This window comes from Aquabacterium sp., assembly GCF_044226965.1.
Lineage (GTDB): Bacteria > Pseudomonadota > Gammaproteobacteria > Burkholderiales > Burkholderiaceae_C > Pseudaquabacterium.
The window spans coordinates 164,478-218,060 of sequence record NZ_JBGAGA010000001.1 but is presented as its reverse complement, the minus strand read 5'-3'; the positions used below and the strand labels follow the sequence as shown (position 1 = coordinate 218,060).

Below are 53,583 nucleotides of genomic sequence, written 5' to 3'. Positions count from 1 at the left end.
CGTCAGGGCTCAGGATGAAGCCCGAGCCGACGCCCCGCTGCTGTGGCTCGTCGTCGTTGTTGTTGCCACCTCGGGGTGCACCTCGCCCGCCCGGCAAGGGAATGCCGAAGCGGCGGAAGAACTCTTCGAGTCCGGGGTCAACGCCGCGCTCCTGGCCGGCATTGCCGCCACGCATGCGCTCCAGCGTGCGGATGTTGACCACGGACGGCCCCACGCGCTCCACCAACTCGGTGAAGTCAGGCAACTCCGCCTTGGCCTGCACGGGGCCGGCGAGCAGGCCCAGCACTCCGGCACTGGCAACGGCCGCGAGCACCAGCCGGCGCCCCCAGGAAACTGCGATGGTCAAGCTATCCCTCCAGCATCCGGACCATCCGGAAATTCTTCAACGTAGAGCCAGGCCGCCGTTCACGGCTTGCGTTGCCACACCGACTCGAATTGCTGCACCGTGGCCATCGGCACGTCACCGACGATGGTGATCCACCAGTCGCCGTTGCGGCTCATCATCGTGTTGGTGGCGCCCAGCACCGTGCGCATCGGCTTGTGGCGCTGGGGATCGAAGCGTTCGACGAAGACCGACACGTGCGTCAGGCCATCGGAAAACACGGCCTGCAGCGCCGTATCGGCAGGCCCTCCATCGGTGACCGGATCCAGCGGGCGCCTGACACAGCTCACCAACTGGAAGCCCGGGACACTGCGTGCAAGACCCCACCCCTCGGCCTCGAGTTGGGTGCGCACGGCCTGGGGCCGGACCACGCGGTAGCCCTCCAGCTTCTTCATCGGTCCGAGCACCGTGTCTGCCGCCAGCTTGCCACCGATCGACAGGTCAGTGAACGCCGAGGACTCCAGCACCTCGCCGCGCGGGCCGAGCGTATCCGTGCGCAGCAACAGACCGCTGTCACGCTCGGCCCAAAGCCGCTGTCCATAGCGCAGCGCATCTCGCGGCTTCAGCATCAAGACCTCGGCCTCGTAGCCGGCGATCCGATCCATGCCGATCGATCGAAGCTCATAGCTCTCCAAGGCACGCTGGCTGCTCACGGGGAGCGCGGGGAAATCGGTGACCGGGTCCTGCTGCTCCAGAACCGCGACGCGCGTCTGTGGCCACAGCGTCAACACGACCCCGTTGTGCCGGTACTGCCGGCGAACCTGCCCGTCGAGCATCTCGATGCGTTCATAGCGGTCGCGCCCGTGGCAGATGTGGGCGACGCGCGAACTCGACACCACGCCACCGGCGCTCGTCATCATCGTGCCCTGGTAACTGCGGTCGGCAGCAGCCTTCTGGATGCGCTGCAGCCATTGGCCTGCATCGCCAGGGGTCTGGCCGGTCACCAGCGATGCCCACGACAGCAGGGCAGCCCCGACCCCCATGCCCAGGCCCAGGCGACCGAATTGCCGACGCCACGGAAGCAAGGCGCCGTTCACTTGTTCTCGAGCACGATCGTGTCGACGCTGCGCACCATGGCGCCCGGCACGTGCACCGCCACGCCGTTCGACACCTGGCGGTGCGCCGCCAGATAGCGATCGAGCCGCGCATCGCGGATCAGCTGTCCATTGACCACCATCACATCCGGCTGCCCACCCGCGGTGGCCACCGGCACGGCCACCTTGGTCTCGGTGCCGGCCATGCGCACCACCACCAGCACGCCAGCCACCGCGACAAAGCCCGCCGCCACTGCGCCAGGCGCCACCCACCAGCCGCGCCAGCGCGACGCCACTGGCCGCGGCAACGGACGTGGCGCCATCGGCACCGGCTCGGCGGCCAGACGGCCGCGCAAGGCCGAGAGGAAGGCCGCATCGCGCGCCGGTGTGCACGCGAGATCTTCCGACCGCATCACGTCCCCGATCAGGTGATAGGTGTGCCAGCACTCGCGCGACTGTGCATTGCTGCGCCAGAGGCCGCAGGCCCCGTCGGCCTGTTCGTCGTCACCATGGCCATCCATCAGCGCCGACAGCGTCTGGCGCATCGCATCCGACTGACCTGAGTTCACCATGATTGTTCTTGCACTCCACCAGTTGCGAAGCCAGGACTGCCGGTGCTCACCACCGTTCGCCCTCGCGCGTGTCGAGCAACGGCCGCAGCCGCTGCGCAATGGCCTCACGCGCCCGGAAGATGCGCGACCGTACTGTACCGATCGGGCAGTTCATCAATTCGGCAATCTCTTCATAGCTCAGGCCTTCGATCTCGCGCAGCGTGATTGCCTGGCGCAGATCATCAGACAGCGCTTCGATCGCGGCGTTCACGGTTTCGGCGATTTCCTTGCTGGCAAGCACCGCCTCAGGCGTGGCGCCGTCGGTTAGTTCGCGCTCGACGCGGGAAGTTTCATCGTCATCGTCCTGACCGCCGCCGCTCGCCGACTCCAGCACGAGCGGATCGCGCTTGAGTTCGACCAGAGTCTTCTTCGCGGTGTTCACCGCAATTCGATAGAGCCAGGTGTAGAAGGCGCTGTCGCCGCGGAACTGCGGCAAGGCGCGGTAAGCGCGGATGAAGGCTTCCTGCGCGATGTCCTGCACCAGATCGACGTCGCGCACCATGCGGGCGATCAGCCGCTCGATGCGCCGCTGGTACTTGATGACCAGCATCTCGAAGGCCCGCATGTCGCCGCGCTTGGCGCGCTCGACCAACTGGACGTCGGCCGGATCCGGATTCATCGCGCGCCCCGTGCCCGGATCAACGCGCGCCAACTGGACGTCGGCCGGATCCGGATTCATCGCGCGCCCCGTGCCGCCAACGGCAAGCGGTGGTACAGGGCCAGTCGCAAACCATGCCACGCGGGGCCGGCCTGCCAGGCCGACACCCCGCACCACAGCGCCGGCCGACGCCCGCCTCGCACCGCGCGCAGCAACAGCCAGTTGCCCAGGTCGCACTGCAACTGCACGCCCTGCAGCGGTATGCCTGCGCCGATCGGGCCGGTCTGGCCGCTGGGCTGCCAGCGCCAGCCGGTGCCGTCCCAGCCCAGGCGACCCTGCATCGGCCGCAGCACGCGCCAACCGACGGCCGCCCCCAGCACCGCCGCAGCGGCCACCAGCGCGGGCACCCGCCAGCCGTCAAGAACCTGTTCGCGCAAGAGCCACCAAGCCATCGTCACGCCCGACGCCACGCCATACAGGACCGCTGCGGCGTAGCGCTCCACTCGACCACGGCCCAGCACCACCTCGACAGCCGGCGGAGCAACGCGCATCACCGGGCTGCCCCGCGGGGCTCAGACTCGGCGCAGTACCAGCGTGCCGTTGGTGCCGCCAAAGCCGAAGTTGTTCTTCACCGCGACATCGATGCGCATCTCACGCGCCGTGTTGGCACAGTAGTCCAGGTCGCACTCGGGATCCTGGTTGAAGATGTTGATCGTCGGGGGCGACACCTGGTGGTGCAGCGCGAGTGCGGTGAACACGCTCTCGATGCCGCCGGCGCCGCCCAACAGGTGGCCGGTCATCGATTTGGTGGAATTCACGACCATCTTCTTGGCATGGTCGCCAAACGCCAGCTTGATGGCGTTGGTCTCGTTCACGTCACCCAAGGGCGTCGACGTGCCATGGGCGTTGAGGTACTGCACGTCGCCCGGATTGACCCGCGCGTTGCGCAGGGCCGCCATCATCGAGCGCTTGGGACCGTCGACGTTCGGTGCGGTCATGTGGAAGGCGTCCGCTCCCATGCCGAACCCGGCGAGCTCGGCATAGATCTTGGCACCTCGACGCTTGGCATGCTCGTACTCCTCGAGCACCATCACGCCCGCACCTTCGCCCAGGACGAAACCATCGCGGTCCTTGTCCCACGGGCGCGACGCGGTCTTCGGGTCGTCGTTGCGGGTCGACAGGGCACGCGCGGCCGCGAATCCACCGATGCCCAGCGGCGACACCGTGGATTCGGCGCCACCGGCAACCATCACGTCGGCGTCGCCGTACTCGATCAGCCGCCCTGCCTCGCCGATGCAATGCAAGCCGGTGGTGCATGCGGTGACGATGGCCAGGTTGGGGCCCGTGAAGCCGTACTTGATCGACACGTGGCCGGAGATCATGTTGATGATCGACGCCGGCACGAAGAACGGCGAGATACGGCGCGCTCCGCGCGTGACGTACTCCTGATGCGTGAGCTCGATCATCGGCAGGCCGCCGATGCCTGAACCGATCAGGCATCCGATGCGCTCGGCCTGCTGTTCGCTCAACTGATCGCCCGTCGGCAAACCGGCATCCTGCACGGCCTGGATCCCAGCGGCCATCCCGAAGTGGATGAACGTATCCATGTGCCGGGCTTCCTTGGCCGGGATGTAGTCCTCGACCTGGAAACCCTTGACCTCGCCGGCAAAGCGGCAAGCCAGGGCCGATGCGTCGAAACGCTCGATGGTGGCGATGCCCGAACGGCCGGCCAACAGATTGGTCCAGCCTTCGGCAACCGTGTTGCCCACCGGGCTGATCAGCCCGAGACCGGTGATGACGACGCGACGACGGCTCATGCGCTACGGCCCTTGCTCGAGGACTCAGCTCTTCTGGTGCTTGACAGCGTAGTCGATCGCCAGCTGCACGGTGGTGATCTTCTCGGCTTCTTCGTCCGGGATCTCGATGCCGAACTCGTCTTCGAGGGCCATCACCAGCTCCACCGTGTCGAGCGAGTCGGCGCCGAGGTCGGCCACGAAGGCCTTCTCGTTGGTGACGTCCGACTCGGGCACGCCGAGTTGCTCGGCGATGATTTTCTTGACACGGGATTCGATATCGCTCATGACTCCTCCAGGAGTGAATGCAAAAAAGCCAGCCCGGGATTCTAGCGGCGCCGCCATGACCGCTCAGGGACACGCAGACGGCGCAGCCGCCGGCCCGGGCGCGGACCGGCTGAGGGCAAACGTCAGTTCATGAACATGCCGCCATTGACGTGCAGTTCGGCGCCGGTGATGTAGCCGGCCAGCGGAGAGGCCAGAAAGGCCACTGCATGCGCAATCTCCTCCGGTGTACCCAGGCGGCCCAGCGGAATCTGCTGCAGCAACGCGGCTTGCTGGGCCTCTGGCAGTCCCGCGGTCATGTCCGTGGCGATGAAGCCGGGCGCGATGCAGTTGACGGTGATGTTGCGGCTGCCCAGCTCGCGCGCCAGCGCGCGCGTCATGCCGGCAACGCCAGCCTTGGCCGCCGCATAGTTGGCCTGACCAGGATTGCCGCTGGCCCCGACCACCGAGGTGATGTTGATGATGCGGCCATGGCGCTGCTTCATCATCGTGCGCAGCACCGCGCGGCTGCACCGGAACACCGCCTTGAGGTTGGTGTCGATCACGGCGTCCCAGTCCTCGTCCTTCATGCGCATGGCCAGCGTGTCGCGCGTGATGCCGGCGTTGTTGACCAGCACATGCAGGCCGCCGTGCTGCTTGACGATGGATTCCACCGCCGCCTCGACCGCCGGCCCATCGTTGACATTCAGGCATAGGCCGCGGCCACCCCGATCCGCCAGACACTCGCCGATCGCCGCAGCACCGCTCTCGCTGGTGGCCGTGCCGACCACGACGAAGCCCTGCGCGGCCAGCGCCTGCGCAATGGCGCGGCCAATGCCCCGCGACGCGCCCGTGACCAGCGCAACCTGCGAAGTGCCGCTCATGCCAGCATCCCCTTCACTTCCGCGAGGCTGGCCGGATCATGCAGCGCTGCACTCACCGCCTCGCCATCGATGCGCTTGACCATGCCGGCCAACACCTTGCCAGGCCCGCATTCGATCAAGTGGCTGAGGCCGCGGCCGCGCAGCGCCCGCACCACCTCGACCCACCGCACCGGCCCGAAGGCCTGGCGATAAAGAGCATCCCGAATGGCTTCGGGATCCGCCTGCACCGCCACATCGATGTTGTTGATGACCGGCAGGATGGGCGCCGCAAACGGCACCTCGGCGAGCCTGGCCTTCAGGCGTTCGGCCGCCGGGCGCATCAGCGCGCAGTGGAACGGCGCCGATACCGGCAGGGGCAGCGTTCGCTTGGCGCCGGCGGCCTTCAACAGTTCGCAGGCCTTGTCGACACCGGCCTTGCTGCCGGCGATGACGGTCTGCTTCGGATCGTTGAAATTGGCCGCCTCGACGACTGCGCCACTCTCGGCCGCAGCCCTGGCACAGGCTTCACTGACCGCCGCCGCATCGAGCCCCAGGACGGCAGCCATCGCGCCTGCACCAACCGGCACCGCCTCCTGCATCGCCTGCGCGCGAAAACGCACCAGCGGCAACGCGTCGGCCAACTTCAGCACGCCGGCGGCGACCAGCGCGCTGTATTCGCCCAGCGAATGGCCGGCCACCGCCGCCGGCTCGCGGCCGCCCTCGTCGCGCCAGGCTCGATAGCAGGCGACCGCGGCCGTCAGCATCACCGGTTGGGTATTGGTTGTGAGATCGAGCGCCTCCTTCGGGCCGGCGGCGATCAGGTGGGCGATGTCTTCGCCCAGCGCATCGGAAGCTTCCTCGAGCGTGGCGCGCACCGCGCGGTGGTCGCCCCACGCATCGAGCATGCCGACCGACTGGGAGCCCTGTCCGGGGAACAGGAATGCAAACGAGTTCATGGCAGGAAGCGAATCGAGAAAGGACGGGTGCGACTCAAAGATCGACCAGGACGGCGCCCCATGTGAAGCCACCACCGACACCTTCGAGCATCAGGGTATCGCCGCGCTGGATGCGACCCGAGCGAATGGCATGGTCCAGCGCCAGCGGGATCGAGGCAGCCGAGGTGTTGCCATGCTCACCGACCGTGGCGATCAGTTTCTCCAGCGGCAACTTCAACTTGCGGGCAGTGCCTTCCATGATGCGGATGTTGGCCTGATGCGGGATCAGCCAGTCGATGTCCGCATCCTGGCGCCCCGCCTTGGCCAGCACGGCGCGCGCGGCCGCCTCCAGCACACCGACGGCAAGCTTGAACACGGCCTGGCCATCCATCTTCAGCAGCGCGCTGCCCTGCACCTGCCCGCCGGACACATGGCCCGGCACGCACAGGATGTCGACATGCCGGCCGTCGGCGTGCAGGTCGGACGCCAGGATGCCCGGCTGATCGCTGGCCTCGACCACGACCGCACCGGCGCCGTCGCCGAACAGCACGCAGGTGCCGCGATCGTTGAAATCGAGGATGCGCGAGAACACCTCGGCTCCGATCACCAGCGCCTTGCTGGCGGCGCCGCTGCGGATCATCGAGTCGGCCACCGTCAGCGCGTAGACGAAGCCCGAGCACACCGCCTGCAGGTCGAACGCCGCGCAGCCCTGCACGCCCAGCTTCTGCTGAACGATGCAGGCGGTCGATGGAAACACCATGTCCGGCGTCGAGGTGGCGACGATGATCAGGTCGATCTCGTCAGCGTGCCGGCCGGCAGCTTCCAGCGCATGGCGCGCGGCCTGCACGGCCAGGTCGCTGGAATTGACATCCGGCGCCGCGAAGTGACGCGCATGGATGCCGGTGCGGGCGACGATCCAGTCGTCGGAGGTCTCGACACCCCGCCCCGCCAGTTCGGCTGCCAGTTCGGCATTGGTGACGCGGCGCGGCGGCAGCATGCTGCCGGTGCCGGTGATGCGCGAAAAGCGCGGGGCGTTCGAAGCGGAAGAGGAGGATGTCATGCAGCGTGGGCCGCTGCCGGCGCATCCGGCGCCGCCGGCAGCACGGCCAGCGTATCGCGGATGCGATCGTGCACGCGGTCGAGCAGGCGATTGCGGGCGGCATCATACGCCCGCGCCATCGCCTGCTCGAAAGCGAAGGCATCCGACGAACCATGGGCCTTGAACACCAGCCCGCGCAAGCCCAGCAGCGCACCGCCGCTGTAGCGCCGGTGATCGACGCGGGCCTTGAAGCGATTGAGCACCGGCAGCGCCACCAGCGCAGCGAGCTTGGTCAGCGGGCCGCGGGTGAATTCCTGCTTGATCATCTGCGTCATCAGCGCAGCCACACCCTCGGAACTCTTCAGCGCGACATTGCCGACAAAGCCATCGCACACGACAAGGTCGGTGCTGCCCTTGAAGATGTCGTTGCCCTCGACATTGCCATGAAAGTTGATCTGCCCGGCCGCGGCGGCCGCGCGCAGCAGTTCGCCCGCACGCTTGATCGTCTCGCTGCCCTTGATCACCTCTTCGCCGATGTTCAGCAGGCCGACGCTGGGATCCTCCTTGCCATCCAGGGCACTGACCAAGGCACTGCCCATCACCGCGAACTGCAGCAGGTGCTCGGCAGTGCAGTCGACATTCGCACCGAGGTCCAGCACCTTGGTGAAACCGCCGCGCGCGTTGGGCAGTAGCGCCGCAATGGCCGGCCGGTCGATGCCGGTGAAGGTCTTGAGCACGTAGCGCGCGAGCGCCATCAGGGCGCCCGTGTTGCCGGCCGACACGCAGACATCGGCCGCCGCCGTCCCGCCCTCGTCAGCCTTCAACTGGGCAATGGCCACGCGCATCGACGAGTCGCGCTTGCGCCGCAGGGCGACCTCGACCGCATCGTCCATGGTCACCACCTCGGTAGCCGCGACCAGCGTGCAGCGCTCCCATCCTGCGGCTGGCTGCAAGGCCTCTGCCGTGCCGACCAGCAGCAACTCCGCCTGCGGATGTGCCGCCAGGAAGGTCTTACAGGCCGGCAGCGTGACGCTCGGGCCGTGGTCACCGCCCATGCAGTCGATGGCCAGCCGCACCCGTTCAAGTGGTTTCAATGGCGACGTCGAGGACACGTGTTATCGGGGCGCGCGGCGCGGGCGGCCGTGACGATCAAGAACGAAGCGCGACAGTAGGCGAAGCGCCCGCCGCGCACAAGCGGGCGACCCCTGCCCGGGTGGTTGCCACCAACGACAATGCCCGGCCGCGTGGCACACGGGGCCGGGCATGTTTCGAATCCTTCATCGTGTGCGGGTGCATCGAGGGAGGCACCCGGACAACACACCGGACTCAGGCGTCCTGCTTGCTCTTCAGCACCTTGCGGCCACGGTAGAAGCCGGTCGGGCTGATGTGATGGCGCAGGTGCACTTCGCCGGTGGTGGGCTCGATCGCTGTGCCCGGGTTGACCAGGGCATTGTGCGAGCGATGCATGCCGCGCTTCGAGGGCGACTTCTTGTTCTGCTGAACGGCCATGAAATTCTCCTGATCGGGCCCCGAAAATGGCGGCACGTACCCGTGAGGGAAAGCCCGCGACTATAGCACGCATCCCCGCTGTCGCGCTGACCGACCCGGTCGATCAGCGGAGTTTCGGCGGCTTCGCCCCTTTGAGGGCCTGCAGCACGGCAAACGGATTTGGCCGCTCCGCCAGATCAGCCTCCTGCGGCCCTGCCGCGTCGCTGGTCAAGGTCAGCGGCCGCGGGCACTGCGCGTGGCGCGGCACCAGGGGCAAGGCCAGCAGCAGCTCGTCCTCGACCAGACTGCGCAGATCCAACCAGCGCGGCAGCGCCAGCACGTCCTCTTCCAACTCGGCGTCCAGGGCTTCGGCCTGGGCCTCGTCGCGCACGAAACGCACCCGAGCCTGCACCTCGAGTGACTCCTCGAACGGCTGCAGGCAACGCTGGCAGGTCAGCCAGACCCTCGCCTCGGCCTGCAGGTGCAGCCACAGCTCGGGCTCGCCGCCGGACACCGGCCGCCGCTCGCCGCGCACCTGCCAACGCACGCCAGCCAACAGCGCGTCCTGCGGGGGCGCCTGGCTTCCCAGCAGCCGTGGCAGCTGATCGGCCGGCCATTCGCCGGCCAGGGCAGCGCCTTCGCCGGCAAAGGCCATCACATCGAGGTGCAGCGGGTCATGCGAACGCGGCTTCATGGGTTTCCGCCCGGCCGCCGGAAGGAAAGCAACGCCCGCACGAGGGGCCCGAACGAAGTGAGCTGGGGGCGGAGCATCTTCGCAGTGTACGAGGGCGGAATGGGACAATCCGTCGCATGTCGACCACCCCACCGCCCCTGATCCTCGGCTCCACCTCGCGCTATCGGCGCGAGCTGCTCGAACGGCTGCGGCTGCCCTTCGAGTCCGTGGCACCGCAGGTCGACGAAACCCCGGCACCCGGCGAACGCCCGGCAGACCTGGCCCGGCGACTGGCGCTGCACAAGGCCCGCGAGGTCGCGGCGCGCCATCCCGGCGCCGTGGTGATCGGCTCCGACCAGGTGGCCGACCTGGATGGCACCCCGATCGGCAAGCCCGGCACGCACGAGCGGGCGGTGGCCCAGCTGCGTGCCATGCGCGGTCGTGGCGTCGTCTTCCAGACCGCGGTCGCCGTGGTGCGCCCCGCCACCGGCTTCGAGCGCGTGCTGCTGGCGCCGGTGGCCGTGCGCTTCCGTGATCTCGACGATGCCGAGATCGAGCACTACCTCCGCGCCGAGCAGCCCTACGACTGCGCCGGCAGCGCGAAGTGCGAGACGCTGGGCATTGCGCTGCTCGACGCCATCGAGTCCGACGACCCGACGGCGCTGGTCGGCCTGCCGCTGATCCGCACCTGCGCGCTGCTGCGCGAGGCCGGGCTGGACCCCTTGCGGTCGCCGCCATGAGCGCGCCACTCGGGCGCCTGTGGCTGGTGCCGAACACGCTGGACCTGGGCACCGACAGCGAGACCGCGCTCGACCAGGTCCTGCCGCGCGCCGTGATCGCCCGCGCCGCGGGCCTGAGCCATTGGGTCGCCGAGAACGCGAAGACCACCCGCGCATTCCTCAAGCGCGTCGATCAGGTCTGTCCACTGGCGCTGCCGCTGCAGGCCATCGACATCGTCGAACTGCCGCGACCACGCAAGGGCGTCGGCACCGCATCAGCAGGCGCACCGGACCTGCAGCCCTTGCTGGCGCCTGCGATGAGCGGCCACGACATCGGCCTGTTGTCCGAGGCAGGCTTGCCGGCCGTGGCGGACCCGGGCGCCGGCCTGGTGCAATCCGCGCATGCACTGGGCATCGCGGTCGAGCCGCTGTCGGGACCCTCGTCATTGCTGCTCGCGCTCGCCGCGAGCGGTCTGAACGGCCAGAGCTTTGCCTTCGTCGGCTACCTGCCCGTGGAGGCCACCGCGCGTGCCGCCCGCATCCGGGAGCTGGAAGCCCTGTCACGCAGGTTCGGGCAGACGCAGATCGCCATCGAGACCCCTTATCGCAACGGCGCCCTGCTGGCGGCCCTGGCTGAGCACCTGCAACCGCAAACGCGCCTGGCCGTGGCCTGCGGGCTGACCCTGCCGGGCGGCTGGTGCCGCACCTTGCCGGCGCGGCAGTGGCGCGAGCAGACCGCCACGCTGCCGGACCGCATGCCGGCCGTCTTCAGCTTTCTGGCGGGCTGAGCGCCCGCTGCGCTTCAGCTGCCGCTGCTGCCGCCCAGCAGCGCTGCGACCTTGCGCTTGGCGCGTATGTTGGGCGTTAGACGATGCGCCGCCTGCTTGGCCTCAGCCGGCTTGGCTTCCGGTTGGGCATGGTTCGGGCTGGGCTCGTAGGGGCGGTCGAAGAAAGGATCCTGCGCAGGCCGCTGCGGCGCCTGGCCCTGGCGCGGCGCATCGAAGCGCTCGCGAGGCCGTTCCTCGTCGTCGTCCCGGCGTCGCGGCACGCGGCGCGGCCGATCGTCGTCGACTTCCAGCGCCTCGAGCTCGATCTTCTTCTTGATCAGCTTCTCGATGTCCTGAACCAGCCGTGCGTCCTCGCGGTCGACCAGCGTCACAGCCAGGCCGGAGGCGCCGGCGCGGCCGGTACGGCCAATGCGGTGGACGTAGTCCTCCGCATTGAACGGCACGTCGAAGTTGAACACCGCCGGCAGGTCGGCAATATCGAGCCCGCGCGCGGCCACGTCGGTGGCCACCAGCAGTTCGACCTCGCCGCGCTTGAAGGCGTCCAGCGACTTCAGGCGCTCGTCCTGCGACTTGTCGCCATGCAGGGCCGCGGTCTTCAGGCCGTCGCGCTCGAAGGCCCTTGCCAGGCGTGCAGCGCCGAGCTTTGAGTTCACGAACACGATGGCCTGGCCGATCTGGCGCTCGCGCAGCAGGTGGCGCAGCGCGCGGCGCTTGTCGTCCTCTGCCACGCTGTAGAACCGCTGCTCGACGGTCGATGCCGTCGCGTTCGGGCGCGCCACCTCCACCGTCACCGGATCCTGCAGGTAGCTCTGCGCCAGGCGCTTGATCTCGGGCGAGAACGTGGCCGAGAACAGCAGGGTCTGGCGCTGCTTGGGCAGGTAGGACAGGATGCGCTGCAGGTCGGGCAGGAAACCGATGTCGAGCATGCGGTCGGCTTCATCGAGCACCACGTACTCGACCTGGTTCAGCACGCAGTTCTTGGCCTCGATGTGATCGAGCAGCCGGCCCGGCGTGGCGATCAGCACCTCGACGCCACGCTTGAGTTCGGCCGTCTGCGGCTTCATGTCGATGCCGCCGAACACCACGGTGGCGCGCAGGTCGGTGTGCTTGGCGTAGGTCTTGACGTTGTTGGCCACCTGGTCGGCCAGCTCGCGCGTCGGCGCGATCACCAGCGCGCGCACCGGATGGCGGGCCGGCGACATCGAGGCGTTCTCGTGCCGCAGCATCTTCTGCAACAGGGGCAGCGTGAACGCTGCGGTCTTGCCGGTGCCGGTCTGCGCCGCGCCCATCACGTCGCGTCCCTCCAGCACGATCGGAATCGCCTTGGCCTGGATCGGCGTCAATGCCGTGTAGCCGGAGTCGGCGACGGCGCGCAGCAGCTTGGCATCGAGCGCGAGGGTGTCGAACTTCTGCGGCGCGGCGGCAGTGTCGGCAGGTGAAGCAGTGTCTGTCATGAACCGGGGATTATCCCTGACTGGCCCGGTACGTGAGATCGTAGGCGGACAAGGCCCCGGGCACGCCGGAACCCGACCCGTAGAATCCTGGGATCCTTCTTCCTCGCCGGCGTGCCGACCGGCCTCGCGAATGCCCATGCTCGCGCGATCGCTGCCGCCGCCGTTCCCTGCCCGATGAAGCTGCTGCTGCTGGGTCCCGACGGGCAGGTCGGCTGGGAATTGCGGCGCGCCCTGGCGCCGCTGGGCGAAGTGATTGCCGTCGGGCGCGACGACGGGGCCGACTTCTCGCGGCCGGAAGCACTGGCTGCCCTGGTGCGCCGCGTGCGGCCGGGCGTGATCGTCAATGCCGCGGCCTACACCGCGGTCGACAAGGCCGAGAGCGAGCCCGCGCTGGCTCACGCCATCAATGCCGATGCGCCCGGTGTGCTGGCCCGCGAAGCCGCGTCCTGCGGCGCCTGGCTGCTGCACTACAGCAGCGACTATGTCTTCGATGGCAGCGGTGACCTGCCGCGCAGCGAGGACGCCGCCACCGGCCCGCTCAGCGTCTACGGCCATAGCAAGCTGGCCGGGGAGAACCAGATCCGCGCCAGCGGTTGCCGGCACCTGATCCTGCGCACCAGCTGGGTCTATGCGGCACGCGGCGGCAACTTCGCTCGCACGATGCTCCGCCTGGCCGCCGAGCGCGACCGGCTGACCGTCGTCGACGACCAGGTGGGTGCGCCCACCGGTGCCGAGTTGCTGGCGGACATTGCCGCGCACCTGCTGCGCAGCGTGCAGGCCCGCCCGGAGCTCGGCGGCACCTACCACGCCTGCGCCGCCGGCGAAACCAGCTGGTGCGCCTATGCGCGCCACGTGATCGAGTGGGCGCGTGCGCGCGGCCACGCTCTGCACGTCGCGGCCGATGCGGTGCTGCCGATTCCCAGCAGCGCCTACCCGACGCCGGCGCGCAGGCCGCTCAATTCCCGGCTGGACACGCGCCGACTGCGCGAATCCTTCGGCCTGCAGCTGCCCCCTTGGCAGGCCGGGGTCGAACGCATGCTGGCCGAAGCCCTGAACCTGCCGCTGCACCTGCCCGCCACGCCAACACCATGAAATTCAGCGCCACCCGCCTGCCCGGCGTCGTGATCATCGAACCCGCCGTGTTCGGCGACGACCGTGGCTGGTTCATGGAGAGCTTCAGCCAGCCGCGCTTTGTGGCCGGCCTGGCCTCGCTCGGTCTGCCGGCGCCGCGGCCCTTCGTGCAGGACAACGAATCGTTCTCGCGCGCCGGCGTGCTGCGCGGGCTGCACTACCAGCTGCCGCCGCATCCTCAGGGCAAGCTGGTGCGCGTCACCGACGGCGCCGCTTTCGATGTGGCAGTCGACATCAGGCGCAGCTCGCCGCACTTCGGCCAGTGGGTCGGCGTGGAACTCAGCGCCGACAACAAGCGCCAGCTCTGGATTCCCGAAGGCTTCGCGCACGGCTTCGTCGCGCTGGCCGACAACACCCGCTTCCTCTACAAGACCACCGACGTCTACGCGAAGGACTGCGAGCGCTCGATCGCCTGGAACGACCCGACGATCGGCATCGACTGGCCCACCGGCCTGCAACCGCTACTGGCGCCCAAGGACGCCGCTGCGCCCGCCTTCGCACAGGCCGAGGTGTTTGCCTGATCACCCGCCCGAGGCACCCCGATGACCGCACCGACCCCCTACGCCCAATTGCAGCAACGGCTGCGCGAGGCACCGCGCACCTGGCTCGTCACCGGCGTGGCCGGCTTCATCGGCAGCCACCTGCTGCAGACGCTGCTGTCGCTGGGCCAGCGCGTGGTCGGTCTCGACAACTTCGCCACCGGCCACCGTCATAACCTGGAAGATGTGCGTCAACAGGTCGGGCCGCAGGCCTGGGCCCGCTTCCGCATGGTCGAGGGCGACATCCGACGCCTGGCCGACTGCCAGGCCGCCTGCCAGGGGGTCGAACTGGTGCTGCACCAGGCCGCGCTCGGCTCGGTGCCGCGCTCGCTGGCCGACCCGATCACCTCGAACGATGTCAATGTCGGCGGATTCCTGAACATGCTGGTGGCCGCGCGGGATGCCGGCGTGCAGCGCTTCGTCTATGCCGCCAGCAGCTCGACCTATGGCGATCATCCCGGCCTGCCCAAGGTCGAGCATGCGATCGGGCAGCCCTTGTCGCCCTATGCGGTGACCAAGTATGTCAACGAGCTGTATGCCTCGGTGTTCGCACGCAGCTACGGGCTCGCCGGCATCGGGCTGCGCTACTTCAACGTGTTCGGGCCGCGCCAGGATCCGAATGGCGCCTATGCAGCCGTGATCCCGCGCTGGGCAGCCGCGATGCTGGCCAGCGAACCGGTGTTCATCAACGGCGATGGCCTCACCAGCCGCGACTTCTGCTTCGTCGACAACGCGGTGCAGGCCAACCTGCTGAGCGCCACCACCGACCGCGGCGACGCGCTGAACGAGGTCTACAACGTCGCGGTCGGGGACCAGACCTCGCTCAACGAGCTTCACGGCATGCTGGGCCGTGAACTCATGGCCTGCCGACCCGGGCTGACGGTGCCCGCGCCGCAGTACCGCGACTTCCGCGCCGGCGACGTGCGCCATTCGCGCGCGGACATCGGCAAGGCCCGGGACCGGCTGGGCTACGTGCCCTCGCACGACATTCGTGCCGGCATGGCCGTTGTGGCCGGCTGGTACGCCGCGCGCGAAGCGGCCAGCGCAAGCGCCTGATCGCCGGGGCTGACCTTCGGCCAACTGCGGCCGAGGGGCGGCTTCCTATACTCGTGCGCATGGTGCCTGCCGCCCACGGCCCGATACTCGGCCCCTCTCGCGCATGAACTTTCCCGGAGCCCTGACCCAGCTGGGACGCTACCAGCTCGGCCGCGTGCTCGGGCGCGGCGCCATGGGCATGGTGTACGAGGCGCAAGACCCCAAGCTGGGCCGCCGGGTGGCGATCAAGACCATCCTGAAGAGCCACCTGCTCGACGACACGGTCGCCACCGAATACTCGGCCCGCTTCCTGCGCGAAGCCCAGGCCGTGGCGCGCCTGAACCACCCGCACATCGTCACGGTGTTCGACTTCGGCGAAGAGGACGAGGTCGCCTACATCGTGATGGAGTTCATCGAGGGGCGCGAACTCGCGCAGCACTTCGAGAGCAAGCAGTTCTTCGACCGGCCGACCGCCGTGCGCATGCTGTGCGAACTGCTGGACGCGCTGGCGTATGCACACGAGCACGGCATCGTGCACCGCGACATCAAGCCGGCCAACATCATGGTCGACCGCCAGGGCCGGGTGAAGCTCACCGACTTCGGCGTGGCCCGGCTGGCCGACTCGAATGCCGACCGCACCGTGCCCGGCACGATGGTCGGTACGCCCAACTACATGTCGCCTGAGCAGATCCAGGGACAGGCGGTGGGTTCGAGGGCCGACCTGTTTGCCGCCGGCGTGGTGCTGTACCAATTCCTCACGCACCAGCGTCCGTTCGCGGGCAACGGGCAGTGGACCGTGCAGCGCAAGATCCTCACCGAAGATCCCGTGCCGCCCTCGGTCGCGAACCCGGAGGTGCCGCCGGTGTTCGACGCGATCGTGCGCCGCGCGCTGGCCAAGAACCCCGATCAGCGCTACCAGAGCGCGAACGAGTTCGCGGCCCAGCTGCGCCAGGCGATCGCGCTGCCGCTGCCGGCCGCAGCACCGGCGCCGCGCTATGTCGACCCGGAGGCGACGGTGATCTTCGCGCCTGCGCCTCCCTCGCGCTCGAATGCCACGCAGAGCCTGCGGCCAGGCACTGCCGTGCCGCAGCCCAACACCAGCCTGCTGCCCATCCCGATGCCCACGCTGGTGCCCCGACCGGCCCCGGCGCAGCCACCGCACGCTGCCGGCGCGACAGCCTCGGCCAGCGCCGGCCACCCGCCACCGAGGCCCCTGCCCACGCCGGCCGCCAGGCCGGGGGCCGCGCCACGCTGGCCCTGGATCGCCGGCCTGCTGGGCCTGGGCACCGCGACAGCTGCGGTGTGGCTGTGGCGGCCAGCGGCCACGCCCGGCCCCGCGGCGCCGAGCCTGCGCCCGGCCAGCGCCGCGGCGACGCTGAAGCCGACACCGACGGCCCCAGCCGGCCCCGTGGCAGCCTCCGCAGGGCCGGCGACGCCTGTCGCGGCGCAACCGGTGGCCGCCAGCATCGGCACGGTGCCGGCCCCGAGCCCAGGACCAGCGGCTGCGCCACCCGCCCGGGCACCGGCCGCCCATGGGCCCGCACCGGCACCCGTGACCGCGAAATCCGAGGCTCGCCCGGCCACCGCCGGCTATCGGTCGGCCACGGCAGGTCGCTGCGCCGAATTGCTGCAGCGGCTGCAACTGGGCGAAGATCTGTCTCCGGAAAACCTGGCCGTCTTCCAGAAGGAGTGCAAGCGATGAACACCCCGCAGGCCCCTCGCCAACGCCGATTCCCGCGCTGGCTGCCCGCTCCGCTGAGTGCCCTGCTGCTGGCCGCCTGTGCCAGTGCACCCGCGCCGCAGGCGGTGCCGCCGGCGCAGGAGAACCAACCCGTGACCACGGCACCCGCCCCGGCGCCCGCGGCCGCCCCCGCCCCGGCCGCCGCGCCCGCCGCGCCGCCGCCCGTCCTGCCCTACGACGAAGCGGTGCTCAGCGCCGCGAACAACCTGCTGGGCAAGTCCTTGCTGCCCTCCGAGCCACCGCATCCGCGGCACACGATCGTGATCGATCCCCTGATCGATGGCATGACCGGCCTGCAGTCGAAGGCCACCCAGGCCATGGGTGCGCGCATCGTGCAGCTGATCCGCGAGCACTACCCGCAGTACGAGGTGCAGCCCTTCACCGCGGCCAATGTGCAGAAGTCGCCGGTGGTGCTGATCGGCACCTTCACTGGCGTCAACAAGGACCGCAAGACCGAAGGCAAGCGCGAGGCCTTCCGCATCTGCCTGGCATTGGCTGACCTGAAGACCGGCAAGCTCGTCAGCAAGGGGCTGGCCTTCGCGCAACCGGACGGCGTCGATGTCACGCCGCTGACCTATTTCCGCGACACGCCGGCCTGGACCGAAGACCCTGCCACGCTGGGCTACATCCGCACCTGCCAGGGGACGCGGGCGGGGGATCCGATCAGCCCGCTCTACATCAACCGCATCGTCGCCGCGTCGCTGATCAGCGAGGCCATCGACGCCTACGATGCCGGCCGCTTCAAGGAAGCCCGCGACCTGTACGAGACCGTGCTGCAATCGCCCGAGGGACAGCAGTTGCGCAGCTACAGCGGGCTGTATCTGGCCAACTGGCGCCTGGGCCGCAAGCAGGAAGCGATCAAGGCCTTCGGCCAGCTCGTGGACTACGGCCTCGAGAACAAGCGCCTGGGCGTGAAGTTCCTGTTCCGCTCGGGCTCGGCCGTGCTGGCCAACGAGACCGGCCCGACCGCCAACCCCTACCAGCTGTGGTTGATGGAACTGGCCTCGCAGGCCAGCAAGCGCCAGAGCTGCATGGAAGTGACCGGCCACGCCAGCCCCACCGGCCCCGAACCCGTCAACGAGCGGCTGTCGCAACTGCGGGCCGATCACATCAAGCGGCAGATCGAACGGGCAGCGCCGGCGCTGTCCAAGCGCCTGATCACCAGCGGCGTCGGCTCGCGCGAAACCCTGGTCGGCAACGGGCACGACGATGCCAGCGACGCGCTGGACCGGCGCGTCGAGTTCAAGGTCATCGGCTGCTGAATCCCGTCGCAGCCGCCTGCGGCCCGGCGTTCCTCCTCTGTGAAGAGGATGCACGCCGCCGTAACGATTCGTCAAATCATCAGTCAAATCAACAGCTTGGCGGTCTGATCCGTGAGAACCCTCACAGAGTCGGTTAAACTGTCCGTCGACATGGCGAGGCCACAAGAAAAACCCATCGACGCCGCCGGCAACGGCACCGAAGTCGCCGCGCGACGTTCCACCGTTGCCGAACTGCTGTCGCCCTGGGAAGAGTTCCGCCGCGTCATTCCGCTGGTTTCGCTGAAGTCGCTGCTGCACCGGCCCCACCCTTCGGTGCCCAAGGTCGCGGTGCTGCTGTGCACGATGCAGGCGCAGCACTTCCTGGCCGAGCAACTGAACTCGATCGCCACGCAGACCCATCCGGCCTGGGCCATCTGGGCCTCGGACGACGGCTCGGACGACTACACGCACGCAATCCTGGAGTACTACCAGTCGCACTGGGGCGAGGATCGGCTCTCCATCCACGCCGGCCCGGCCGAAGGCTCGACCGCCAACTTCCTGTCGCTGACCTGCCGCGCCGACATCGACGCCGACTATTTCGCCTACGCCGACCAAGACGACATCTGGGAGTCGGACAAGCTCGAGCGGGCCGTCGCCTGGCTGAAGACGATCCCGGCCGACGTGCCGGCGCTGTACGGCTCGCGCACGCTGCTGGTCGACGCGCGCAACCAGCACATCGGCTACTCGCCGCTGTTCGAGCGCCCGCCGAGCTTCCGCAATGCGCTGGTGCAGAGCATCGCCGGCGGCAACACGATGGTCTTCAACCGGGCCGCGCGCGACCTGCTGCGCACGGCCGGCGAAGACGTCGAGGCCGTCACGCACGACTGGTGGGCCTACATGCTGGTCACCAGCTGCGGCGGCCAGGTGCACTACGACGTCTACCCCACGGTGCGCTATCGCCAGCACGGCAACAACCAGTTCGGTTCCAACATCAGCCCGCTGGCGCAACTCAAGCGCGCGCGTCTGCTGCTGCAGGGCCGCTTCCGTGGCTGGGTGGATGCCAACCTGGCGGCGCTTGAACGCGTGCGTCACCTGATGACCCCCGAGAGCCAGCAGGTGCTCGACGAGTTCGTCCGCGCGCGCCGGCGCTGGCTGGGTCCGCGCCTGCTGGGACTCCGGCGTGCCGGCATCCATCGCCAGACCACGCTGGGCAATCTGGGCATCACGCTCGCCGCGCTGATCAACCGGCTTTGACCGCAGTGAGGCGGCCGTGAGTCCGGCGGCAGCCTCGACGGCCGCGATCGTCGTCCTCTATCGCCCCGAGTCCGATCCCGCTGCGCTGGTGCGACAGCTGCAGGCCAGCGTGGGCCATGTCGTCGTCGTCGACAATGCGCCGCAGGGCCATCCGGCGGTGGCCAGGCTGGCCCGCGACCCCCACCTCAGCGTGCTGGTCAATCGCAACGAAGGCGGCCTGGCCGGCGCCTACAACCGGGCTTGCGCCCACCTGCTGCTGACCCATGCCGACCTGCACCAGATCGTGCTGCTCGACGAAGACTCGGACGCTGGCGTGCTGAGCGCGCTGCTGGCCGATCCCGCGGTGCACGCGCTGTTGCAGCAGGCGCACACCGCCGCCGTCGCGCCGGCGTACCGCGACCGCGCCACCGGCCTGCGCGGCAAGCACATCCAGCTGCAGCGCTGGCGCCTGAGCTACCTGCCGCGTCAGTTCGACACCATCGAGACCGTGAGCTTCGTGATCAATTCGATGTCGGTGTGGCGCGTCGCCGCCCTGCGCGCGATCGGTCCCTTCAACGAAGGGCTGCGCATCGACCATGTCGATACCGAGTACTGCCTGCGTGCCCGCGCCGCGGGCCTGTCGCTGCATGTGGCCGGGCAGCACGAGTTCGCCCATTCCATCGGTGAGCGCCGCCGCTTCACGCTGTTCGGCCGCGAGATGCAGGCCGGCGGCCATTCGCCCGCGCGGCGCTACCTGATCGGCCGCAACACCGCCTGGCTGATGCGCCGCAACCTGTGGCGCGAGCCGGCCTTCGCCTTCCTGTGCTTCACACGCCTGGGCTACGAGGCAGTGGGCATCACGCTGGCCGAAACGGCGCGCATCGCCAAGCTGTGGGCCCTGCTGCGCGGCGTGGTCGTCGGGCTCTTCAGCCGCGAGCTGTCATGAACGCCACCCCAACCCGGCCGGCCGAAGCCGGCCCCAGCCCGCACTGGCTGCTGCTGCTGGCCGGTGCCTGCGCCTGGGCCGCCTACCTGTCGGTCGGCGCCAAGTACCTGGCCTACCTGGGCTGTGCGCTCGCCGCGCTGGTGGCCCTGGGTCGGCAGCGGCGCTGGCAAGCGCTGTTGCACGACCCCGGCTTCCGCGCCGCCGCCGCGTTCTGGGGGCTGACACTGGCCTCGGTCGCCTGGTCGCAGGCGGCCACCAGCCTGATCGTCGCGCAGGTCTGGCTCTACGCGATGCTGCTGATCGCACCCGTGATCGCCTTGGCCTGCCCGGCCGACGCGGCGCGGCTGATGCTGCGCCAGTTCGGCATGGCCGCGGCTGTCGTGGGCGCGGCCACCGCGCTCGGCCATGTCGGCGCGCTGCCCCTGAGCACCAGCGTGCTCTGGCACAGCACGGTCGAGGCGCAGGGCAACCAGCGCATCGTCAATTCGCTCGTGCTGGCGCTGGGCGCAGCCGTGTGCCTGCTGCACCTGCTGCAGGCCGCCACGCCCAAGCAGCGCCTGGCCTGGCTGCTGGCCACGCTGCTGGCGCTGACCGGGCTGGCGCTGCAGGACCGCCGCACCGGCATGGTGGCACTGCCGGTCCTGCTGGCGGTGCTGGGCATGTCACGGCTTCGCTCGGCCTGGCGCGGACTGCTGCTGGTGCTGCTGGTGGCGGCGCTGTCGGCCGCGGCCTGGCAGTTCTCGCCCAGCGTGCGCGGACGCATCGACGAAGGCCTGAACGAGCTGCGCACCTATCAGTCAACGGACGCGGCCGCCACCAGCTGGGGCATGCGCCTTCGGCTGGCCGAGCACACGCTGGACATGGTGCGCGAAAGGCCGCTGCTGGGCCACGGCGTGGGCAGCTGGCTGGGCGAGTGGCGCAAGCGCGTGCAGCCCGGCCTGCTGATCTCGATCCACACCACGCCGCACGACGAGTACCTGCTGGTCGCCTCGCAGCTGGGCCTGGTCGGCATCGCGCTGCTGCTGTGGCTGCTGGGCGGCCAGCTGTGGCGCGCCTGGCGCGCCGGCCCCGATGGCCAGGCCGCGCTGCTGGTGTGGACCGCCGTCGCCTGGACCGGCCTGTTCAACGTCGTGATCCGCGACTCGAAGTTCTCGCTGCCGCTGCTGTTGCTGGCGGGGTTTGCCGGGGCGTTGATGCGCGCACCCCGACAGCCAGGCGCCAGTGCTTCACCCAACACCTGATGCGTTCACGCGCCTCGGTAGCACTCGCCTAGGCCACTGCGGTGGCGCCACGCGCGGCCCGGTACAGGCCTTCATAGAGAAAGGCCTCCTCCTCCACCCGCAGCGGCAGCCTGACCCCGCGCCTCCAGGCTGCCCGCAGCGTTTCGTCCTCGGACCAACGCTGCAGCGCATCGGCCCAGGCAGGCACATCGCCAGCCGGCACCGCCATGCCGCCGCCCGCGGCCAGCACCTGCGGGGGCGCCCCCAGGTCGCTGACCAGCGCCGGCACGCCCACCGCAGCGGCCTCGTGAAGCACCAGCGAGAAGGTCTCCGGCACCAGCGACGGCAGGCACAGCAGGTCGATGCCGTGCAGCAGGCGCGCCACCTGTTCGGCGGTGCACGGCCCGAGGCACTGCACGCGGGCATCGGCGGCCATCGTCGTGCGCAGCCGCTGCTGGAACGACTCGGGACCATGGAAGGCCCCGGCCACCTGCAGGCGCAGCGGCAGCAGCGGCCGGCTGGCCAGCGCCTGCAGCAGCACCTGCAGGCCCTTGGCCTCGATCAGGGTTCCGATGAAACCCAGCGTCATGGGACGGTCAGGCGTCGCCGCGGACCGGCCGCGGGCGAGTGCCAACAGGTCCACGCCATGGCCGATCACATGAAACGATAGGTCCGGAAATGCTTCGCGATAGCGCTCGGCGACAAAGCGCGAAGGGGCGACACGCACCGCCGCCCCGGCCAGCAGCCCATGGGCGTGCTGATAGCGCGCCGCCAGCGCGGCCGCCGGCCAGGCTGGCGTCTGGCACTTGCGTGCACAGGCCTGTCCCAGCGCCGGCCCCGCACAGAACCGATCCTGCTGGTCGATCAGGTTCACCCGCAGGCACGCCGGAAAGAAGTCGGTCAGCGTGACCACGGTCGGCAGGCCTGCGCGCTGGGCTGCCGCGACCGCCGTGGCCATGCGCATCGTGTGCATCACGTGCACCACGTCGAGGCGCTGCTGCGCGAGCCAGACCGTCAGCCGCTTGGCCAGGGCCTCGTCCACCTCGAAACCGTGCTCGGCCGATGCGGGCAATGCGGCCCGGTCGACCAGGGTGACCGGCACCCCGTCGACCACGGTGTCGACGGCCCCGTCCAGGCCTTCGCAGGGCACACCGCGGTGCCGGGCCGGGTCAACCATGCAGGCCAGCACCCGCACCGCATGGCCGGCACGTTGTGCCATGCGCGCCAGGTTCAGCGCGACGCGCTCGGTGCCGCCGCCGAACTCGGGATAGAACTGATGGAGGATGTAGAGGATGCGCATCAGACGCCCGCCTTCAGGTGCGTGAACAGCGCCTCGATCCACAGCCGTTCGGCGTCCTGCTCCGGTGCCTGGCGTCGGTCGAGGTACAGGTAGGCCAGCGCGGCTCCGACGGTGGCGGCGAAGGTCTTGCGCACCGCGTCAGCCACTTCCAGATGCAGGCGTGGATCGCCGACACCGTAGACCGCGGACGCGTACTGGCTGAAATGGTCGATGCGCGCCATGAAGGCATCGACGAAGTCGCGCGCCTGCACCGTGGCAGTCCGGGCGTCTCCGGGCGGCAGGCCACCGGCGCCACCGACCAGTTCGTGCAGGAAGGACTCGACGCGCGCATCGCCCAGACCGCCGGCAATCGCCACCGGCCATGCCGGCACGGTCCACTGCCGAGCAGTGACGATCCAGTCGGCCAGCACCTGGCCGGGCGCCTCGGTCTGCAGGCGCGGCGCCTGCTCGCGCAGCCAGTCGCCCACCCGGTTGGCCACCGCTGCCACGCCGGCCAGCAGACCGTGCACCGACGCGCAGGGCGGGCAATGGAAGTCGTCGAACAGGCCCACCAGGAAGATCACGTCGACGAACGATCGCTTCAGGTAGTACCAGGCCGGCCGGTTGTGCGAATGGATCACCTTGACCGACGCCAGCATCGCGATGCGGTGGCCCGCGCGGATCAGACGAATGCCCAGGTCCAGGTCTTCCGCGTAGTCGCCGCGATAGCGATGGCGCAGGAACAACTCGCGCGGAATCAGGCAGGCGACGTCGCTGAGCTGGCCCATCGAGCGCAGTGCCATGTGGTCGTCGCCGGTATGGCGGCCGATGCGATCGGCTTCGAGACAGCCCAGAAAGCGATAGTGCGTGTGGACCATGCTGTCGTACATCACGTCGCTGTCGCTGCGGCAGTACTCGGCGCAGGAGGCCGCAACGACCCCCTCGTCCCGATGATCGATCAGGAAGCGCAGCAGCCCGTACAGCCACAGCTCGCCCACCGGATAGGCGTCCTGCACCATGAACAGCAGGTGGTCACCAGTGGCCCGCTCTGCACCCAGGTTGCGGGCGTGGCTGTGGCTGAACTCCGCCTGCGTGATCTCGACCACCACGGCACCCAGCGCCCGGGCGCGCTCGGCACTGCCGTCGGTGGAGCCGGAGTCGACGACGACGATCTCCACCGCCCGCACGGCCTGCTGGCCCTGCAACTTTCGCAGCAGCCAGACCAGTTCGTCACCGCCATTGAACGTGGGGATGACGACCGAGACCTTGGCCTCGATGACCGACTCGGCGCCACTGATCTCCGGGTGCAGACGCAAGGGCACCGTGGCGCCGGCCACCCCGGCAAAGGGATTGGCCCCCGGCACGGCGGCCGGACGCGAGAGTTCGCCGAGGTGCCGCCGCATCTGGGCCAGGTAGCGTGGCCATTGGCGCAGGAAGCCCAGCCACCCCCTGCGCCGCAGGGCCATGCGCAAGGCCAGCCCGCCATTGCCGAGCAGCACCTGGAGGCGCCCGCCGCGCAGCCAACACCATGCGCTGCCGGCCAGGCGCAGAGGCTTGGTCACGCGCCAGGAGGTGGAGCCGAGCAATCCAGCCACCTGCTGGTGCAGCCGTTCGATGGCCGCCAGGTGCTCGAGCCGCAGCGCAGCCAGCAGGTCACCCTCGCGCCGCAAGGCGACGATTTCCTGGCGCTGGCTCGCGCTCTCGGCCTGCAGCGCCTGCACATGGGATCGGGCGAGCCCCAAGGCATCCTGGGCCTGCGCAAGCAGCGCGTGGGCCTGCGCCAGCGAGGCCTCAGCGCGGCTTCGCGTCTCGGACAGCTCGGCTGCCAGCTGCTGCTGCCGCTGGTTGTGGAGACGCGTCTTTTCCGAGTTATCCTGGATCAGCGCCACCACGTCGTCGGGAGTCCAGCGCGCCAGCTGCCGCTCGCCGAACCGGTACAGCATCCGACGCCGCCGCTCGCTGCCCTCGTCCGCGTGGCCGGAGCCGCTGGCCGCATCCAGCCAGTAGACAGCCGATTCCCCCGGCACACGCACGAAGGGGCCACGCGCCATCAACTGCAGCCAGAAGTCCCAGTCCTCGAACTGGCCGAGCTGCTCGTCGAACCGAAGCGGTACCGCGGACTGCAGCGCTGCGCGACGGAACAACACGGCATGGATCGGCAGCCGGTTCTGCAGCTGCATGTCGACCGGCCGCACGTCGTCGTCGAACAGATGCACCGTGGTCGGCGCCTCGGGGTCGCCACTGACACAGCGCACGCCGGCGTAGGCGGCCACCGCTTCCGGATGCGGCTCGAGCGCGTCGACCAGGCGTTGCACGTGCTCGGGCAGCAGCCAGTCGTCGTCGTCCAGGAAGAGCAGCAGCTCACTCCCCGCAGCGGCCAGCAGCGCGTTCGCCGCCGCCGCCCGGTCGAGCGGCCGTCCGGGATCGATGGCCCGGATGCGTCCGCCCTGTGCTGCCTGATCGACCCGCTCCAGCATCGCCAGGCGTCCGCCCGCTGCCGCCAGCACGATCACCTGCAGCGAGGGGTAGGTCTGCCCGAGCGCGGAGTTCAGCGCGCGCGGAAGGCTGGGCCGGTCCATCGAGCGCACCAGCACGCTGACGCGCGCCGCGGCGCGCTGTTCGCCGCCGAGGCTCATGCCGCAGCCGCCCTCACCGGCACCGCCACGATGCGCCGCACCGCCGCCTCGAAGGCCGCCGGGCTGCAGTCGCGCGCCACCAGGTCCTGCAGGGCGCGGTGCTGGGTCTGCCACGCCAGGTCGTCGCGGTGCAGGCGCACGCAGGCCTCGGCAAACGCCTGCGCGCTGGCACCGACGGCGACGGCCTCGGTCCAGCCGAGCTGCTCGGCGATGAGCGGCGTCACCACCATCGGCAGACCGGCGGCGGCGGCCTCGTGGGCCTTGTGCGGGATGCCGGCGGCATAGCGGGTGGGCACGATGAACACGCGCGCGGCATCCTGGAAGGGCTCGACGCTGGGCACCTGCCCGTGGATGCGGATCGAGGCGCCGGCCAGCGCCCGCAGGGTGGCCGATTCGCAGGGTCCGACGATGTCCAGCCGCGCGGCTTCGCCCAGGTCCTGGACGACCAGCGGCCAGACCTCCTGGATGAACCAGATCAGGCTGTCGCCGTTGGGTGAATCGTCGAAGGGCACGGCACCGATGAAGAGGAAGCCGCTGCGCGCGGACAGCGGCACCGACACGGGCCGCTGCGCGAGCGCATGGCCCAGCACCTGCACGTCGGCGAAGCCGGTCTGCCGGTAGTGCCGGGCCTCGGCCTCGGACACGGCCACCACGCGATCGGCGCCCCGCGCCAGTGCGAGCTCCTGCCGGATCATCTGCTGCTGCTCCGCCGCCGGCAGCGCCTGGCCCTGCAGCGCGGCCTTTGCAATGTCGCGCACCGAGAACAGGGCCTCGGCGTCGTAGACGACCAGGGTGTCCTCGAACCACGCCGGATGGTTCGCGCGCAGCGCGTTGATAACGTCCATGTTGTGCGGCCGGCTGATGACCATCAGGTCATAGAAGCCGGCACGCGCGGCCAGGAAGCCGGCGATGCCGGCCAGGCCTTCGTCGAGCATCACCTCCACGGACTCGGGCAGGGCGCGACGCACGTCGTCCCAGTGCTCGTGCGGGAACTGCAGCGGGTAGTGGGTGACGAAGTCGCCGCCCGCGACGATCGCCGCCACGAAGCTCGCCGCCCGAGGGTAGCCCTGGCCGAGCCAGGGCATCGGCACGCGGTCGTCGATGAACAGCACGCGGCGCGCGCCGGCCGGCAGGCGCTGGCGTGCCTGCAGCAGCCGGGCCAGGTCCGGCGCCGGGCGGGCGGCCAGGAAGGCCGGGTGCTTCTCGGCAAAGCGCAGCCGGTTGCGCGCCTGCAGTGCGATCGCCCGGCCCTGGCCGTCATCGCTGGCGAACTCGAAGTGCCGGATCCGCACCTTCGGGTCGAACACCACTGCCTGGCCCGCTTCCCACAGCCGCGCACAGAGGTCGCTCTCCTCGTAGTAGGCCGGGGCATAGGCATCGTCGAAGCCGCCCATCGAGGCGAAGCGCTCGCGGCGCAGCAGCAGGAAGGCGCCGGAGCAGTAGTCGACCTCGCGCAGGAAGCGGTAGGGGCCGGCATCGGGCGACTCGCCGCGGCCGTAGCCCAGGCAGCTGCCGTCGCGCCAGATGATGCTGCCGGCTTCCTGCAACCGGCCGTCCCACAGCAGGATCGGCCCGCCGACCGCGCCGATGCGCGGGTCGCCGTCGAGCCGGGCCACCGCGTGCGCCAGCGTGTCGGGCTCGACCAGCGCGTCGTTGTTCAGCAGCAGCAGGTACTCGCCGCGGGCCTCGGCCGCGGCCAGGTTCACCGCGCGCAGGAAGCCCAGGTTCTCGCGCTGCGGCAGCAGGCGCGCGCCGCTGACGCGCTCGAGCAGCTGCGGCACCCGGTCGCTCGAGGCGTTGTCGACCACCAGCGTCTCGAAGTCGACGCCGCGGCTGTCCGCCAGCGCCTGCAGGCATTGCAGCGACAGCCCGGCCTGGTTGAACAGCACGACGATGACCGAGACGCGCGGTGCGCCCGCCGGGACCGGCAGGCGCAGCTGGCGACCACTGGCGAGGAACTGCGTCAGCGCCTGCTCGGCGTCGGCGCGCACGGCCTCCTTGTCCAGCGCCGGCGGCTGGGGGCTGGCGCCTTCCCCGGCTGCGGTCGGCGGCGCCGGCGGCGCCAGCCAGCGCAGCAAGGGCGCGGCCCAGGCCCGCCCGGCCAGCCAGACCTTGATGCGCTGCCGGGTCTGCGGCGAGACCGGCAGCGCCAGGGCCGTCCGACGAAGGGTGGCGCGGGCCGCGCGCCGCAGGGCCTCAGGCTGTGCGGCGGAGCGCAGCGCGCGCAGCGGTGCCGTGATGCGCCAGGACAGCGAGCCGGTGACCTGCCGGTAGCCCTGCTCCAGCACGCGGTAGTCGCGTTCGGCGGACTTCACGTGGGCTTCGAGCTGCTGCTGGTAGGCCTGCGCCGAAGCCAGCTCATGCTGCGCCTGTTGCTTCAGGCTCCGGAGCTGCTCGGCACTGTCGGCCAGCTGTACCGCCAGGCTGTCGCGCTGGCGCTGCAGCTGGTCCAGGCGCTCGGTGGCCAGTGCCTGCTGCTGCATCAACGCCCGCTCGGCGGCTTCCCGCGCGTCGCTGTGCTGCACGCGCTCGGCGCGCCAGCGTTCGGCGGCCGCGGCCAGGCCTTCGAGCTTGTCGGCCGACAGCTGCGGCAGCCATTTGCGGTAGATCGCCTGGCGTGCGCGGGTGGTCATCGCGGCGTCACGGCCGGCACTGAGGCCGGACGCTCCAATCAGGCGATAGCTGGCCGAGGTGCCGGGCACGTGCAGGAAGTCCTGCACCGCCGCCAGCTGGTGCCAGAAGTCCCAGTCCTCGTAGACCTCGAACGATTCGTCGAAGCGCAGGCCGTGCTGCTGCACCAGCGCACGGCTGAACATCACGGCATGGATCGGCAGGTAGTTGGCGAACCACAGCCGGCACGCGTCGAAAGCCTCGTCCAGCACGCCTGCCGGCTGGCCCTGCGCGTCGAGCAGGCGCACGCCGGCGTAGGCCACCGCGCGGCCGGGCGCGCGGGCCAGCGCCTCACGCAGGCGCGCGATGTGGTCGGCATCGATCAGGTCGTCGTCGTCCAGGAACAGCAGCCAGTCGCCCGCGGCCCGCTCGAGCGCCAGGTTGGCCGCGGCGGCGCGGGGCAGCGCAGCGCCATCGGCCGGCTCGACGAGCCGCAGCGCGAAGCGCCCGCACGCGCCCGGAAGAGGCCGGTGGGGTCGGCCGCCGGCATTGACCACCAGCACCTCGATGTCGTCGGCCCGCTGCGCGGCCACCGCCGCCAGGGCGTCGGCGAGCGTGTCGCGGTCCATGCTGCGGATCAGCACGCTGACGAGCGGGCCGCGCATCGCCACGCTGGCGCCGTTGCCGTTGCCGTTGCCGTCGCCCGGAGGGTCGATCGCCGCGCTCATCGGAACTCCGTGCTGCGCTCGCGGCAGCGGTAGCCTTCTGCCGCGCCTTCGGGCACCGGATGGCCCAGCATCAGGGCGCGATAACGCGCAAGGCCCTCGGCCGCGGGCAGGTAGTTGCCGCAGGCCAGCGCGGTCTCGTGGCAGCGCAGTGCCTGCAGCTTGGCCGGCAGTTCGGCGGTGATGTCCAGCACGTGCGTCAGCGCCAGCGGCGCCCAGGTCTCGTAGTGCAGCAGCCAGTCCACCGCGCCGACGGCGCAGGCCGCGCGGCGCGCGGCTTCGGCCACGGCACGGTGGTCGCGGTGCAGGTCGTCGGCGGCGGGCGCCAGCAGCCAGTGGGGCTGGAAACCCCGCACTTCGGCCTCGATGCAGGCCGCAAGGGTCGGCGCTTCGGCCAGCGCGCCATCGGGCAGGCGCAGCCAGACCTGGTCGGGCTGGCCGAGCCGTGCCAGCGCGGCGCGGAATTCGGCGTAGCGGACCTCGTCCGCCCCGGGCGGCAGGCCGCCGGCGCCGGCGCCGTCGCTGACCAGCACCACCCGGGTGGGCACCCGCGCGGCGGCCAGTTGCAGCAGCAGGCCGCCGCAGCCAATGGTCTCATCGTCCGGGTGCGGCGCCAGCACCATCACCCGCCGCGCGTCGGCCACCGGCAGCGCGGCCGGCAGCGCGCACAACGCGTCCGCTGCCAGGGTCTCGGCGGCCGGCGGCACGGGCACCGCGGCCGCGCCACGCTCACGCCAGGCCTTGATAAATCGCTTCATAGCGTTGTCCGATCGCGGCCGCATCGGGCCACGCCGCAGCATGCCGGGCGGCCGCCTGGCCCATGGCCTGGCGCCGCCGCGGGTCGTCGATCAGCTCGCCGATGGCCGCCGCGAGGTCGTCGATCCAGCCAGGCCCGCTGCCCGGCACCAGCCAGGCGCGGCCGCCGGTGACCTCCGGCACGCTGCCCACCGCGGTGCAGATGGCCGGCAGCCCGGCCACCAGCGCTTCGAGATTGGCCATGCCGAAGGATTCGTTCAGCGCGGTACTGACGTAGAGGTCGGCGCCGCTGAGGTACGGTGCCACGTCGTCGACCACCGCAACCTGCAGGGCCAGCTGCGGCGCTGCCGCTTCGTCCACCAGGCGCTGCAGCGGGGCGGGATCGCCCTCGCCCAGAATGGTCAGCCGCACCGGACGCTGCAGGCGCAGGCAGGCCTGCACCAGCGCCTCGAAGCGCTTGACGGGATTGAGCCGGCCCACGGCCAGCACCTGGCAGGCATCACCGGCCCAGCCCAGTGCCGCACGCGCCGCGTCGCGCCCAGGCAGCGCGAGCTGGGGCCGCGCATGCGGCACGCCATGCCAGTGCGCGGGCGCTGCCGGCAACCCGAGGTCGCGCGCCAGCTGGGCCACCGCCGCCGCGCTGGGGCAGATGACCCACTGCGCCGCGCGCAGGATGCGCGCCTCGAGCCGGCGGTGCAGGCGCAGCAGGCGCGCCGAGAAGGGCACGCCCTCCTCGCGGATCGCGTCGGTGTAGGCGCCGAAACCATGCTCGGTCAGCCCCCAGCGGCACGGCGCGCCGCGGTGGACCAGCCGCGCCAGGCGGAAGCCCCAGGCGGTCCAGGGGTCGTGCAGGTGCACCACGTCGACCGGGCTGTTGGCCACCACCTTGGCCGCCAGCCGACCCATGTTCAGGCGTTCGATCCAGATCGCGGCCAGCGTGCCGCCGGCGGGCCCCAGCCAGCGCTGGGCCAGCGGCGCCAGCCGCAGGGTCCAGCGGCGCTGCCATTCGCGCGCACGCGGCCCCTGGTCTTCCTGGGTCAGATAACGCACGATGTGACCGGCCGCCTGCAGGGCCTCGACCACCGGCGACAGGCTGCGGCCGATCCCGAAGCGGCGGTCGCTGGCGACCTCGCGCGTGACGTGGAGGATGCGCATGCGGCTTCAGCGGAAGTCGGTGTCGCCGGCCATCAGCCACCAGCGGCCGCGCTGGTCCTCGACCGAGGGTCCCGGCGAATGCACGTTGGCGGGCACCGCGATGTCGAGCGCGCGCCGCTTGCACGTGCCGTCGGCCAGGGATTCGAAGCGGCCGGCCTGGGAGTGCGTGATCCACGCTTCGAGCACCGCCAGCCCGAGCTCGTGCGCCCGGTTGCGCGCGACGGCCAGCAGCACCTCCAGCTGCGCCGGCGCGCCGACCAGGTCCACCCACTCGAGGTGATGCTCATGCTGGCGCAGCACGACGACGCCGAGCAGCCGCCGCGTCCAGCGCCGCCGCACCAGCAGCACCTGGTAGCGGAAGCGCGGATGCCGGCAGTAGCGGTGGCGCAGCCAGGCCGCGTCGCGCACGCCCAGCGTCTGCTCGGGCAGGGCCGCCACCATCGCGGCCCAGGCCTGGTCGACCAGGGCGGCGGCGGGCTTGCCCGGGGCCAGGTCTTCATCGGCCAGCGCCTGGACCGTGGCGCCGGCGCTGCCGCGCAACGGTGTCCAGCTGAAGGCCTCCATGCCGTCGACCGGCGCATACAGGCCCAGGTGCTGCGCGGCCGCCATCGCCCGCTGCGTGGGAAAGCCGTAGCCGATCAGGTGGGGCCGCCCCCAGCCGATCTGGGCTTCGAGAAAGCTGGCGGTGACGCGGTGCAGCGGCCCGCTGCGCGCCAGGTTCGACCGGGCCTGGGCGGCGACCATCACGTCGCAGACCTGGCAGGCGGCGACCTCACGGCCGTGGAAGCGCACCCGACGCGTCAGCGCGCCGTAGTGCGCCAGCAGCCGCTCCTCCCGCTGCAGGCCCAGGGCACGGCCACGGCCGTCGCCGTATTTCCACTGCCACTCGGCCGCCGACAGCGGGTGACCGAAGACCGCCTCGAACAGCCCGCGCACGGACTCTGCCTGGTCCGGTCCCAGCGACAGCAGCCGGTCGCTGGCGGGCTGGGCGCGCTCGAAGCGCAGCACCGCATAGCCGTAGACGCCGGCGCGGTACAGGGCCCGGGCGCGCTCCAGCGCGGCCACCAGGCCCACCATCGTGGCCTCGTCGAGCCGCAGCTCGCGCATCAGGTCGGCGCGCATCGCGTGCGCGGCATCGATCAGGTAGTCCAGCGTCGGCTGCACCTGGCGCGACAGGTCGGTGTGCTGCGACAGCCGCCAGCCGAAACGCTGCGCCAGCGCGATGAAGGCCGGCAGCAGGTGCAGCCCCCCGTGGTCCTCCGCATCGCGGCGCAGCGCGAACTCGTCCATCACCACCAGCGTGGCCGGGCCGGCGTGCAGCAGCCGTTCGGCCGACTCGAACAGTGCCATCGGCTCGATGTACTGCGCGCTCTCCTGGAACAGCAGCGCGTCCCACTGTCCGGCGTCCTGCTGGAAGTCCTCGAGCCGCGACAGCGTGAGCGGCAGGCCTTCGCCCTGGCGCTGCCGGGCGACGTCGATCTGCGCCTGCTCGGGCGTGATGCCGCGCGCGGCGTAGCCGGCCCGCAGCAGTTGGCCCAGCGTGGTACCCAGGCCGATGCCCACCTCGAGCAGACGGCACGGCGGCGGCAGTGCCTGCCACAGCAACTCGCTCGCGCGCTCCTGCGCGCGCAGCACGTCGCGCTGCCCGTCTTCGAAGACCGCGAAGTGGAGGTAGTCGACCCGCCCTTCACGCACCGACAGCATGCGGGCAAAGACATTCAGCGGAAACGAGAACTGCGCGGTGCTCATGAAGAAGGAAAGGGACGCCAGGCATGCGGCAAGGCGACGATGCCCTGCTGCACATTGTCCTGCACCACCTCGAAGCTCAGCGCGTGCTCGGCCGCGGCATAGAGGTTGATGGCCCGGTCGCACAGCACGTACAGCGACAGCGTGTAGCGGCCCTTGAGCAAGGGCAGCGCGGGAAAGGCCAGCTGCGCGCGGATCTGGCCGGAGGCATCGCGCTGCAGCACATGGCCATCGAGCCAGTTGCCGGCGCTGGCAATGCTGCGGCCATCCTCGGTGTACAGGACCAGGCCGAGCGAGGGGCAGGCGATCGCCGGATCGGACTGCACGCGCATCTCGACGCAGAGCTCGTCGACCCCGCTGCGGTAGGCACCGCCACCATCGGCCGGCGGCCGCAGCGCAAGGGCTTCGATGCGCGCGGAATCGGACTCGGTGGTGTTCGCCGTCGGTGCGGGGCCGGCCTGCTCCTGGCGCGCCAGCCACGCGCTGTACTCCACCACCGCCAGGTGCGACGGGCCGTCGAACTGCACCCGCCCGTTGTTGATCCACAGCGCCCGGCTGCACAGCTGCTCCACCTGGAACAGCGAATGCGAGCAGAACAGGATCGTCGCGCCGCGATCCTTCAGCGCCATGATGCGCTCGAAGGACTTGCGCGCGAACACGCCGTCGCCGACCGAGAGCGCCTCGTCGATCACCAGGATGTCGGGATCGACGCTGGTGGCCATCGAGAACGCCAGGCGCACGAACATGCCGCTGGAGTAGCTGCGTACCGGCTGGTCGATGTACTCGCCGATGCCGGCGAACGCGATGATCTCGTCCATGCGCGACTCGATCTGCGCCAGCGACAGGCCCAGCAGCGGACCGTTCAGGCGAACGTTCTCGCGCCCGCTCAGGTCGGGGTTGAAGCCCGCGCCCAGCTCCAGCAGCGCGGCGATGCGGCCCTGCACGCGGCGCGTGCCGCTGGTGGGGTCGAGCACGCCGCACACCACCTGCAGCAGCGTCGACTTGCCCGCGCCATTGCGGCCGATCAGGCCGACCACCTCGCCGCGACGGATGCGCAGGTCCACGTCCCACAGCGCATGGTGCTGGTGGCCGCGGTCGACGCGGCCCAGCAGCTGGTCGATCAGGCGGCGCACGGGGCGCTGCTCGAGCGAATAGCTCTTGTTGACACCGCGCAGCTCGATGATGACGTCGCTGTCCATCGCAGGCACCATCACACGAGATCGGCGAAGCCGGGTCGCAGCCGCACGAACAGCCCGTGCGCGGCCGCCAGGCCGGCCGCCACACCCAGCAGCGGCCACAACGCGGTATGCCAGGCGAAGGCTTCTCCGAACCAGGCGGCACGCATCAGCTCGATCGGCGCGCTCACCGGGTTGAAGGCCAGCAGCCAGCGCAGCGCCTCGGGCGCCGAAGCGCTGGGGTAGAACACCGGCGACAGGAACAGCAGGCCCGACATCAGCAGCGGCACGATGTGCTGTAGGTCGCGCAAATAACAGCCCAGTGCAGCGAGTCCGATCGCCAGCGCCAGCTGCAGCAGCAGGATCCACGGCCAGCCGGCCAGCAGCCACAGCCAGGTCCAGCTGGCGCCCCCGCCCCACACCAGCAGCAGCACGGCCAGCACCAGCATCTGCAGCGCGGTGTGCACCGCGACCTGCATCACCAGCGCCACGCACAGCAGCTCGAGCGGGAACACCACCCGCTTCACGAGGTTGGCGTTTTCCTGCATCAGCCGCGTCGCGCGCGTGGCCACCTCGGCCACCGCGCTGAACACGATGAGCCCCGCGAACAGCCGCGCGGCGTAGTCGATGCCGCCGGCCGTGCCACGCCCAGAGCCGGCCCAGCGCGCCTGGAACACGCCCTGGAACACCAGCGCATAGATGCCCACCATCGCCAGCGGCGCGAGCAGCGCCCATAGCACGCCGGCGGCGCTGCCGCGATAGCGTGCGAGAACGTCCCGCTTGGCCAGCGGCCAGGCGAGTGTGAGGAGGCTGAAGAGGCGGTGCAGCGGCGGGATCAACGGATCTGCGAGCAGGCGGTGATCGACACATTGTCGACCGGCGTGTCGGCGAAAGTGACCGGCTGGCCGTTGGTCTCGGCCGTCTTCGTCGTCGTCGGCACCGCCTGCAGCACGTCGTACACATCCGTCCCGCTGATCAGCTTGCCGAACACCGCGTAGCCGGGCTGGTCGGCGCTGACGTAGTCGAAGGCCGGGTTGTCGGTGCCGTTGATGTAGAACTGCGAGGTCGCCGAATTCGGTTCGCTCGTGCGCGCCATCGCCACGGTGTACTTCAGGTTCTTCAGGCCGTTGTTCGATTCCAGCGCGATCGGCGCGCCGACGCCGGTCACCGCGACGAAGCCGGACTTGAAGCCGCCGGCCTGGGCGATGGAGAAGCCGGTGCGCACCACACGGTGGAACAAGGTGTCCTTGTAGAAGCAGGAGCCGGTGTTGACGTAGGTGAGGAAGTTGGTCACCGTGATCGGCGCGGCCACCGGGTCGAGCTCCATCACGAAGCTGTTGCTGCTGGTGACGCCGGAGACGGTCTGCGCGACGGTCATCGAGACGCGTGGCGTCTCCACGGTCAGGCGCAGCGAGGCCAGTTCCGCCCCGCCCTCCGTGCGCACCCGCGCGCGCAGGTCGCCCAACGCGGCGATCTTGCAGGTGAAGGTGAGCTGGGTGTCGCTCGGCGTGCCCCGTGTCATGGTGGGGCAGCCCGGTTCGATGGTGGCGCTCAGGTTGGCATTGAGGCCCGAGCCGATCACGGTGATCGTCGTGCTCTTGCCGTACATCATGCTCGAGGCGCCCATGTTCGTGACGCTGGGCGCGTTGGTGTCGCTGCCGCCGCCGCAGGCCGCCAGCACAGCGGCCGCGCTCAGCACGGCAGCACGGGACAAGGTTGTCAGGTTCATCGGGTTCACCGGGTGTTCAAGGGTTGCTGCTCACGCGCACCGGCAGGCTGCGGTCGAGCTCGGCCACGATGTCATCGACCAGCAGGCCCGACATCGCCATCAGCCGCAGCTTCGCCAGCAGGTAGTCGTAGCGGGTCTGCGCCAGGTCGCGCTGCGCGCTGTACAGGCGGGCCTGCGCGTCCAGCACGTCCGAGGTGGTGGCCAGGCCAGCGGCCTGCGAACGCACGGCACCGGTGACGGCGACCTCGCTGGAGCTGACCGCGCGGCGGTAGGCCTCGATCTTCTCCGGCCCGGTGGTCACCGTCTGGAAGTTGCGCTGCACCTCGACCTGCACCGATTCGCGCTCGAGGCGCAGTTCCTCTTCGGTGCGCGACTGGTCGGCCAGCGCCTGCTTGACGCTGGCGTCGACGCCGCCGCCGCTGTACAGCGGCACGTTGACCTGCACGCCCATGGTCTTCAGCACCGAGGTCTGGCCCAGGTTGTTGAGGGTCTCGTTCTCGTTGCGGGCGATGCTGGCGTAGAGGTCCACGCGGGGCATGTGTCCGGCCTCCTGGCGCTTGACGCCGAGCCGCGCCGCCATCACCGCCTGCTGTCGCGCCTGGATGGTGGGGCTGTTGCGCTCGGCCAGGTCGAACCATTCGGTCAGCCGGTTGGGCAGCAGGTCGCCGGGCTTGAAGTCTTCGGCCGGCTGGTTGAGGTCCTGCGTGTCGCGTCCGGTCAGGCGGCGCAGCGTGCGCCGCGCCAGCTGGATCTGGTCATCGGCTTCGAGCACCTTGGCCTTCGCGATGTCGACCGCGGCCTGCGCCAGCGCGGCATCGGTGCGCGTGCCCTCGCCACGCTTGAGGCGCTGCTCGGCACGGTCGAGCTGGCCCTGCACCGCCACCAGCTGCGTCTGCGCCAGGCCGCGCGCGTCCAGCGCCTGCAGCACCTGCAGGTACGAGGTGCCCACCCGGTCCAGCAGCTCCAGCCCGCGCGAGCGGTAGACCTGCTCGGCGGCGTCGGCCTGCACCTGGCTCTGGTCGTAGCGGGCGCGCGCCTCCTGGTTCCACAGCGGCATGCGCACCTGCAGATTGGCCTGCGGCGACGCGTACTGCAGCTGCACCTGCACTTCCTGGTTCAGCGCGTTGTAGAACGAGCGGGTGCCGCTGACGTCCGAGCGCGAGTAGGCCATGCCCACCTGGGGCAGCAGCGCCGAACGCGCCACCGGCACCGCCAGCTTGGCCGATTGCAGGTCGTAGCCCGAGGCCTTGTACTGCGCGTCGTAGTCGCGGGCCGCGGCGAAGATCTCGGCAAAGCTCGCGGCATGGGCCGGCAGCAGCGCGAACAAGCCGGCGCCGAGGACGGCGACCGCAGCCGCCCGCGCAAGGCGGCTGCGTCGCGGGGCCGCAGCCCGGCGGAGGTCGAGCGAAGCCATCATGCTCACTCCTCCGTCATGGCCGAGGCCACGCGCTTGAGCAGCGGGTGCAGCAGGTAGGTCAGCAGCGAGCGCTCGCCGGTCTTGATCAGCACTTCGGCGCCCATGCCAGGCTGCAGGTTGCGGCTGCCCAGCGCCTTGTGGCCGTCCGGCGTGATCTCGACGCGCGCCAGGTAGAACGACACCTGCTGGCCCTGCGACGATGGCTCGGTCAGTGCATCGCCGGACAGCGACACCACCTTGCCGTGCACCACCAACTGCGGCGTGTTGGCGAAGGCGGTAAAGCGCACCTCGACGTTCTGGCCCACCTTGACCCGGTCGATCACGTTGGTCGGCACGCGCGCATCCAGCAGCAGCGATTCACCCTTGGGCACGATGTCCATCAGGCGCTGGCCCGGCGTGACCACGTTGCCCGGGCCTGCCAGCGCCAGCCCCAGCACCTGGCCAGAGACCGGTGCGCGCAATTGCGTGCGGCCGAGGTCGGCAGTGATCGCGGCCAGGCGCTCCTGGTTGGCTTGCACCTCGCGGCGCACGTCGGCCAGCTGGCCCGAAACCTCCTTCACGTACTCTTGCTGGCGCTGGGCAATGCGCAGGTTGGTTTCGGCGATCGAGCTGCGCGAGCGCTGGATGTTGGCCTGCAGCTCGGCGATGGCACTGCGCAATTCGGCCTGTGCCTGCTCGAGCTGCAGGGCCTGGTTGCGCGGCGCGAATCCCTCGTCGGCCAGACCCTTGACGTTGGCCAGCTGGCGCGCCTGGATGTCGGCCTGGGTCTTGCGGCTCTCCAACATCTGCTGCATGCCGACGATCTGGCCTTCGAGGCCGGCAATCGACTGCCTTGCCGCCGAAATTTCGGCATCCTGCGCCGCACGCCGCGAATTGAACAGCTGCTGCTGCACCGTGCGGTGCTGCACCGCCAGCGGGTCGTTGGTCATCAGGTCCGGGTGGAAGGTGATGGTCGGGGCGCCGCTCACTTCGGCCGTCAGGCGGCTCTCGAAGGCGCGCTGGGCCAGGTAGTTCTGGCGGATTGCCTCGTAGGTGGCGCGGGTGGTGCCGTCGTCCAGCACCACCAGCACGTCGCCGGCCTTGACCTGGTCGCCTTCCTTCACGTTGACCTTCTCGACCACACCGCCCTGCATGTGCTGGATGGTCTTGCGGCGCGTCTCGATCGAGACCGTGGCCGGCGCCGAGACGCCTTCGTCCAGCGGCGCGAAGGCGGCCCACAGCAGGAACAGGCCGAAGCCCACCACCAGCACCCAGAAGCCCAGGCGGATGGCCGGCTTGGTGTCGGTCTCGAGCTTGATGTCGTCGACATCGGTGATGTCGTTCGCACCGGGCTTGGCGGCGAGGTCGGCTCGCATCAGGGGAGTCACGTTGCTCATGTATCTCTCACGAATTCAGGGGTCAGGCCTGGCTGGCGTTCTGCACCACCACCGGCAGGAAGCGGGAGACCTGGCCGTTTTCCAGCACCAGCACGCGGTCGGCCACCGCCAGCATGTGCTGCTGGTGGACGATCATGAAGACGGTCTTGCCGCGCGACTTCAGGTCGCGCACGGTGCGCTGCAGCGCGGTCTCGCCAACGTCGTCGAGGTTGGCGTTCGGCTCGTCCAGCACCACCAGGGCCGGGTCGCCGAGGATGGCGCGCGCCAGGCCGATGCGCTGGCGCTGGCCGCCCGAGAGCATGCCGCCAGCCTCGCCCATCGGCGTGTCGTAGCCCTTGGGCAGGCGCAGGATCATGTCGTGGATGCCGGTGCGCGTGGCGGCCTCGATCACCATGTCGGGCGAGACGCGGCCGAAGCGGCCGATGTTCTCGGCGATGGTGCCGTCGAACAGCTCGATGTCCTGCGGCAGGTAGCCCACGTGCGGGCCCAGCGCCTCGCGCGACCAGTCGCCGATGGGCTGGCCGTCGAGCAGCACCTGGCCGCTCACATTGGGCCATATGCCGACGATGCAGCGGGCCAGCGTCGACTTGCCGGCGCCCGAAGGACCGATGATGGCCACCACCTCGCCGGCCTTGAACTCGAGGTCCAGCCCCTTCAGGATGGGCTCCTTGCGGCCCGGTGCGGTGGCTTCCAGCTGGCGCAGCGTGATCTGGCCCTTGACCTCTTCCCCCACGTGCGTGGCGCCACGCTCGGGGTTGTCCTCGATCAGCTTCTCGAGGCGGGCGTAGGACTGGCGCATCTCGACGAACTGCTTCCACGTGGTGACGATGACGCCCACCGGCCGCAGCGCGTTGCCCATCAGGGCATTGCAGGCAATCATCGCACCGGCGCTGATGTGCCCGTCGATGGCCAGCAGCGCCCCCAGGGCCAGCATCAGCGATTGCTGGCTGTACTGCACGAACTTGGTCGCGGCCTGCAGGCGGTGCGAGGACTCGTGTGCCGCGTGCTGGGAGTGGTTCAGCCGCTCCTGGATGGCCAGCCAATGGCGGCGCAGGTTGCCCAGCATGCCCAGCGCTTCCACCGTCTCGGCATTGCGCAGCTTGGCCTGGATGTAGGCCTGGGACTCGGACCCGACCTCCTGCACCTGCTTGTGAAGCGGTGCGGTGACGCGCTGGCCCGCGATGGCCAGCACCAGCATCACGACGCCAAAGCCGATCGAGGCCCAGCCGAGCCACGGATGCATCAGGAACAGCACCGCCATGTACACCGGCGTCCACGGCGTGTCGACGAGCGCGAAGATGCCGTTGCCGGTGAGGAACTGGCGCAGGTTCGTCAGGTCGTTGAAGGGCTCGAGCCGGTTGCGCAGCGTGCCCCCGAGGCTGGACTCGAAGCTGGCCTTGAACACACCGGTGTGCAGGGCCTGGTCGAAGCGCGCGCCGGCGCGCACGAGCAGACGCGAACGGATCCACTCCGCAAAGCTCATGGTCAGGAAGAAGAAGACCATGATGAGCGTCAGCGCCGCGAGCGTGTACTCGCTGCCGCTCGTCATGACGCGGTCGTAGACCTGCATCATGTAGAGCGTGGGCGTCAGCAGCAGCACGTTGGCGAAGAAGCTGAAGACGGCAATCCACATCAGCTCGCGGCGGAAGCTGCGCAGGGTGCGACCCAGCACGCTGCGATCGAAGAATCCTGGCGTGCTCATGCTGCGCCTCCCGGCAGTGCGGCGGGTCGCGGCAGCGCCTGGCCCGCCAGGGCGGCCTGGCGCTGCTCGATCTGCGCGCGGGCCTGTTCGTTGGCCTTCTTCAGCGCGGCGAGCACCTCGTCGCGCGGGCCGAAATAGGCCACCTGGCCGTCGTTGAGCACCAGCAGCTTGTCGACCGCCGGCAGCAGCGTGGTGCGGTGTGTGATGGCCACCACGGTGGCGCCGCGCGCCTTCAGCGCCACCAGCAGCTGCAGCAGCGCCTTCTCGCCCAGTTCGTCGAGGCTGGAGTTGGGCTCGTCGAGCACCAGGAAGGCCGGGTTGCCGTACACCGCGCGGGCCAGGCCCAGGCGTTGGCGCTGTCCGCCGGACAGCACCGCGCCGTCTTCGCCGATGCGGGTGTCATAGCCCTGCGGCAGGGCTTCGATGGTTTCGGCCAGCCCGACCTGGCGCGCCGCCTCCTGGACGAGGTCGCGGTCGACCTTGCCGAAGCGCGCGATGTTTTCGGCCACCGTGCCATCGAACAGCTCGACGAACTGCGGCAGGTAGCCGATGTGCGGGCCCAGCTCGGCCTTGTTCCAGGTGTAAACGTCGGCGCCGTCCAGGCGCACCTTGCCACCGGCGGCCTGCCAGATGCCCACCAGCAGGCGCGCCAGCGTGCTCTTGCCCGAAGCCGACGGGCCGATCACGCCGACCACCTCGCCCGGGCGAGCCATGAAGCTGACGTTCTTCAGGATCGGTGTCGGGCTGTTCGGTGCACCGGCCAGCACGGCCTCGACCGTCAGCAGGCCCTTGGGCGCCGGCAGCGGCATGCCGGGCGGGGTTTCGACAAAACGCGTGAACATCTGGTTCAGGCGGGCATACGAGTCGCGCACGCCGACGATGAGCCGCCACTGCGCCACCAGTTGCGCCAGCGGGGACAGCACCTTGCCGCCCAGGATCGAGGCCACGATCATCATGCCGCCACCGCCCCAGAGGCCATTGGTCAGCACCAGCAGGCAGGCGGCGCCCAGCAGCAGCGAGCTCTGCATGGTCTGGATCAGCTTGGCTGCCGTGGCATTGATGCCGCCGTAGTCGGAGGCCTGCGACTGCTTGGCCAGGAAGATCAGCTGCAACTTGGCCCAGCGCTTGTGGATGCTGCCGAGCATCCCCATCGACTCGATCACCTGTGCGTTGCGCAGCGAGTGCGCGGCATAGCTCTGCGATTGGATCGAGGCCTGCATCGCCTCGGTCAGCAAGGGCATCGTGCGCCGCTCGGTCAGCAGGGCCAGGCCCGCCTGCAAGATCGCGCCGACCAGCGCCATCACGCCAAGCCAGGGACTGATCATGAACAGCAGGATCATGCAGATCAGCGCGGTCGGCAGGTCCATCAGCGAGGTGATGACCGGCGTGCTGATGAAGTCGCGCAAGGTCTTCAGGTCGCTGAACGGTTGGACCGTGCCGCCCGGCAGCTTGCGCAGGTTGGCTTCGAAGGTGGCCTCGAACAGCCGCGAGCGCAGGCGCTGCTCGATGCCTTCGCCGGCCTGGTGCAGGATGCGGCCCCGCACCAGGTCCAGCAACTCCATCACGACGTAGACGCCGATCACCATCAGCAACAGCATCACGAGCGTGTTGACGTTGCGGCTGTTGAGCACGCGGCCGTACACCTCGAACATGAACCAGGAGGGCGCCAGGCTCATCAGGCCTGTGAGCAGGCTCAGCCATGCGGCCTGGATGAAAAGTTTGCGCTGGCTGAGCAGCGCTTCGCGCAGCTGGGGTGCCGGCGGCGCAGCGGCACGGGTGGGTTGACTCATGGCGAAAGGCTTGCGTTGGCGGTGCGGGGCATCGAGGGCGGCGGGGTGAATGTGTCGTCAGGCAGGACGACCACGTATTCGGGCAGTTCGGCGGCGGCGCCGCGGGGGTGGGCTGTGTCGCCGTCGTCGGCTTCGTCCCCCGTGGCCTGAGCGAACAGGAAGCTCAGCTGGAAGCTGCCGCCCTTGCCTGCCAGGACGATCTCGCGCAGCTTCTCGTTGCGGAAGCGGTCTTCGTCGCCTGGCGCCAGGTTGATCTGGAAGCGCATGCGGCCGTCCAGCGTGTACATCGACACCTGTCCGTCCTTGATGCTGAGCGTGTGGCGGTCGAAGTACACGGGCGATTGGGGCAGGAATTGCAGGCGCGGCAGGGGCTTGTCGCCCAGGCGCGAGAGGTTGAACGGGCTCTGCGGATGCTGGTAGACGACGCGGCAAGCGCGCGAGACCGAATAGATCGCATTGCAGACCATTTGCGACCCCAGTTCGGGAAACTGCTGCCGGAGCTGCTTGTAGGCCATGTGGTGCAGGGCCACGCGGTTCCAGCACCGGGTTTGCTGCACCAGCGGCGCCAGGGCATTGCACACCGCGGCGAAGGCTGCTTGAAGGTCGACGAGTCTCTGGGCGTGCTGCGGTGTGGTGTTGAGGCTGACGCGGACCGCGGAATTCATATAGGAGGCGGACTGTATCAAACTCCTATATGAAGTCAATCTATCGCGAGCCGAGATCCGCCCAGTGACGGACTGCAGACAACCTAGTGCAGGGGCGCGGTGGGGGGCCGCTCGGGCGCGGGCTTGTCGACGGCCAGCTTCGGTAGCGCCCAGTCGGCCACCAGGACCCGGCGCGACACCGCGTCCACCAATGCGTGGAGCGTCGGGTTCGACAGCACCAGCGCCAGGGGCGGCCGGTCGCGCAGTTCGAACTTCACGACCCATCGACCATCATTGCGCCGGCGGCCGCAGGTGACACGCGTGACCAGCGCGGCGGCTGCAGGCGCGGGGTGCTCGGGGGCAGGTGCCGGCTCGGTTCGCACCGGCACCTGGCTCGACATCACCTGGTGATGTGCCGCCGACACAACGGCCTTGGCGGCCTTGTCGAGCCTTGGCGGCAACTCGGCCGACAGATCGACCATCGCCTGCAGATCCTGGCGCCAGCTGGCGCAGACCCTGCGGGTCAGCTGCAACCAATGCTCAGCAGTGCCTGCTTCTGACTTCAGCGACAAACGCAGGACGAGCCGGTCTTCGACCGGGTCGTAGCGGACGCTGATGTTCTGCAGCATGGTGGCCCGTGTCGATGACGGTGCTCCGGCTGGCCGGGATAGACCGGCCGGGGAGTTTGCGGCAAGGCCGCGCGCGCTGGGGGATCAGGAAGCTGCGGCCGCCTGTTCTGCCGCTGCGGTCGCTTCCGGGGCGGCGGGGGCCTTGAGGCTGCGCTTCTGCTGCCGTGCGCTCAGTTCCCGGATGAGCTTCTGCTGCATGCCGAAGCCGGCCACGAAAGCGTCCATCGGCATCACGAGTTGGTGGGTGACGTCCATCTTCAGGCCGTCCTTGCCTTCCTTGGTCTTGGCCGGGCCGGCGATGGTGGCGAGGTCGATGCGGACCAGGCCGTTTTGAACCGACAGACCGACGATGCGGTCACTGAAGACGACTTGCTTGTTTGCCATGGGTGCGGTGTGAATGATGCGTTGGAAGGAAGAGAGGCGCGGAACTCGCCGTGACGGCGAGCAACGCGATCACCGTCGCTTGGGCGGTGCCATGCCTCCTTCGGGAACCCGGGATTGTAGGCCAGCGTGTCCCCGAGGTCCGGCACCGTGCCGGACGCTAGAACTTCAGAGTCCGGCTTCGCGCAGACGTTGAAGGAAGTCCTTGCCCTCGACACTGCGCCGGCTCGCGCTGCGCGGGCTGGGGCCTGAACGGCCGCTGCCAGCCAGGGGCTTCTGCGTCTGCTGGACCTGGCTGACGATGGCGCGGAGGCTGCGTTCGTAGGCGGGGTTCAGGGCGAGGCTGGCGGGCGGAGGCATGGCGGCAGAAGGAGTCGTGAGCGTATGGACTGATTGTGCTGACGCCCAAGGTGAGCGCGTGTGATGGCCGTCACCAGACGGCCGTGATCTTGGACTGTGGCCAGGCCGGGGCCAGATGAAAAAGGCCGCCTGGGTTGCCCCAGGCGGCCTTTCGTTCGGATCCATCGTCGACCGGCTCGCAGCAGCGAGCCGGCTGTCCGAGGATTACACGAAGCTGGTCGTGCCGGCCAGCAGGTCGGCAGCGTTCAGCTCGGTACCGCTGTTGATGGTACCGACCAGGGTCACCGTCCACGACTGAGTGGCCGTGGCATCGGTGTCCTCGACGTAGTAGACCTTGTAAGCGTCGATGGTTGCGTCGCTCACGCCGTCCACGTCACCGGTCACCAGAACAACCGCCTTGTGGTTGTCAGCCACCGCGATCTTGCCGGCGGCAGCCGCCGTGGCGATGTCGGTGCTGGCCAGCGAGCCCTTGTTGAACGCGACACCAACGTTGTTGGCAGTCAAGTCCAGGCCCGTGGTCACGAAGTTCGCGGCAGTCAGATTCGGCGTCGACGCGACCACGCCCAGGAAGGCGCGGAAGTCGAGCAGATCGTCGGTCGCGAGGTTCGCGGCATTGAAGTTGTTGATGGTGTCAGCACCGTTCAGCGCAGCGGTGGCTTCGAACACATACGTGTCGGAGCTCTGGGTGGCCGCGGCGTAAGCCACGTCGGCAGCATTACCCAGCGTAACGGTAATGGTCGGTGCACCACCCGTGGTCGCCGCGGTGAAGTCGCCTTGAGCCACGCCCGAATCGGCACCGGTGAAGGTGAAGATCAGACGGTTCGCAGCTGCGTCGTAGGACACAGACTGGAGGTCGGCGATTTCGCCGGCCGTCAGGCCGGTACCAGCACCAGTGATGGCCGTCTTCCAGTTCGCCAGCGAGACGCCGGCAAACGCAGCACCCACCGTATCCGAGTCGGCGCCAACCACCACGGGGATCGCACCCGCAACGTTCAGCGTCGGCGTGGCCGGCGTGGTATCGGCTTCGACCGTCACACCGAGGATGGTGATCCGGTCGCCGTCAGCGGCCAGCACCGCAGCGCCGCCGTTGAAGCTGTACGAGATCACCGGCGCCACAGCAGCGGTGAAACCGCCGTCCAGCGTGTCGTTGCCCGAACCGCCGCGCAGGACGTCGTTGCCACCCTTCGAGGTGATGGAGTCGTTGCCGTTGCCGCCAGTGATGTTGACGGCCTCGTTGCCCACCACCGTGACCGTGACGCCCGAGGTGACATTCAGGTCGGTCGCGGCACGCAGGCTGCCAAGAGCGCGCGCGTCTTCCAGCACCGTGCCGCCGAAGCTCAGCGTGTTGGTGCCGTCGGTCAACGCGATCGCCTTGGCGCCAGCCTTCACCGAATTGGCAGACGTATCGAGGATGAACGTCGTGCCGTTTTCGGTGACGGTCGCCTGCGTGAACACCACCGACTCGAAGCCCAGGGCCGAGTTGATGTTGTTGACCTTGCCGATCACCACTTCGTCGGTGTTGAACTCACCCGAAGCCAGCGCGCCGGTCAGCGTCGTCAGGGACGTGTCGGTCACCTTGGTGACGTCGAGCACGTCGAAGTCGAAGCCAGCGACCACAGGCGTGGCCTTCCAGGCGAAGTCACGGATCGCGCCAAGGCTGATTTCCGTCGCACCGGCGTTGACAGCACCGCCGCCCAGGGCGTTGGAGCCGTCGAAACCGATCGCGTCGTTGCCGACCTTCACCGTGTCGTGGTCGTTCGCACCGGAGTCGATGATGTCCAGACCCGCCGCAGCGTTCACCAGCGAGCCGAAGTCGTAGACGTCGTTCGTGTCGGCGTCGGACAGCAGCTCGAAGCCGGTCAGGATGACCGAGTTCTGAGCCGAGCCGCTACCCAGCTTGACGGTGATCTGGTTGTCCACCGTGCCAGCTTCCGACAGCACGAAGATCTTGTCGCCCAGGCCAGCGGCGAACTTGATCGTGTCTTCCGCGTCTTGCGAAGCGGCGATCTTCAGCGAACCCGAGGCGATACCGTTGTTCGCGGTATAGCTCGTGATCGTGTGGTGCTGCGAACCCGGGATGTACGGACCTTCCACGCCAGCACCCGTGCCGTCCTGGAACTGCACGTCGCCGGTGATCTTGCCCGAGGTCGTCGGTGCGGCAGCGCTCCAGTCGGTCACCGCCAGGGTCAGCGTGATCGACTTGGTCAGCTCGTTGTACTTCACCTGGTTGGCACCGCCGCGCAGGTTGAAGGTGTCGGCGTCCATCGAGTGGGCGCTGTTCATGATGATGACTTCGGCGTTGTCGCTGCCTTCGACGCGGTTCCAGGTGGCCTGGCCCTGCGTGACGGTGTTGCTCAAGCCGGCATCACGGTACTCGACGAAGCTGCGCTGCAGCGGGCTGGCCGTGGCCAGGTCCGAGATGCGCACGGTGTAGACGTCACGGTCCAGCGCGGCGTTCTGGTTCGCCACGTCGAACGCGCTCCACTTGATTTCCAGACCCTTGGTCGAAGACGTCAGGTCCAGCACCGATTCGCCCAGCGAAGCCACCACGCGCTCGACACCGGTCAGCACGTCGACGCGGTCGGTCGCGCTGGTCAGGTCGCCAACGCCGCCGCTGTAGAAGGTCGGGCCGTCGCCGTCGACCAGCACGTACTGGTTCGGCTTCGTGGCGTCCAGTTCAACCACGACAGCGATGTTGTCGCTGGCGTTGCTGTAGTCCACCGTGTCGGTGTCGTTGCCCGCGCCGGTCTTGCTCAGGTTGAACTTGAATTCGCCCTGGTTGACTGCGTCTTCGATCTGACCGGTCGTCTGCGAGATGAACGGCACGCGCTGGTTCGACGAATTCAGCTGGTCGAAGTCGAGGAACGTGGCCAGCGACAGGTCCTTCGAGGCCGTGCCGTTGGCCGTGTCTTCGCGCTGGTTGGTGCTCATCTTGTCCGCATCAGCAACGATCACCGTGTCGTTGCCGTCGGCCCAGATGTTCTCGATCTCTTCGATGCCTTCGACCGTCAGGTGCAGCACGCCGCCGGTATCCTTGACGGTGCCGTCGACATAGCTCACCACCGCGCCGGTGGTCATCGAGGTCACGTCCAGCACGTCGTCTTCACGGGTGCTGGCAGCCGTACGGCCTTCCAGCGTGATGAATTCGACGCCGTTGAGCGTATCGACAGCAACGGTGGTGCCGACGCGGCCGCCGGTCATCGTCACGGTGTCGGTACCGCCCAGCGAAGCCGGCACGTTGTCGACCTTGATCGTCACGGTCGGCTCGGCCGCGCCCGGCGTGGCTTCACCGGAGAACGCGTTCTGGTACTCGATGCGGTCGTCGCCCAGATCACCCGTGAAGGTGTTGTTCTTGGCGGCTTCCGTCTCGTCGATCAGCAGCAGGTCGTCGCCGGTGCCGCCGATCACGCTTTCGACGCCGTCAACCTTGATCACCAGCGACTCGAAGTCGGTGGCCGCAGGGCGGGTCAGGTCAGCGTGCGCATTGGCGCTGTACATCACCGAGCCAGGGTCGCCGCCGGCACCGCCGAGGGCATTGTTGGTCAGGTTGTACAGGATGCCATTGGCGCCCGTGGTGGCCGAGGACATGGCCGCGACGTTCAGCGTGTCGTTGCCTTGACCGTCGCCGGCGACGGCATTGCCCACGCCAGACACGGTGCGCACGTTCTCGAAGTTCGTGAACTTGGTCCAGTTGTCGATCGTGCCGTTGCCGTCAACGTCGACACCCACGGTGCCAGCACCGTCATTGCGCAGCTCGACCACGCCGCCATTCAGCGTGAAGTTGTCCAGCGTGATGGTGAAGCGGGTCACGCCAGGCGTGAACAGCTTCTGGCTGAACTGCAGCGTGTCATCGAAGACTCCGCTGGAGGTGCCCGTGCCGGATTCGTTCTGGTTGATCAGCGTGACCGAGGTCAGCTGCAGGCCTTGCAGCGCAGCGACCTTGGACGGGTTCGCGGCTTCCCACTTGTTCAACACGTAGACACGGGCCTGAGGCTCGCCCAGCACTTGCACGGCATAGAAGTTCTTGCCGCCGTCCAGCACATCCCAGGTCGTCGTGCCGTTACCACCGATCGAGCCTTCGATGCGGTCGTCGCCGGTGCCACCGCTGATGGTGTCGAGGCCGTCGCCGCCCAGCAGGAAGTCATCGCCGTGCACCGACCAACCCGGAACGACCGTCGACAACGGGAAGTTCGTCGCCGTGTTGTTCGGGATCGCGGTGGTCGTGCCGTACACGACGTCCTGAAGGTCATTCGCGCCGACGTCGATCACGATCGCTTCGCTACCGACGATGGTGTCGCCGGCCGTCTTGGCAGTCTGCAGCGTGGCGCGATTGACGGATTCCTGGCCCCAGAACAGAACATTGGTGCTGTTCAGTTCGCCGTTGCGGCCGTCGAAGTCCAGCAGTTCCACTTCGTGCTGCGACACATTGGTCACGGCCACAGAAGAGGGCTCGCCACCCGACAGATTCTGCAGCGTCACGGTCGGCTTGACCATGAACACGGTCTGCTCGCCGTTGTAGGCAGCTTGCGTGAGCGTCAGGGTGTCCGTGCCGTTGGTGGTCGACGACACCTTGCCTGCCGACGTGTCATCGTCCATGAAGGAATTGATGAACGCGTTCAGGCGGGTGATGAAGGCGGACTGGATACCAGCCTGCGTATCACCATTCACGCCATCTTCAGCCTCGATGATGTTCCCGTCGAGGTCCACGCCCACTTGCAACGTGTACTTGACGCCGTTGACCTCGATCGTGACCTTGTCTTGCGTGGTCAGGTTCGTGAACTTCAGCGTGTACGCCTGGTCCTCGGCCAGACGGGTGGTGGCCAGGCCATCATTGTCCTCGTCGGCAAAGTTGATCACCAGGTCTTCTGCGTACGCGTCGAGGCCCAGCGAGATCGTGCTGCCCAGGTACGAGTCGTCGTCCACGCCTTCATTGTCGGCACGGTCTTCGTACGCCTTGTAGATCAGGCGGTCCTTCGTCACAGCGACCGAGGGGGCGCCGAACTCGAAGGTGTTCTGCGTGGCGGTGTTGGCGATCTGGTTCACCGACACGCCGGCGCCGGCGACTTCGGTGGACGAGTCGGCCAGTTCACGGCCCTTGGCGTCGGTGATGAAGATGGTGAAACCGTCGGCTTGCAGCGTGGCTTGCAGATCGGCACCGTAGGCGGTGGCGTCCAGCGCCGCGTTGATCGCGTCGGTCAGGCCTTGGTAGGTCGTTGCCGCCTTGATCGCCGTGGTGTTGAGGTCGATCGGCACGAAAGCCGAGCCATCCTTCACGCCCGTGACGATCTCGGAGACGTTGTTGACGACCTGGTTCAGCTGCGTACCAGCCGTGTTGCCACCCGCCTTCTGAATCGCGATCTTCAGGACCGACGAGCCCGTGGTGCTGGTGCCGCCGATGTTGAAGTCACGCTCATACAGGCCGCCCGAACCCTTGGTGGCGTCGAAGCCGTCCCACAGGTTGTCGCCGTTGGCATCGGTCTGGCGCTCGATCACGTCGACGCCGTCGCCATAGGTCGACGCGTTGCCGCCGTCGGCCGTGCCGAAGTAGAAGTCGTCGTTGCCGTCGCCGCCGGACAGCAGGTCATTGCCACCACGGCCTTCGATGACGTCATTGCCGCCCGAGGCAAACAGGGTGTTGGCACCGTCGGTACCGCGCAGATCCAGGCTGCCGTTGTAGCGGCCCAGGTTTTGCTGGTTGCTGAACAGCAGTTCGGGGTTGTTCGAACCGGCAGCCGCGTAGTCGACCGCACCGAGACCGGTGGCGATCACGCTCTCCATGTTCGTCGTCGTGACGCGCGTGGAACCCTTGTAATTGGTCTGGTCTTGCGTGCCGTCGACGTTTGCGCCGCCGTAGCCGGCTGCATTGGCCAGGGTCTGCGACTTCAGGTCGAAGCGCAGCACGCCGTCGGTGGTCAGGTCGGTCGCGGTCTTGGTGCCCAGCGACAGGTTGGTGATCCACAGCGTGTCGGTGTCGGCGCCGCCGTCGATCACGCCACCGTCGGCTTCGAACACGATGTTGTCGTTGCCGGCATCACCGTACAGTTCGTCGCGACCGTCGTTGACGATGCCGACCAGGTTGGGATCTTGCAGGTGATCCAGACGACCGCCCATCAGCAGGTCGTTGCCACCGTTGCCGTGCACGACGTCGTTGTCGTAGCCGGCGATGATGATGTTGCCCGCGTCGCTGCCCTTGATGTCGAGCTGGGCGGCCGAGCCGTAGCCGTAGTTGCCGCCGGCGTCGGCGTTGCTGGCGCCACGGTCGTCAACGGCGCGCTCGCCGATCTTGACGTCCATGTTGTCCAGGAAGCCATACAGGTTGCCCGACGCGTCGATGTTCTCGAGGTCGTCGATCACCATGCTGGTGCCCGAGCGGGACAGCACGCGACCCTTGTTGTCGGAGATGCCGTCACCCGGCTCGGCCGGACCGACGTTGTCGTCGTTCAGCCAGATCTGCACCGGCTCGTCATCGTCACCCGCTTCGAGCAGCAGCCAGTCGGAGTCTTGCGAGCTCTGGCTGTTGCCGGCCGAGTTGTTGTCGGCGGTGTTGCCACCGTCGATCTGCAGGCGCACGCCGTCGGTGTTGTCCAGCGCCGAGAATTCGGCGAAGAAGAAGTCGGCGTTACGGCCACCGCTGAGGTAGTCGGAGCCGGCATGGCCTTGCGCCACGGCGCCACCGGTCAGGAAGTCGTTGCCGACGCCACCGTAAATGGTGTCCGCACCCAGACCACCCAGCACGATGTTGCCGTTGGTGGTGACGCCGTCAGCCTTCGTGCTGCGACCATCGAACGTGATGTCGCCCAGGAAGTTGTTGGCCGTGTCGAGGTTGTTCAGCGGATTGCGCGAGTACGCATCAACGATCTCGAAGCCGGAATGGTTGTTGGCAACCATGTCCACGTTCGCTTCGAGGTAGGCCGAGTTGTTCTCTTGGCCGTCTGCCCGGATCGTGCCGTCGCCGTTCAGGTCGAGGCCGGTGATCTGGTGGGCCGGATTCGTGAAGTCGATACGGACGTCCTGATTGCCCGTCAGGTGCATCACGTCGGCAACCGCCTGGCCGTCACCCGTACCCGGGGCGGTCTTCTCGGCGGTGATCGTGAAGAAGGTCGTCTGCGTCACCGGGGGATGAACCGGGACGTCCGGCGTGCCCTCTGCGGCCGAATAGGACAGCGCAGCAGAGATCTGGCTGTTGAACGCCGCGACAGCCGCCATGATGGTCGGCTCGGGGTGGGTCGTCAGGGTGGAGAAGCCATTGACCAGAGAAACGATCGTCTCGCCCTCGTGGCCGGCACCGGCCGTGTCGAGCAGACCCTGGACGTAGGTGATCAGGTTGGCCTTGAGCGTCGCGTCGAGCGAGGTGACTTGCTTTTCGACGAGGTTCTGGACCAGCAGGGTCGCGGCCTGGCTGTGCGTCTGGATGTCCGTGCCGTACAGGGACTGGACCAGCGCCGAGAGGTTACCCGCGTAGGCCGGGTTGCTCGTGACGGCCTTCACCGCCCAATCCATGGTCGCGTAGCCAAGCTGGATGTCGTACAGGCCTGTTGCGACACGCGCAATGACAGCATTGAGGGTCGATGGCGTTGCCATTGATGAGACTCCTGTTTCGTTTAGGAAGATGACTTCTTTGCAAAGAAATCGAGCATGAGTGATCAGGCTATCACCCAGACTCGACTCAACGCCCCGCTGTCGCGGGTGCGGCGCACGAGGCGCTCAGCCGAATAGGGTGCAAGTCTGGCAATCATGTGCCCGAAGTGTCTGGCGCCGCTTCGGCGGGCCATGTGATGACCATCACAAGATGGTCCGGGTTTTTGAAAGGTCGGTGAGGCATCGGGTCGAGACACGACGACAGAGGGCCCCTTGCCCTCAGTGCGCGGGATTATGGCACCCGGATAGAGGGGTTCCAGCGCGCGCGACCCGATTGGCGCTCGGGGGAACCCGCAGGCATGTTGCGGCAAGACAACGATCCAACCGGTTCTGGCGGCCTACCAGCGCCAGCGCAGGCCGCCATAGACCGAAACGCCGGTATACGGAAAGATCGGCAGGTTGCTCAACTGACGGGCCGCGGTGACCTGGATCAGCCCTTCTGCGCCTTGCATCCATGACAACTGCAAGCTGCGCGCCAGTTCCAGCGAGAACTGGTGCTGGTTGAGTCGCCGGATGGCGCCATCCCGGATCAGGACGTTGTAGCCGGCCGAATCCGTGACCAGGCCGCTGCGCCAGCCAAGTTCCAGCCGGTAGCGCCCATTCAGTGCGCCTGCGAGCCGCAGCCCCAGACTGGTCTGGCGCTGCACGCCACCCGGTCGGCTTGGATCGACCGGACTGTCGACACTGCGGCGCAGCGCAAATCCCCAGACCCAGTTGTTGCCAGGCAACGGACATTGCTGGCTCCAGAGCGCTCCGACCGTCCGCCCATCCTGACTCGCGGTCTGCTCGTGCTTTCGGTTTTCGCCCTCGATCGTCAGGCGGATGCCGCAACCGATGGCCTCACGATCGACCGAGACGCCGAAGCGGGCCAGTTGGTAGGCCTCACTGAGTGCACCGCCCACCTGCGTCACGCTGGCCTGCAGTCCGCCGCGCCACAAGTCCCATTGCTGCGAAACCGCGCCCACCACTTGGATATGGTGCCAATCCGTGCTCGACTCGCTGGGGGCGTGCCGGATGCTGCCCTGAACCCCCGCTTGCACGATCATGCCCTGGCGGGGGCTGTAGGCCAGCTGTCCGGACTGCTCGGTCACGAGCGCTGCGCCGCGGCGCGGCCGCGAGGAGACCGACAAGGTCACGGGCGGCTCGTTCGGCGGGGTCAGCGTCAGTTCATTCAGGCGCGGCGAGTAGCTGAGGTTGCTTTCATAGCCAGACAAGGCCGAAGCTTCACTGTAGAAGACCCAGCCGTCCACGGTATTGGCCGGAGTCGCCGACTGTCCGCCGCCGCCCGGCTGGTCGCTTGATTTCGCCACCGGACGTTGGTTCAAGCGCTGCAGCAAGGCGGGCGGAACGTCAGCGCGGTGGGCCCACTGCTGCGCCAAGGCGTCGCGGGCCGCCGTTTCGCCCAGCGCGGCCAGCGCCAGGGCGTGATCTGCCTGCGCGCCCAGTTGCTCGGGCTGCAGCATCAGCGATCGCTCCAGCCAGACCATCGCCTGCGCAGGTTCGCCCTCCTCCAGCCACAAAGCTCCCAGCACGGCCAGGAAAGGCGCATGGGTCATGCACTGTGGACGCAGGATCTCGAAGCGGTGCAGCAGGGCCCGCCGGGCGACCGGTGTGCGGGGCCAGGCGCTGTTGGCCAGCACGCCGCAATAGTCGACCAGGCGCACCCCACCCAGGCCGTCGCCCGCATCGGCAGAGCTGCCGGCGGCATCTTCCATCAGGCTCGGCCCTTGCGCCACAACTTGAGCGCCCGCCGAAGCACAAGAAACCCCGACCAGGCAGGCCAGCAAGCGCAGGCCCAGCGGCCCGGGCCTTGGGGGGGCGGCGCGTTTCACGCGTCGCGCAACGTGCCGACGCCCTGGACCCGTAGCGAGGCGGAGGCTCCACTATCGCCCCAAGCCGCCCACTTGAAATTGTCATTGCCGCCGCGTTCGCTCGCGGTCGCCGCCCACAGCGGCTCCGTCGGCACCAGTTCAGCCCACGCCGTCGGCGCATGCAAGGCGTATTGCCGGCTCAAGCCCTCGAGCAGGTATTCGCCCAAGGGCTCGGTGCTGCCTTGCGGCAACTGGGCGGCAAGTTGCGGGCCGATCAGGATCGGCATCGATAGATCG

General features: G+C 69.0%; 42 protein-coding genes and 1 pseudogene (1 of these 43 cut by a window edge). 10 read left to right on the top strand and 33 right to left on the bottom strand.

The window, feature by feature from the left end:
* The 13 genes and pseudogenes from ACILR4_RS01035 to ACILR4_RS00975 form a co-directional block, all read right to left on the bottom strand.
* A pseudogene (locus ACILR4_RS01035) lies at positions 1-346 on the bottom strand (serine peptidase); the annotation flags it as partial.
* 59 nt (positions 347-405) lie between these two features.
* The gene (locus ACILR4_RS01030; protein WP_395698937.1) at positions 406-1,419 is read right to left on the bottom strand and encodes a MucB/RseB C-terminal domain-containing protein; all 1,014 of its coding nucleotides are present in this window, start codon (positions 1,417-1,419) and stop codon (positions 406-408) included.
* Positions 1,416-1,988, bottom strand: coding sequence for a sigma-E factor negative regulatory protein (locus tag ACILR4_RS01025; RefSeq protein WP_395698936.1), 573 nt, complete (start codon positions 1,986-1,988; stop codon positions 1,416-1,418). Before ACILR4_RS01025 ends, ACILR4_RS01030 begins: the two co-directional genes overlap by 4 nt.
* 46 nt (positions 1,989-2,034) lie before the next feature.
* Positions 2,035-2,646: an RNA polymerase sigma factor RpoE gene (gene rpoE, locus ACILR4_RS01020; RefSeq protein WP_395698953.1), complete on the bottom strand. Its 612-nt coding sequence runs from the start codon at positions 2,644-2,646 to the stop codon at positions 2,035-2,037.
* A 56-nt stretch (positions 2,647-2,702) separates the two neighbouring features.
* Positions 2,703-3,176, bottom strand: coding sequence for a hypothetical protein (locus ACILR4_RS01015; protein ID WP_395698935.1), 474 nt, complete (start codon positions 3,174-3,176; stop codon positions 2,703-2,705).
* Positions 3,177-3,197: 21 nt separating this feature from the next.
* The gene (gene fabF / locus ACILR4_RS01010) at positions 3,198-4,442 is read right to left on the bottom strand and encodes a beta-ketoacyl-ACP synthase II (RefSeq protein ID WP_395698934.1); all 1,245 of its coding nucleotides are present in this window, start codon (positions 4,440-4,442) and stop codon (positions 3,198-3,200) included.
* Between the two features lie 24 nt (positions 4,443-4,466).
* Positions 4,467-4,706 carry an acyl carrier protein gene (acpP, locus tag ACILR4_RS01005; protein WP_395698933.1) on the bottom strand — a complete coding sequence of 80 codons (240 nt, stop codon included), beginning with the start codon at positions 4,704-4,706 and terminating at the stop codon, positions 4,467-4,469.
* A 122-nt stretch (positions 4,707-4,828) separates the two neighbouring features.
* Positions 4,829-5,566, bottom strand: a complete 738-nt coding sequence (gene fabG, locus ACILR4_RS01000; protein ID WP_395698932.1) for a 3-oxoacyl-ACP reductase FabG — start codon at positions 5,564-5,566, stop codon at positions 4,829-4,831.
* Positions 5,563-6,501 (bottom strand): ACP S-malonyltransferase, encoded by a 939-nt coding sequence (gene fabD, locus ACILR4_RS00995; protein ID WP_395698931.1) that lies wholly within the window; start codon positions 6,499-6,501, stop codon positions 5,563-5,565. The genes fabG and fabD overlap by 4 nt, the downstream gene beginning before the upstream one ends.
* Positions 6,502-6,535: 34 nt before the next feature.
* Positions 6,536-7,540 carry a beta-ketoacyl-ACP synthase III gene (locus ACILR4_RS00990; RefSeq protein WP_395698930.1) on the bottom strand — a complete coding sequence of 335 codons (1,005 nt, stop codon included), beginning with the start codon at positions 7,538-7,540 and terminating at the stop codon, positions 6,536-6,538.
* Positions 7,537-8,595 carry a phosphate acyltransferase PlsX gene (gene plsX, locus ACILR4_RS00985; protein ID WP_395698952.1) on the bottom strand — a complete coding sequence of 353 codons (1,059 nt, stop codon included), beginning with the start codon at positions 8,593-8,595 and terminating at the stop codon, positions 7,537-7,539. Before plsX ends, ACILR4_RS00990 begins: the two co-directional genes overlap by 4 nt.
* A 250-nt stretch (positions 8,596-8,845) precedes the next feature.
* Positions 8,846-9,028 (bottom strand): 50S ribosomal protein L32, encoded by a 183-nt coding sequence (rpmF, locus tag ACILR4_RS00980; protein ID WP_395698929.1) that lies wholly within the window; start codon positions 9,026-9,028, stop codon positions 8,846-8,848.
* A 103-nt stretch (positions 9,029-9,131) separates the two neighbouring features.
* Positions 9,132-9,662, bottom strand: coding sequence for a YceD family protein (locus ACILR4_RS00975; RefSeq protein ID WP_395698928.1), 531 nt, complete (start codon positions 9,660-9,662; stop codon positions 9,132-9,134).
* Positions 9,663-9,817: 155 nt separating this feature from the next.
* Between ACILR4_RS00975 and ACILR4_RS00970 the strand changes: the two genes are divergently transcribed.
* Together ACILR4_RS00970 and ACILR4_RS00965 are read left to right on the top strand one after the other, a co-directional pair.
* Positions 9,818-10,420, top strand: a complete 603-nt coding sequence (locus ACILR4_RS00970; protein ID WP_395698927.1) for a Maf family nucleotide pyrophosphatase — start codon at positions 9,818-9,820, stop codon at positions 10,418-10,420.
* A complete protein-coding gene (locus ACILR4_RS00965) occupies positions 10,417-11,187 on the top strand; it encodes an SAM-dependent methyltransferase (protein WP_395698926.1) in 771 nt (256 codons plus the stop codon). The genes ACILR4_RS00970 and ACILR4_RS00965 overlap by 4 nt, the downstream gene beginning before the upstream one ends.
* A 14-nt stretch (positions 11,188-11,201) precedes the next feature.
* Here the strand turns inward: ACILR4_RS00965 and ACILR4_RS00960 are convergent, their stop codons facing one another.
* Complete coding sequence (locus ACILR4_RS00960; protein ID WP_395698925.1) at positions 11,202-12,641, bottom strand: DEAD/DEAH box helicase; 1,440 nt, start codon at positions 12,639-12,641, stop codon at positions 11,202-11,204.
* Between the two features lie 174 nt (positions 12,642-12,815).
* Between ACILR4_RS00960 and rfbD the strand changes: the two genes are divergently transcribed.
* The 8 genes from rfbD to ACILR4_RS00920 all read left to right on the top strand — a co-directional run bounded on the left by rfbD (position 12,816) and on the right by ACILR4_RS00920 (position 21,748).
* Positions 12,816-13,733, top strand: a complete 918-nt coding sequence (rfbD, locus tag ACILR4_RS00955; RefSeq protein WP_395698924.1) for a dTDP-4-dehydrorhamnose reductase — start codon at positions 12,816-12,818, stop codon at positions 13,731-13,733.
* Positions 13,730-14,293 carry a dTDP-4-dehydrorhamnose 3,5-epimerase gene (rfbC, locus tag ACILR4_RS00950; RefSeq protein ID WP_395698923.1) on the top strand — a complete coding sequence of 188 codons (564 nt, stop codon included), beginning with the start codon at positions 13,730-13,732 and terminating at the stop codon, positions 14,291-14,293. Before rfbD ends, rfbC begins: the two co-directional genes overlap by 4 nt.
* 21 nt (positions 14,294-14,314) lie before the next feature.
* A complete protein-coding gene (locus tag ACILR4_RS00945) occupies positions 14,315-15,367 on the top strand; it encodes an NAD-dependent epimerase/dehydratase family protein (RefSeq protein ID WP_395698922.1) in 1,053 nt (350 codons plus the stop codon).
* 103 nt (positions 15,368-15,470) lie between these two features.
* Positions 15,471-17,048: a serine/threonine-protein kinase gene (locus ACILR4_RS00940; protein WP_395698921.1), complete on the top strand. Its 1,578-nt coding sequence runs from the start codon at positions 15,471-15,473 to the stop codon at positions 17,046-17,048.
* On the top strand, positions 17,045-18,349 hold the full coding sequence (locus ACILR4_RS00935) for an OmpA family protein (RefSeq protein ID WP_395698920.1): 1,305 nt from the start codon (positions 17,045-17,047) through the stop codon (positions 18,347-18,349). Before ACILR4_RS00940 ends, ACILR4_RS00935 begins: the two co-directional genes overlap by 4 nt.
* Positions 18,350-18,499: 150 nt before the next feature.
* On the top strand, positions 18,500-19,582 hold the full coding sequence (locus ACILR4_RS00930; RefSeq protein WP_395698919.1) for a glycosyltransferase family 2 protein: 1,083 nt from the start codon (positions 18,500-18,502) through the stop codon (positions 19,580-19,582).
* A gap of 16 nt (positions 19,583-19,598) precedes the next feature.
* The gene (locus tag ACILR4_RS00925; RefSeq protein WP_395698918.1) at positions 19,599-20,507 is read left to right on the top strand and encodes a hypothetical protein; all 909 of its coding nucleotides are present in this window, start codon (positions 19,599-19,601) and stop codon (positions 20,505-20,507) included.
* The gene (locus ACILR4_RS00920) at positions 20,504-21,748 is read left to right on the top strand and encodes an O-antigen ligase family protein (RefSeq protein WP_395698917.1); all 1,245 of its coding nucleotides are present in this window, start codon (positions 20,504-20,506) and stop codon (positions 21,746-21,748) included. Before ACILR4_RS00925 ends, ACILR4_RS00920 begins: the two co-directional genes overlap by 4 nt.
* A gap of 28 nt (positions 21,749-21,776) precedes the next feature.
* Here the strand turns inward: ACILR4_RS00920 and ACILR4_RS00915 are convergent, their stop codons facing one another.
* The 19 genes from ACILR4_RS00915 to ACILR4_RS00825 form a co-directional block, all read right to left on the bottom strand.
* Positions 21,777-23,027: a glycosyltransferase gene (locus ACILR4_RS00915; protein ID WP_395698916.1), complete on the bottom strand. Its 1,251-nt coding sequence runs from the start codon at positions 23,025-23,027 to the stop codon at positions 21,777-21,779.
* The gene (locus ACILR4_RS00910; protein ID WP_395698915.1) at positions 23,027-25,642 is read right to left on the bottom strand and encodes a glycosyltransferase; all 2,616 of its coding nucleotides are present in this window, start codon (positions 25,640-25,642) and stop codon (positions 23,027-23,029) included. Before ACILR4_RS00910 ends, ACILR4_RS00915 begins: the two co-directional genes overlap by 1 nt.
* On the bottom strand, positions 25,639-28,980 hold the full coding sequence (locus ACILR4_RS00905) for a glycosyltransferase (RefSeq protein WP_395698914.1): 3,342 nt from the start codon (positions 28,978-28,980) through the stop codon (positions 25,639-25,641). The genes ACILR4_RS00910 and ACILR4_RS00905 overlap by 4 nt, the downstream gene beginning before the upstream one ends.
* Positions 28,977-29,735 (bottom strand): PIG-L deacetylase family protein, encoded by a 759-nt coding sequence (locus ACILR4_RS00900; RefSeq protein WP_395698913.1) that lies wholly within the window; start codon positions 29,733-29,735, stop codon positions 28,977-28,979. The genes ACILR4_RS00905 and ACILR4_RS00900 overlap by 4 nt, the downstream gene beginning before the upstream one ends.
* A complete protein-coding gene (locus ACILR4_RS00895) occupies positions 29,707-30,888 on the bottom strand; it encodes a glycosyltransferase family 4 protein (RefSeq protein WP_395698912.1) in 1,182 nt (393 codons plus the stop codon). The genes ACILR4_RS00900 and ACILR4_RS00895 overlap by 29 nt, the downstream gene beginning before the upstream one ends.
* Positions 30,889-30,894: 6 nt before the next feature.
* Complete coding sequence (locus tag ACILR4_RS00890) at positions 30,895-32,637, bottom strand: GNAT family N-acetyltransferase (RefSeq protein ID WP_395698911.1); 1,743 nt, start codon at positions 32,635-32,637, stop codon at positions 30,895-30,897.
* A complete protein-coding gene (locus ACILR4_RS00885) occupies positions 32,634-33,833 on the bottom strand; it encodes an ABC transporter ATP-binding protein (protein ID WP_395698910.1) in 1,200 nt (399 codons plus the stop codon). Before ACILR4_RS00885 ends, ACILR4_RS00890 begins: the two co-directional genes overlap by 4 nt.
* 11 nt (positions 33,834-33,844) lie before the next feature.
* Entirely contained in the window at positions 33,845-34,648 is an 804-nt protein-coding gene (locus ACILR4_RS00880) for an ABC transporter permease (RefSeq protein WP_395698909.1), read from the bottom strand.
* Positions 34,645-35,538 carry a peptidylprolyl isomerase gene (locus ACILR4_RS00875; RefSeq protein WP_395698908.1) on the bottom strand — a complete coding sequence of 298 codons (894 nt, stop codon included), beginning with the start codon at positions 35,536-35,538 and terminating at the stop codon, positions 34,645-34,647. The genes ACILR4_RS00880 and ACILR4_RS00875 overlap by 4 nt, the downstream gene beginning before the upstream one ends.
* A gap of 16 nt (positions 35,539-35,554) precedes the next feature.
* Positions 35,555-36,955 (bottom strand): TolC family outer membrane protein, encoded by a 1,401-nt coding sequence (locus ACILR4_RS00870; RefSeq protein WP_395698907.1) that lies wholly within the window; start codon positions 36,953-36,955, stop codon positions 35,555-35,557.
* Between the two features lie 2 nt (positions 36,956-36,957).
* A complete protein-coding gene (locus ACILR4_RS00865) occupies positions 36,958-38,331 on the bottom strand; it encodes an HlyD family type I secretion periplasmic adaptor subunit (RefSeq protein WP_395698906.1) in 1,374 nt (457 codons plus the stop codon).
* Between the two features lie 22 nt (positions 38,332-38,353).
* Positions 38,354-40,033 carry a type I secretion system permease/ATPase gene (locus ACILR4_RS00860; protein ID WP_395698905.1) on the bottom strand — a complete coding sequence of 560 codons (1,680 nt, stop codon included), beginning with the start codon at positions 40,031-40,033 and terminating at the stop codon, positions 38,354-38,356.
* On the bottom strand, positions 40,030-41,823 hold the full coding sequence (locus tag ACILR4_RS00855) for a type I secretion system permease/ATPase (protein WP_395698904.1): 1,794 nt from the start codon (positions 41,821-41,823) through the stop codon (positions 40,030-40,032). The genes ACILR4_RS00860 and ACILR4_RS00855 overlap by 4 nt, the downstream gene beginning before the upstream one ends.
* Positions 41,820-42,488, bottom strand: coding sequence for a hypothetical protein (locus tag ACILR4_RS00850; RefSeq protein ID WP_395698903.1), 669 nt, complete (start codon positions 42,486-42,488; stop codon positions 41,820-41,822). The genes ACILR4_RS00855 and ACILR4_RS00850 overlap by 4 nt, the downstream gene beginning before the upstream one ends.
* An 83-nt stretch (positions 42,489-42,571) precedes the next feature.
* Complete coding sequence (locus ACILR4_RS00845) at positions 42,572-43,096, bottom strand: hypothetical protein (RefSeq protein ID WP_395698902.1); 525 nt, start codon at positions 43,094-43,096, stop codon at positions 42,572-42,574.
* A gap of 84 nt (positions 43,097-43,180) precedes the next feature.
* Positions 43,181-43,480, bottom strand: a complete 300-nt coding sequence (locus ACILR4_RS00840; protein WP_395698901.1) for a hypothetical protein — start codon at positions 43,478-43,480, stop codon at positions 43,181-43,183.
* Positions 43,481-44,041: 561 nt separating this feature from the next.
* The gene (locus ACILR4_RS00835; protein WP_395698900.1) at positions 44,042-51,418 is read right to left on the bottom strand and encodes a hypothetical protein; all 7,377 of its coding nucleotides are present in this window, start codon (positions 51,416-51,418) and stop codon (positions 44,042-44,044) included.
* A gap of 395 nt (positions 51,419-51,813) precedes the next feature.
* Positions 51,814-53,190 (bottom strand): hypothetical protein, encoded by a 1,377-nt coding sequence (locus ACILR4_RS00830; RefSeq protein ID WP_395698899.1) that lies wholly within the window; start codon positions 53,188-53,190, stop codon positions 51,814-51,816.
* A gap of 113 nt (positions 53,191-53,303) precedes the next feature.
* Positions 53,304-53,583 carry the 3' portion of a CHASE2 domain-containing protein gene (locus tag ACILR4_RS00825; RefSeq protein WP_395698951.1) on the bottom strand. The gene runs 1,811 nt beyond the window's last position, so 280 of the gene's 2,091 nt are visible here — the last part of the coding sequence; the start codon falls outside the window, past its right edge; its stop codon occupies positions 53,304-53,306.

Excerpts from the sequence above, each read along its gene's own strand:
- ACILR4_RS01025 (WP_395698936.1), bottom strand. The coding sequence starts at position 1,988 with ATGGTGAACTCAGGTCAGTCGGATGCGATGCGCCAGACGCTGTCGGCG.
- rpoE (WP_395698953.1), bottom strand. The coding sequence starts at position 2,646 with ATGAATCCGGATCCGGCCGACGTCCAGTTGGTCGAGCGCGCCAAGCGC.
- ACILR4_RS01015 (WP_395698935.1), bottom strand. The coding sequence starts at position 3,176 with ATGCGCGTTGCTCCGCCGGCTGTCGAGGTGGTGCTGGGCCGTGGTCGA.
- fabF (WP_395698934.1), bottom strand. The coding sequence starts at position 4,442 with ATGAGCCGTCGTCGCGTCGTCATCACCGGTCTCGGGCTGATCAGCCCG.
- acpP (WP_395698933.1), bottom strand. The coding sequence starts at position 4,706 with ATGAGCGATATCGAATCCCGTGTCAAGAAAATCATCGCCGAGCAACTC.
- fabG (WP_395698932.1), bottom strand. The coding sequence starts at position 5,566 with ATGAGCGGCACTTCGCAGGTTGCGCTGGTCACGGGCGCGTCGCGGGGC.
- fabD (WP_395698931.1), bottom strand. The coding sequence starts at position 6,501 with ATGAACTCGTTTGCATTCCTGTTCCCCGGACAGGGCTCCCAGTCGGTC.
- ACILR4_RS00990 (WP_395698930.1), bottom strand. The coding sequence starts at position 7,540 with ATGACATCCTCCTCTTCCGCTTCGAACGCCCCGCGCTTTTCGCGCATC.
- rpmF (WP_395698929.1), bottom strand. The coding sequence starts at position 9,028 with ATGGCCGTTCAGCAGAACAAGAAGTCGCCCTCGAAGCGCGGCATGCAT.
- ACILR4_RS00975 (WP_395698928.1), bottom strand. The coding sequence starts at position 9,662 with ATGGCCTTTGCCGGCGAAGGCGCTGCCCTGGCCGGCGAATGGCCGGCC.
- ACILR4_RS00970 (WP_395698927.1), top strand. The coding sequence starts at position 9,818 with ATGTCGACCACCCCACCGCCCCTGATCCTCGGCTCCACCTCGCGCTAT.
- ACILR4_RS00965 (WP_395698926.1), top strand. The coding sequence starts at position 10,417 with ATGAGCGCGCCACTCGGGCGCCTGTGGCTGGTGCCGAACACGCTGGAC.
- ACILR4_RS00960 (WP_395698925.1), bottom strand. The coding sequence starts at position 12,641 with ATGACAGACACTGCTTCACCTGCCGACACTGCCGCCGCGCCGCAGAAG.
- rfbD (WP_395698924.1), top strand. The coding sequence starts at position 12,816 with ATGAAGCTGCTGCTGCTGGGTCCCGACGGGCAGGTCGGCTGGGAATTG.
- rfbC (WP_395698923.1), top strand. The coding sequence starts at position 13,730 with ATGAAATTCAGCGCCACCCGCCTGCCCGGCGTCGTGATCATCGAACCC.
- ACILR4_RS00945 (WP_395698922.1), top strand. The coding sequence starts at position 14,315 with ATGACCGCACCGACCCCCTACGCCCAATTGCAGCAACGGCTGCGCGAG.
- ACILR4_RS00940 (WP_395698921.1), top strand. The coding sequence starts at position 15,471 with ATGAACTTTCCCGGAGCCCTGACCCAGCTGGGACGCTACCAGCTCGGC.
- ACILR4_RS00935 (WP_395698920.1), top strand. The coding sequence starts at position 17,045 with ATGAACACCCCGCAGGCCCCTCGCCAACGCCGATTCCCGCGCTGGCTG.
- ACILR4_RS00930 (WP_395698919.1), top strand. The coding sequence starts at position 18,500 with ATGGCGAGGCCACAAGAAAAACCCATCGACGCCGCCGGCAACGGCACC.
- ACILR4_RS00920 (WP_395698917.1), top strand. The coding sequence starts at position 20,504 with ATGAACGCCACCCCAACCCGGCCGGCCGAAGCCGGCCCCAGCCCGCAC.
- ACILR4_RS00915 (WP_395698916.1), bottom strand. The coding sequence starts at position 23,027 with ATGCGCATCCTCTACATCCTCCATCAGTTCTATCCCGAGTTCGGCGGC.
- ACILR4_RS00910 (WP_395698915.1), bottom strand. The coding sequence starts at position 25,642 with ATGAGCCTCGGCGGCGAACAGCGCGCCGCGGCGCGCGTCAGCGTGCTG.
- ACILR4_RS00905 (WP_395698914.1), bottom strand. The coding sequence starts at position 28,980 with ATGAGCGCGGCGATCGACCCTCCGGGCGACGGCAACGGCAACGGCAAC.
- ACILR4_RS00900 (WP_395698913.1), bottom strand. The coding sequence starts at position 29,735 with ATGAAGCGATTTATCAAGGCCTGGCGTGAGCGTGGCGCGGCCGCGGTG.
- ACILR4_RS00895 (WP_395698912.1), bottom strand. The coding sequence starts at position 30,888 with ATGCGCATCCTCCACGTCACGCGCGAGGTCGCCAGCGACCGCCGCTTC.
- ACILR4_RS00890 (WP_395698911.1), bottom strand. The coding sequence starts at position 32,637 with ATGAGCACCGCGCAGTTCTCGTTTCCGCTGAATGTCTTTGCCCGCATG.
- ACILR4_RS00885 (WP_395698910.1), bottom strand. The coding sequence starts at position 33,833 with ATGGACAGCGACGTCATCATCGAGCTGCGCGGTGTCAACAAGAGCTAT.
- ACILR4_RS00875 (WP_395698908.1), bottom strand. The coding sequence starts at position 35,538 with ATGAACCTGACAACCTTGTCCCGTGCTGCCGTGCTGAGCGCGGCCGCT.
- ACILR4_RS00870 (WP_395698907.1), bottom strand. The coding sequence starts at position 36,955 with ATGATGGCTTCGCTCGACCTCCGCCGGGCTGCGGCCCCGCGACGCAGC.
- ACILR4_RS00865 (WP_395698906.1), bottom strand. The coding sequence starts at position 38,331 with ATGAGCAACGTGACTCCCCTGATGCGAGCCGACCTCGCCGCCAAGCCC.
- ACILR4_RS00860 (WP_395698905.1), bottom strand. The coding sequence starts at position 40,033 with ATGAGCACGCCAGGATTCTTCGATCGCAGCGTGCTGGGTCGCACCCTG.
- ACILR4_RS00855 (WP_395698904.1), bottom strand. The coding sequence starts at position 41,823 with ATGAGTCAACCCACCCGTGCCGCTGCGCCGCCGGCACCCCAGCTGCGC.
- ACILR4_RS00850 (WP_395698903.1), bottom strand. The coding sequence starts at position 42,488 with ATGAATTCCGCGGTCCGCGTCAGCCTCAACACCACACCGCAGCACGCC.
- ACILR4_RS00845 (WP_395698902.1), bottom strand. The coding sequence starts at position 43,096 with ATGCTGCAGAACATCAGCGTCCGCTACGACCCGGTCGAAGACCGGCTC.
- ACILR4_RS00840 (WP_395698901.1), bottom strand. The coding sequence starts at position 43,480 with ATGGCAAACAAGCAAGTCGTCTTCAGTGACCGCATCGTCGGTCTGTCG.
- ACILR4_RS00835 (WP_395698900.1), bottom strand. The coding sequence starts at position 51,418 with ATGGCAACGCCATCGACCCTCAATGCTGTCATTGCGCGTGTCGCAACA.
- ACILR4_RS00830 (WP_395698899.1), bottom strand. The coding sequence starts at position 53,190 with ATGGAAGATGCCGCCGGCAGCTCTGCCGATGCGGGCGACGGCCTGGGT.